52 protein-coding genes and 1 tRNA gene (1 of these 53 running past the window's edge) are annotated in these 57329 nt (G+C 57.5%); 17 read left to right on the top strand and 36 right to left on the bottom strand.

The features are described from left to right. Positions 1 to 302: the 5' portion of a gliding motility-associated peptidyl-prolyl isomerase GldI gene (gldI, locus tag NG653_RS11375; RefSeq protein WP_252741832.1), read on the bottom strand. Its footprint begins 259 nt before the window's first position; 302 of the gene's 561 nt are visible here — the first part of the coding sequence; it begins with the start codon at positions 300 to 302; the stop codon falls past the left edge of the window. After that, on the bottom strand, positions 299 to 1315 hold the full coding sequence (locus tag NG653_RS11370; protein ID WP_252741831.1) for a DHH family phosphoesterase: 1017 nt from the start codon (positions 1313 to 1315) through the stop codon (positions 299 to 301). Before NG653_RS11370 ends, gldI begins: the two co-directional genes overlap by 4 nt. An 80-nt stretch (positions 1316 to 1395) precedes the next feature. Here NG653_RS11370 and NG653_RS11365 point away from each other — a divergent pair, with 80 nt between their 5' ends. Both NG653_RS11365 and NG653_RS11360 read left to right on the top strand, forming a co-directional pair. Beyond that, positions 1396 to 2430 carry an alkaline phosphatase D family protein gene (locus NG653_RS11365; RefSeq protein WP_252741830.1) on the top strand — a complete coding sequence of 345 codons (1035 nt, stop codon included), beginning with the start codon at positions 1396 to 1398 and terminating at the stop codon, positions 2428 to 2430. A gap of 50 nt (positions 2431 to 2480) precedes the next feature. After that, entirely contained in the window at positions 2481 to 2903 is a 423-nt protein-coding gene (locus NG653_RS11360) for a nucleoside-diphosphate kinase (RefSeq protein WP_252741829.1), read from the top strand. Between the two features lie 52 nt (positions 2904 to 2955). Here NG653_RS11360 and NG653_RS11355 read toward each other — a convergent pair whose 3' ends face one another. The 3 genes from NG653_RS11355 to recF are packed head-to-tail and all read right to left on the bottom strand — an operon-like array spanning position 2956 to position 4745. Next, complete coding sequence (locus tag NG653_RS11355; RefSeq protein WP_252741828.1) at positions 2956 to 3249, bottom strand: DciA family protein; 294 nt, start codon at positions 3247 to 3249, stop codon at positions 2956 to 2958. Position 3250: 1 nt separating this feature from the next. Continuing rightward, positions 3251 to 3685: a hypothetical protein gene (locus NG653_RS11350; protein ID WP_252741827.1), complete on the bottom strand. Its 435-nt coding sequence runs from the start codon at positions 3683 to 3685 to the stop codon at positions 3251 to 3253. Beyond that, the gene (gene recF, locus NG653_RS11345; RefSeq protein WP_252741888.1) at positions 3666 to 4745 is read right to left on the bottom strand and encodes a DNA replication/repair protein RecF; all 1080 of its coding nucleotides are present in this window, start codon (positions 4743 to 4745) and stop codon (positions 3666 to 3668) included. The genes NG653_RS11350 and recF overlap by 20 nt, the downstream gene beginning before the upstream one ends. A gap of 117 nt (positions 4746 to 4862) precedes the next feature. Between recF and NG653_RS11340 the strand changes: the two genes are divergently transcribed. From NG653_RS11340 to NG653_RS11310, 7 genes are all read left to right on the top strand, one after another. Continuing rightward, complete coding sequence (locus tag NG653_RS11340) at positions 4863 to 5630, top strand: tetratricopeptide repeat protein (protein WP_252741826.1); 768 nt, start codon at positions 4863 to 4865, stop codon at positions 5628 to 5630. Beyond that, entirely contained in the window at positions 5630 to 6106 is a 477-nt protein-coding gene (gene ribH, locus NG653_RS11335; protein WP_252741825.1) for a 6,7-dimethyl-8-ribityllumazine synthase, read from the top strand. Before NG653_RS11340 ends, ribH begins: the two co-directional genes overlap by 1 nt. A gap of 111 nt (positions 6107 to 6217) precedes the next feature. After that, positions 6218 to 6508 carry a riboflavin synthase subunit beta gene (locus NG653_RS11330; protein WP_252741824.1) on the top strand — a complete coding sequence of 97 codons (291 nt, stop codon included), beginning with the start codon at positions 6218 to 6220 and terminating at the stop codon, positions 6506 to 6508. Beyond that, positions 6508 to 8358, top strand: a complete 1851-nt coding sequence (gene mutL, locus NG653_RS11325) for a DNA mismatch repair endonuclease MutL (RefSeq protein ID WP_252741823.1) — start codon at positions 6508 to 6510, stop codon at positions 8356 to 8358. The genes NG653_RS11330 and mutL overlap by 1 nt, the downstream gene beginning before the upstream one ends. Next, positions 8359 to 9105: a rhomboid family intramembrane serine protease gene (locus NG653_RS11320; RefSeq protein ID WP_252741822.1), complete on the top strand. Its 747-nt coding sequence runs from the start codon at positions 8359 to 8361 to the stop codon at positions 9103 to 9105. Next, positions 9106 to 9978 carry a rhomboid family intramembrane serine protease gene (locus NG653_RS11315; protein ID WP_252741821.1) on the top strand — a complete coding sequence of 291 codons (873 nt, stop codon included), beginning with the start codon at positions 9106 to 9108 and terminating at the stop codon, positions 9976 to 9978. 4 nt (positions 9979 to 9982) lie between these two features. Next, a complete protein-coding gene (locus NG653_RS11310; RefSeq protein ID WP_252741820.1) occupies positions 9983 to 11065 on the top strand; it encodes an endonuclease/exonuclease/phosphatase family protein in 1083 nt (360 codons plus the stop codon). On the opposite strand, the gene NG653_RS11305 is transcribed toward NG653_RS11310, so the two are convergent. The 11 genes from NG653_RS11305 to udk all read right to left on the bottom strand — a co-directional run bounded on the left by NG653_RS11305 (position 10991) and on the right by udk (position 21352). Continuing rightward, positions 10991 to 11311: a DUF6122 family protein gene (locus tag NG653_RS11305; RefSeq protein ID WP_252741819.1), complete on the bottom strand. Its 321-nt coding sequence runs from the start codon at positions 11309 to 11311 to the stop codon at positions 10991 to 10993. The two genes, NG653_RS11310 and NG653_RS11305, sit on opposite strands and share 75 nt — an antisense overlap. After that, positions 11304 to 11933 carry a WbqC family protein gene (locus NG653_RS11300; RefSeq protein ID WP_252741818.1) on the bottom strand — a complete coding sequence of 210 codons (630 nt, stop codon included), beginning with the start codon at positions 11931 to 11933 and terminating at the stop codon, positions 11304 to 11306. Before NG653_RS11300 ends, NG653_RS11305 begins: the two co-directional genes overlap by 8 nt. Position 11934: 1 nt before the next feature. After that, positions 11935 to 13647, bottom strand: coding sequence for a signal peptidase I (gene lepB / locus NG653_RS11295; protein WP_252741817.1), 1713 nt, complete (start codon positions 13645 to 13647; stop codon positions 11935 to 11937). A gap of 42 nt (positions 13648 to 13689) precedes the next feature. Then, positions 13690 to 14412, bottom strand: a complete 723-nt coding sequence (gene dapB, locus NG653_RS11290; protein WP_252741816.1) for a 4-hydroxy-tetrahydrodipicolinate reductase — start codon at positions 14410 to 14412, stop codon at positions 13690 to 13692. Positions 14413 to 14418: 6 nt separating this feature from the next. Beyond that, entirely contained in the window at positions 14419 to 15057 is a 639-nt protein-coding gene (locus NG653_RS11285) for a DUF5683 domain-containing protein (protein ID WP_252741815.1), read from the bottom strand. Beyond that, positions 15050 to 15958, bottom strand: coding sequence for a ParB/RepB/Spo0J family partition protein (locus NG653_RS11280; RefSeq protein WP_252741814.1), 909 nt, complete (start codon positions 15956 to 15958; stop codon positions 15050 to 15052). Before NG653_RS11280 ends, NG653_RS11285 begins: the two co-directional genes overlap by 8 nt. Next, positions 15958 to 16731: a ParA family protein gene (locus NG653_RS11275; RefSeq protein ID WP_252741813.1), complete on the bottom strand. Its 774-nt coding sequence runs from the start codon at positions 16729 to 16731 to the stop codon at positions 15958 to 15960. Before NG653_RS11275 ends, NG653_RS11280 begins: the two co-directional genes overlap by 1 nt. 177 nt (positions 16732 to 16908) lie before the next feature. Continuing rightward, positions 16909 to 19056 carry a methylmalonyl-CoA mutase gene (gene scpA, locus NG653_RS11270; RefSeq protein WP_252741812.1) on the bottom strand — a complete coding sequence of 716 codons (2148 nt, stop codon included), beginning with the start codon at positions 19054 to 19056 and terminating at the stop codon, positions 16909 to 16911. Then, entirely contained in the window at positions 19049 to 20416 is a 1368-nt protein-coding gene (locus tag NG653_RS11265; protein WP_252741811.1) for a methylmalonyl-CoA mutase subunit beta, read from the bottom strand. Before NG653_RS11265 ends, scpA begins: the two co-directional genes overlap by 8 nt. Next, complete coding sequence (locus tag NG653_RS11260) at positions 20403 to 20741, bottom strand: FtsB family cell division protein (protein WP_252741810.1); 339 nt, start codon at positions 20739 to 20741, stop codon at positions 20403 to 20405. The genes NG653_RS11265 and NG653_RS11260 overlap by 14 nt, the downstream gene beginning before the upstream one ends. Further along, entirely contained in the window at positions 20741 to 21352 is a 612-nt protein-coding gene (gene udk / locus NG653_RS11255) for a uridine kinase (protein ID WP_252741809.1), read from the bottom strand. Before udk ends, NG653_RS11260 begins: the two co-directional genes overlap by 1 nt. 188 nt (positions 21353 to 21540) lie before the next feature. Between udk and NG653_RS11250 the strand changes: the two genes are divergently transcribed. The 3 genes from NG653_RS11250 to NG653_RS11240 are packed head-to-tail and all read left to right on the top strand — an operon-like array spanning position 21541 to position 25029. After that, positions 21541 to 22026, top strand: a complete 486-nt coding sequence (locus NG653_RS11250; protein WP_252741808.1) for an acyl-CoA carboxylase biotin carboxyl carrier protein subunit — start codon at positions 21541 to 21543, stop codon at positions 22024 to 22026. A 16-nt stretch (positions 22027 to 22042) separates the two neighbouring features. Continuing rightward, a complete protein-coding gene (accC, locus tag NG653_RS11245) occupies positions 22043 to 23503 on the top strand; it encodes an acetyl-CoA carboxylase biotin carboxylase subunit (RefSeq protein ID WP_252741807.1) in 1461 nt (486 codons plus the stop codon). Continuing rightward, positions 23488 to 25029: an acyl-CoA carboxylase subunit beta gene (locus tag NG653_RS11240; RefSeq protein WP_252741806.1), complete on the top strand. Its 1542-nt coding sequence runs from the start codon at positions 23488 to 23490 to the stop codon at positions 25027 to 25029. The genes accC and NG653_RS11240 overlap by 16 nt, the downstream gene beginning before the upstream one ends. A 251-nt stretch (positions 25030 to 25280) precedes the next feature. Here NG653_RS11240 and NG653_RS11235 read toward each other — a convergent pair whose 3' ends face one another. The 4 genes from NG653_RS11235 to nagB form a co-directional block, all read right to left on the bottom strand. Further along, a complete protein-coding gene (locus NG653_RS11235; protein WP_252741805.1) occupies positions 25281 to 26354 on the bottom strand; it encodes an anhydro-N-acetylmuramic acid kinase in 1074 nt (357 codons plus the stop codon). A 1-nt stretch (position 26355) separates the two neighbouring features. After that, positions 26356 to 27951, bottom strand: a complete 1596-nt coding sequence (locus tag NG653_RS11230) for a glycoside hydrolase family 3 protein (RefSeq protein ID WP_252741804.1) — start codon at positions 27949 to 27951, stop codon at positions 26356 to 26358. Next, positions 27944 to 29209: an MFS transporter gene (locus NG653_RS11225; protein WP_252741803.1), complete on the bottom strand. Its 1266-nt coding sequence runs from the start codon at positions 29207 to 29209 to the stop codon at positions 27944 to 27946. The genes NG653_RS11230 and NG653_RS11225 overlap by 8 nt, the downstream gene beginning before the upstream one ends. Before the next feature lie 76 nt (positions 29210 to 29285). Continuing rightward, positions 29286 to 31244 (bottom strand): glucosamine-6-phosphate deaminase, encoded by a 1959-nt coding sequence (nagB, locus tag NG653_RS11220; RefSeq protein ID WP_252741802.1) that lies wholly within the window; start codon positions 31242 to 31244, stop codon positions 29286 to 29288. A 171-nt stretch (positions 31245 to 31415) separates the two neighbouring features. Between nagB and NG653_RS11215 the strand changes: the two genes are divergently transcribed. Both NG653_RS11215 and NG653_RS11210 read left to right on the top strand, forming a co-directional pair. Beyond that, complete coding sequence (locus tag NG653_RS11215) at positions 31416 to 32165, top strand: DeoR/GlpR family DNA-binding transcription regulator (RefSeq protein WP_252741801.1); 750 nt, start codon at positions 31416 to 31418, stop codon at positions 32163 to 32165. Between the two features lie 4 nt (positions 32166 to 32169). After that, positions 32170 to 32985 (top strand): N-acetylmuramic acid 6-phosphate etherase, encoded by an 816-nt coding sequence (locus NG653_RS11210; protein WP_252741800.1) that lies wholly within the window; start codon positions 32170 to 32172, stop codon positions 32983 to 32985. A 29-nt stretch (positions 32986 to 33014) separates the two neighbouring features. Here NG653_RS11210 and NG653_RS11205 read toward each other — a convergent pair whose 3' ends face one another. Next, positions 33015 to 34133, bottom strand: coding sequence for a PQQ-dependent sugar dehydrogenase (locus NG653_RS11205; RefSeq protein ID WP_252741799.1), 1119 nt, complete (start codon positions 34131 to 34133; stop codon positions 33015 to 33017). A 156-nt stretch (positions 34134 to 34289) separates the two neighbouring features. Between NG653_RS11205 and NG653_RS11200 the strand changes: the two genes are divergently transcribed. Next, on the top strand, positions 34290 to 42821 hold the full coding sequence (locus tag NG653_RS11200) for a T9SS type B sorting domain-containing protein (RefSeq protein WP_252741798.1): 8532 nt from the start codon (positions 34290 to 34292) through the stop codon (positions 42819 to 42821). Between the two features lie 96 nt (positions 42822 to 42917). Here NG653_RS11200 and NG653_RS11195 read toward each other — a convergent pair whose 3' ends face one another. The 10 genes from NG653_RS11195 to NG653_RS11150 form a co-directional block, all read right to left on the bottom strand. Beyond that, positions 42918 to 43691, bottom strand: a complete 774-nt coding sequence (locus NG653_RS11195) for a hypothetical protein (RefSeq protein WP_252741797.1) — start codon at positions 43689 to 43691, stop codon at positions 42918 to 42920. Between the two features lie 20 nt (positions 43692 to 43711). Beyond that, positions 43712 to 44944, bottom strand: a complete 1233-nt coding sequence (gene hemA / locus NG653_RS11190; RefSeq protein ID WP_252741796.1) for a glutamyl-tRNA reductase — start codon at positions 44942 to 44944, stop codon at positions 43712 to 43714. Positions 44945 to 45010: 66 nt separating this feature from the next. Further along, complete coding sequence (locus NG653_RS11185; protein WP_252741795.1) at positions 45011 to 45409, bottom strand: c-type cytochrome; 399 nt, start codon at positions 45407 to 45409, stop codon at positions 45011 to 45013. After that, positions 45406 to 46284 carry a hypothetical protein gene (locus NG653_RS11180; protein WP_252741794.1) on the bottom strand — a complete coding sequence of 293 codons (879 nt, stop codon included), beginning with the start codon at positions 46282 to 46284 and terminating at the stop codon, positions 45406 to 45408. The genes NG653_RS11185 and NG653_RS11180 overlap by 4 nt, the downstream gene beginning before the upstream one ends. Next, entirely contained in the window at positions 46281 to 47615 is a 1335-nt protein-coding gene (gene nrfD / locus NG653_RS11175; RefSeq protein ID WP_252741793.1) for an NrfD/PsrC family molybdoenzyme membrane anchor subunit, read from the bottom strand. The genes NG653_RS11180 and nrfD overlap by 4 nt, the downstream gene beginning before the upstream one ends. Next, a complete protein-coding gene (locus tag NG653_RS11170; protein ID WP_252741792.1) occupies positions 47612 to 48586 on the bottom strand; it encodes a 4Fe-4S dicluster domain-containing protein in 975 nt (324 codons plus the stop codon). The genes nrfD and NG653_RS11170 overlap by 4 nt, the downstream gene beginning before the upstream one ends. Positions 48587 to 48594: 8 nt before the next feature. After that, entirely contained in the window at positions 48595 to 48861 is a 267-nt protein-coding gene (locus tag NG653_RS11165) for a hypothetical protein (RefSeq protein ID WP_252741791.1), read from the bottom strand. Positions 48862 to 48882: 21 nt separating this feature from the next. Further along, positions 48883 to 49752, bottom strand: a complete 870-nt coding sequence (locus tag NG653_RS11160) for a DUF5777 family beta-barrel protein (protein WP_252741790.1) — start codon at positions 49750 to 49752, stop codon at positions 48883 to 48885. A gap of 18 nt (positions 49753 to 49770) precedes the next feature. After that, positions 49771 to 50157 carry a hypothetical protein gene (locus NG653_RS11155; RefSeq protein ID WP_252741789.1) on the bottom strand — a complete coding sequence of 129 codons (387 nt, stop codon included), beginning with the start codon at positions 50155 to 50157 and terminating at the stop codon, positions 49771 to 49773. Positions 50158 to 50271: 114 nt separating this feature from the next. Next, complete coding sequence (locus NG653_RS11150; protein ID WP_252741788.1) at positions 50272 to 51369, bottom strand: hypothetical protein; 1098 nt, start codon at positions 51367 to 51369, stop codon at positions 50272 to 50274. A gap of 695 nt (positions 51370 to 52064) precedes the next feature. Between NG653_RS11150 and NG653_RS14830 the strand changes: the two genes are divergently transcribed. Continuing rightward, complete coding sequence (locus tag NG653_RS14830) at positions 52065 to 52307, top strand: GIY-YIG nuclease family protein (RefSeq protein ID WP_370281134.1); 243 nt, start codon at positions 52065 to 52067, stop codon at positions 52305 to 52307. Positions 52308 to 52472: 165 nt separating this feature from the next. Next, positions 52473 to 52549, top strand: a tRNA-Pro gene (locus NG653_RS11145). A 289-nt stretch (positions 52550 to 52838) separates the two neighbouring features. Here the strand turns inward: NG653_RS11145 and NG653_RS11140 are convergent. From NG653_RS11140 to NG653_RS11120, 5 genes are all read right to left on the bottom strand, one after another. Continuing rightward, on the bottom strand, positions 52839 to 53600 hold the full coding sequence (locus tag NG653_RS11140; protein WP_252741787.1) for a LytR/AlgR family response regulator transcription factor: 762 nt from the start codon (positions 53598 to 53600) through the stop codon (positions 52839 to 52841). Next, positions 53597 to 54679, bottom strand: coding sequence for a sensor histidine kinase (locus tag NG653_RS11135; protein WP_252741786.1), 1083 nt, complete (start codon positions 54677 to 54679; stop codon positions 53597 to 53599). The genes NG653_RS11140 and NG653_RS11135 overlap by 4 nt, the downstream gene beginning before the upstream one ends. 120 nt (positions 54680 to 54799) lie before the next feature. Next, positions 54800 to 55207, bottom strand: a complete 408-nt coding sequence (locus tag NG653_RS11130; protein WP_252741785.1) for a hypothetical protein — start codon at positions 55205 to 55207, stop codon at positions 54800 to 54802. Between the two features lie 261 nt (positions 55208 to 55468). Continuing rightward, positions 55469 to 56470 carry a 2-hydroxyacid dehydrogenase gene (locus tag NG653_RS11125; RefSeq protein ID WP_252741784.1) on the bottom strand — a complete coding sequence of 334 codons (1002 nt, stop codon included), beginning with the start codon at positions 56468 to 56470 and terminating at the stop codon, positions 55469 to 55471. Positions 56471 to 56689: 219 nt separating this feature from the next. Next, a complete protein-coding gene (locus NG653_RS11120) occupies positions 56690 to 57130 on the bottom strand; it encodes a nuclear transport factor 2 family protein (protein ID WP_252741783.1) in 441 nt (146 codons plus the stop codon). Positions 57131 to 57329: the final 199 nt, after the last annotated feature.

The following is a 57329-nucleotide window of genomic DNA, read 5'->3' as shown; positions in this document are numbered from 1 at the left end:
CACGTCCTCAGGTCGTAGGTGAGGGTGACCCAATCGTCCGTCCCGGGCAGGTAAACCCCTTCGGCCTGGCGCGAATTGTAATAAAACCGAAAGCCGCTGGAGCTGTCGAGGTACCGGTGCAGGCTGTCCCTGGCGATCAATTCCTGCATGAGGGTTTCCTCGCGGGCGAGCAATTGTTTGTTGCGCGCTGCAGACTGCTTCAGGAAACTACCGCTCTTCACCTCCACCGGACGGCGGGGTTGCTGTTGCGTACAGGACGCTGCCAGGAGCGAAAGGCAGGCGAGTATGAAAAACTTTTTCATTCCATTAGGGCTTTTTGGTATTGCGGAAGGATGCCCACAAAGCGCTCCACGGTATCCCCCAGGCTTTCGGAACTCCTCCCGCCGGCCGCATTGATGTGCCCGCCCCCTTCGAAGTGGGCCCGGGCCATGTTGTTTACTGAAAAGTCGCCCTGGGAGCGGAAGGAGATTTTGATAATCCCCTCATCGCGGTTTTCGATAAAAATGGCCGCCAGCACCACATCTTTCAGGGAAAGGCCGTAATTGACGAACCCTTCGGTGTCCCCTTTGTGGAAACGGTGCCGGTCCAGTTCGTCCTGCGAGAGGGTGATATAGGCCGTCCGGAATTCCTTGAGGATTACCAGGTTTTGCAGCGCACAGCCCAGCAGTTGCAGTCTTTCCGGCCGGTTTGTATCATAGATGTTTCGGTGGATATCCGTATGGGGCGCCCCCCGTTCCATGAGTTCCGCGGCGACCCTCAGCGTTACAGGGGTGGCGGCAGCGTACTTGAACGATCCCGTATCGGTCAGGATACCGGTATAGAGGCAGGAGGCTACAGAAGGGGTAATCGAGTCCCCCAGCCCCAGCGCCCGGATCACATGGTAGACCATCTCACAGGTGGAACTCATATCGGGGTCCGACAGGGTGACCTGCGCATACCCATCGGGGCTCTGGTGGTGGTCGATCATCACGAAAGGAGGTGCCGCAGCCCTCAGGGGTTCTGCCATGGGCCCAATGCGTTCAAGGGTATTGAAATCGAGGGTGAAAACCACCTCGGCAGACCCGATGAGACCTTTGGCCATTGCTTCCTGCTTTTCATAAACCACCACGGCATCTGCCCCGGGCATCCATTTCAAAAAATCCGGGAACTCGTTGGGTGAAATCACGGTAACGGCATGGTTCTGGGCCCTGAGCAGGTGGCAGAGTCCAAGGCAGGCGCCCATGGCATCCCCGTCGGGATTCTTGTGGGGGACCAGGAGCACCCTTTTGGGAAGGCGGAGCAATTCCTTGAGCGAATGGATAGCTGTCGGATTCATGCGGTCAAAGATATCCTTTTTTTAACGAACCCCTGGTTCAAAAATCCTACATTTAGGTCCTGAACACAAGCCTTTTTCCCATGAAAAAACAGGTATACCTTTGGTGCTCCCTCCTGTTGCTGGCCGGCTGTAAAACCAGTAAACCGCTTCCCCCCGGGGTATCGGGGGCGCAGGATGGGACCTTCCGGATTGCCCTTGGTTCCTGTAACGATACGGACCGGGAAAACTTCCTGTGGGACGACATCCTCAGCCTGAAACCGGACCTTTGGATCTGGGGAGGCGACAATATCTATGCCGATACGGGCGATCGGGATTCCCTCAGGGCCTTCTACAAGGCTCAGAAACAAATCCCCGGATACCTGGCCCTGGAGCAAAGCACCCCAATAATCGGTACCTGGGATGACCATGATTACGGGTTGAATGACGCAGGGTCCGAATTCGAGGCAAAGGCAAGGAGCCAGCAGGAATTCCTGACCTTTATGGGGGTTCCCGAAAACAGCCCGCGCCGCCGGCAGGAAGGGGTGTACACCTCCCATACCTATTCCCTTCCCGGGGGCAGCGTTAAGGTGATGGTTTTGGATACCCGGTATTTCCGCTCCCCCCTTACCCGCGACCCGGGCGGCAACAAACGCTTTATACCCAACCCGGAAGGGGAGGGGACCGTGCTGGGGGAAGCCCAGTGGGCCTGGCTGGAACGCGAGCTGCGGAAATCCGGTGCGGATTTCAACATCCTGGTGAGCAGTATTCAGGTCCTTTCCGGCCAGCATGGCTTTGAGACCTGGGGAAATTTCCCGCATGAAACGCGCCGGCTCCTCCAACTCATCGCCGATTCCGGGGCCCGTGGGGTTTTCGTCCTTTCCGGGGACCGGCATATTTCGGAGTTTTCCCGTACCGCTACCCCTCCGCTTGCCTACCCCCTGGTCGACTTTACCTCCAGCGGCCTCACCCATGCCTACACGGGGTTCCGGGGCGAGCCGAACCCCTTCCGCGTCGGGGATGTCGTCTCCACGGAGAGTTTCGGTTACCTGGTCCTCGATTTCAACGCGAACCGGGCCATTTTCCGGATTGTGGGGGACGGGGGGGAAATCCTCGGCGAGCTGGCTCAGCAATATTAATCTTGCGGGTTGGGGTCAGAAAGCGTACTTTTGCCGAAAATTTTTAAAAAATGGCAGGAAACAGAACCTTTACCATGATCAAGCCTGATGCCGTGGAAAATGGGCATATCGGACCCATTTTGGAGAAAATCACTGCGGCGGGGTTCCGGATCGTTGCGATGAAGTATACCCAGCTCAGCCGCAGGGATGCGGGGGAATTTTATGCGATCCACAAAGAGCGTCCGTTTTTTGGGGAACTGGTCGACTTCATGACGCGGGGCCCGATTGTGGCAGCCATCCTGGAAAAAGAGAATGCCGTTGAAGATTTCCGCGCACTGATTGGGGCTACCAACCCGGCGGAAGCGGCCGAGGGGACCATCCGCAGGCTCTACGCCAAAGACATTGGCGAGAATGCCGTCCATGGATCCGACAGCGATGAAAATGCCCTGATCGAGGGGGCGTTCCATTTCTCCGGCAGGGAAGTCTATTCCTAACGGCACCGGCACTTTAAATACCATATGCCCCGGCCTTTGGGCCGGGGCTTTTTTATTGCAGGCGGAGGGTTTTTACCAGCTCCTTCCCAAGCTCGGCATTCAGCAGGTCGATGATCCTGGAGGTCCCCAGGCTAAGCTCTTCCCGGAGGACGGAAGAGTTCAGGGCAACGTAGAGGGTGGTACCCCGTAGCCGCACGTCCCGGGTATACCCCGCCACCCCGGGCCCCATGGCCCTGGCCCAGGCCTCGGCCACACGCACCTGGTCGAGCCCTTCTTCGAGGCGGTTGCCTTTCAGGAACGACTTCAGGGCATCGCCCAGGGATTGTTGGTTCTCTTTTTTGGCCACCTTACGGAGTTATAATCAAGGGTTTGTATCGAACGTATTCATAGCGGAGACCATTTTGGTGCAGGGTAACCAGGGTTTCCCCGTCGAGCTCCAGCACTTCTTCCTCCCAGGGCTGGCCCTCTCCTGAGAACACCAGGAAAAGGCGGCCATCCCTCCAGGATACGGCCATGGGCAGGGCATCATCCGAGGTCAGGTAGGTCCCCATGACGGTAGGCTGTACTTTTTTCCGGAATCCTTTCCCGGCCTCCCATTGAAAATATTCCACCGCGCTGCTGGCCTGGTATTCCCTGCTGCCGCCGTCTGGAAAAACCACTTCCCGGATTTCCCAGTAGCCGTTGAGCCGTTGCAGGTCTTCCGGAGCCGGGCGGGTCTGGCATGAAAGCCCCATAAAAAGGAAGGCCAGTACCCAAATTGCTTTAGAGTGCGATAAAGGCATAGGTCTGGTGGATTTCCCTGACAATATTTTCCGTGCGTTCGGCATGGGTGTCGCTGATAAAGATTTGCCCGAAAAGCTCCTGGTTTACCAGGCTGACAATGTGCGCCACCCGGTGTTCGTCCAGCTTGTCGAAAACGTCGTCCAGCAAAAGTAGGGGGGTCCCTTCGAGCCGTGCTTTCATAAACTGGAACTGGGCAAATTTCAAGGCGATCAGGAACGACTTCTGCTGTCCCTGACTGCCAAATTTTTTAATGGGGTGGCCCTCGATTTCCATGCCCAGGTCATCTTTGTGGACCCCCTGGGTGGTGTACTGCAACATCCGGTCTTTGTCCAGGCCGCTTTTCAGGAGGTCTTCCAGGGGTGCTTCATGGAGCTGGCTTTCATACCGGAGGCTTACGGGTTCATCCCCCCCGGATATGGCGCGGTACTGCGCGCTGAAGATAGGGGAAAAAGCTTCCATAAAGGCCTTCCTCCGTGCATGGATGCGTTGCCCGAGCGGCCCGAGCTGCAGGTCATAGACCTCGAGGCTTGCCCTGTCGAAGGTATGGTTTGCCGCGAAATACTTGAGCAGGGCGTTGCGCTGGGAAATGAGCTGTTGATAGTCCAGCACGTCCTGCAGGTATGCCTTGTCGGCCTGGGAAATGACCCCATCGAGGAACTTGCGGCGGGTGTCGCTTCCTTCTACGATAAGGTCCCGGTCCGCAGGGGAAACAATCACCAGGGGTACCTGACCGATGTGTTCCGAGATGCGGTCATAAATTTTTCCATTTCGCTTGACCACCTTTTTGGTTCCTTTTTTGAAACTGCAGACGATGGTCTCCTGCCTGTTTTCTTTCTCAAAGGACCCTTCTATCACGAAATACTCCTCCCCATGGCGAATGTTTTGTGTGGTGACCGGGTTGAAATAACTCTTTCCGAAGGCCAGGTGGTAAATGGCATCCAGCACATTGGTTTTTCCAACCCCGTTGGGGCCTACAAGGCAATTGATCTTGGCATCAAACTGCAATTCCCTGGCCTCGAAATTCTTGTAATTCAGTAAGGATAAACGCTTCAGGTACATCATGAAATCGGTGGAAAACCCGGTGGCAGGAGGCTGCAAATTATTGAAAAATAACGAATAATTTGCCTTCTGGTTTTGGATAAAACCGTTATTTTTGCGCGACCAATATTACGAAAAATGGCGACATACAAAAAGCGTGGGTATAAACCGAAAACCAGGGAAGAAGAGCAGGAGCTCGACATGAGGGAAAGTACCACCGCGGAGGTTTTCAATACCCTTGATTCCAGTGCTTCCAAAACGGAGCAGTGGGTATCCAGAAACCAAACCTACATCCTCGGGGTTATCGGGGTGATCGCCGTTGGGGTGCTCGCATATCTGGGGTACCAGCAATTTATCCAGAACCCAAGGGAAGACAGTGCCAGCAACGAGCTGTTCTACCCCCTCCAGTATTTCACCCAGGCCCAGCAGAACCCTGCCCAGGCCGATTCACTTTATACCCTGGCCCTGGAAGGGGCTGAGGGTAAATACGGCCTTCTGGATATCGTCGAGGAGTATTCCGGTACCCGGGCAGCTAACCTGGCCCGGTATGCGGCCGGGGTTTCCTACATGAAACTTAACCAGTACCAGGACGCCATATCCTTTCTGGAAGGCTTTAACTCCGATGACGCCCTGCTCGGGCCGATCGGCCAGGGGAACATTGGGGATGCGTTCATGCAGCTCGGCCAGCCCAAAGACGCTTTGGGCTATTACGAAAAGGCCTTTAAGGAAGACCAGAACAATTTTACCACCCCCCTGTACCTGCATAAGGCAGGGATCGCCGCCCTGGAACTGGGGCAAAAGGACAAGGCCCTGAAATACTTCCAGCGCATTGGCGACGAATTTCCCCAGTCGGCCCAGGCCACAGGGGTGGAGGCGTACATCGCCATGGCCCAAAAGGGGAACTGATGGCCACAGCCGGCAAAAACCTGTCTGACTACGACAAGGATGAACTTCCCGATGCCCGGCAGATGCGAATAGGCCTGGTGGTTTCCCAATGGAATCCCGAAATTACCGAAGCGCTCTATCAGGGGGCCAGAAGTACCCTCCTGGAATGTGGGGTATCCGACGGGAACCTTTTGAGGTGGGACGTGCCCGGGAGTTTTGAGCTCCCCTTTGGTTGCAAGAAAATGATCCACAGGGAACAACCCGATGCCGTGATCGCTATAGGCAGTGTGATCCGGGGGGAAACCCCTCATTTTGATTTTGTCTGCCAGGCGACCGCCCAGGGGATCCAGGAGCTAAACCTCCGGGGGGAAGTGCCTGTAATCTTTTGTGTCCTTACCGATAATACCCTCCAACAGGCCCGGGACCGCTCCGGGGGCCGGCATGGCAACAAGGGGGCCGAAGCTGCCGTGGCCGCCCTTAAAATGGCCGCCCTCTGAGGGAGAATCCTCTCCGCCTCCGGGCTTTGCCCGGTTCCCCTGCTGTTAACAAATTTTGGGAAGCCTTCCGTGGCACTCTTTTTGATTTTAAGTACTTTTGAAAGATGTGTTATGGGACGATTCTCCAAACTCCGAAAAAATAAAAAATACGAATACAAACCGAGGTTTTTCGATGACGGGGGGGAAGGGAGCCCCTTTAAAATCGAGCATAAACTGGACCGGTACCGCTCCACCGCAGACGCCCCGGGAGGGTTGAAAAACCGTTTCAGGAATGCCGTGTCTGACCTGAAGCAGGAAGGGGACCGCCACGTGACCCTTAGGTTCTGGATTATCTTGGTGATCCTCCTTTTGATTGTGCTGTATATCCTGGATTTTGACCTTTCTATATTCTTCCCCGGGTAATGGCAGATCGCATCCAACTCTTACCGGAACATGTAGCCAACCAGATCGCGGCCGGAGAGGTGGTGCAACGCCCTGCCTCCGTGGTAAAGGAGTTGATGGAAAATGCCATAGACGCCGGGGCGGACCAGATCCAGCTCGTGGTCAGGGACGGGGGAAAGGCCCTGGTGCAGGTTGTGGACAACGGGGCGGGCATGAGCCCGGCCGATGCACGGCTAAGCATTCAGCGCCATGCCACTTCCAAGATACGGGAGGCCGAGGACTTGTTTCGGATCCACACCAAGGGGTTCCGGGGGGAGGCCCTGGCCTCCATCGCCGCCATTGCCCGGCTGGAACTCCAGACCCGTCCCGGGGAAGCTGACCTGGGGACACACCTGAAGGTTTCCGGCGGAAAGGAACTTTCCGTGGAAGAGACAGTGGCCCCTAAAGGGACTTCCATCAGCGTAAAGAACCTGTTTTTCAACATCCCGGCCCGAAGGAATTTCCTTAAATCCCCACGGGTTGAATTCCGCCATGTGCTGGATGAATTCCAGCGGATTGCCCTGGCCCATCCGGAGGTGGGCTTCAGCCTGCATCACGATGAGGCCGAGTTGTACCAGCTTCCGGCATCGAACCTGCGCAAGCGAATTGGCCACCTGTTCGGCAACCGCATGCAGGACCGCCTGGTACCTGTGGAGGAGGACACCCAGGTAGTCAGGGTTTCCGGCTTTGTCTGCAAACCTGAATTTGCCCGCAAAAGCCGGGGGGAACAATTCTTTTTCGTGAACTCCCGCTTTGTGAAGAGTTCCTACCTGCACCATGCGGTACTGAACGCGTTCGAAGGGCTGCTCCGGCCGGAGACTGTCCCCGGATATTTCCTTTTCCTGGAGGTCCCCCCGGAATCCATCGACATCAACATCCACCCCACCAAAACGGAAATCAAGTTCGAGGATGAAAAAACCGTGTACGCCATCCTGCGCTCGGCCATTAAGCATAGCCTGGGACAATTCAGCATAAGGCCTGTACTCGATTTCGACTCAGACCCGAACCTGCAGACTCCGTATTCCTTCAGGGAACGCGATGCAGTAACCCCCGGGGTAACCGTGGATCGGGATTTCAACCCTTTTGCGGAGCCCGGTAGCCCTTCAGGCCGGACGGGCCCGGTGGGCAAACCGGTGGCCAGGGGGTGGGAAGTCCTTTATGAAGGATTGCAGGAAGGCGGGCCTGCCGCCCGGGAAGGGCTGGAGTGGACCGTGGAATCCGACGCCCGCGACGGGACCCTTTTCCCGGGGGAAGCCCTCCAGGATTTGGGCGGGATCGCCTCCTTCCAGATCGACCGGAAATACATCCTCACCCCGGTAAAATCGGGCCTGCTCCTGATCGACCAGCACCGTGCCCACCAAAGGGTACTCTATGAGCAGTTCCTTAAAAGCCTCTCTTCCGGACAGCCGGTTTCCCAGGCCCTCCTTTTCCCGCTCCGGTTGGAATTCGGGCCCGGGGAAATGCAGGTGCTGGAAGGCCTCCGGGAGCCCATGGCCGCCATGGGGTTCCGCTTTGGAAAGCAGGAAGGAAAATCTCTTGAAGTGGTGGGCCTGCCCGCCATGATCCCGGAATCAGAGGCTGAATCCGTGGTGGACGGCCTGATTGCCGGATGGCAGCGGCAGGAAGGGGAAATCGGGTTTTCAACCGCCGACCGGATGGCAAAAATGCTCTCCCGCGCCCTGGCCATCCCCCCGGGGAAGGTGCTGGATGCCCCTTCCCGGCAGGCCCTGATCCACGACCTCTTCGCCTGTACGGAAACCAGGCGGAGCCCGTTTGACAAAATAATCCACACCTCCCTTACCGTGGAGGAACTTGAAAAAAAATTGCACTAGATGGGACGATTGACCGATGGGATCAGGCACCTGCTGATCATCAATATACTGTTCTTTGTGGGGACCATCCTGTATGGGGACCTGTTTTATGAGTGGTTTTCCCTATGGTACCCCCAGAACCCCAATTTTTCGATTTGGCAGATCCTGTCGCATATGTTCATGCACGGGGGGTTCATGCACCTGTTTTTCAATATGTACGCCCTGTGGGCCTTCGGCTCGCCCCTGGAGCGGATGTGGGGGACGCGGAAATTCCTTTTTTTCTATTTTTCCGCCGGCCTTGGGGCTGCCCTGATCCATACCGGGGTGAACTATTACACCGTGCAGCAGGGGATCGATGCCCTGCAGGCGGCCGGGGTTACTGAATCGGAAATATTCGGACTGCTCGACCAGGGGAAATACAATGAATCGTGGATGCAGGTAGCACCGCGGGGGGTTGTCGATAATTTCCTGCAGTCTTTTTACACCCCTGCGGTAGGGGCTTCCGGCGCCATTTACGGGATTCTGGTGGCCTTTGGGATGATGTACCCGAACAGCGAATTATTTTTGATATTTTTGCCCGTCCCGATCAAGGCCAAATATTTTATCCCCGTGCTTATCGGGCTGGACCTTTTCTCCGGGGTGACCGGATATTCCCTGTTCGGCTCCGGGATTGCCCATTTCGCCCACGTGGGCGGGGCCCTGTTCGGGTTTATCATGATGTGGTACTGGAAGAAAAACCAGTTCGATCGCAATCGCTGGGACCTTTAGATGAGCAACGGAAACCTTAAATACCATTTTGCAAGGCTCAACGTGGCCGAAAAGCTGATCGTCATCAACGTGGCGGTATTCCTTGTATTCCGGTTGCTGACGTTCCTGCTCGGGCTGCCGGCCTGGTCGCTGGAGCGGTGGCTGGAACTCCCGAAGGACTTCTTCGATTTCCTGCTGCAGCCCTGGTCGCTGGTCACCTATTCCTTCCTGCACGGGGGGTTCGGGCATATTTTCTTCAACATGCTGCTGCTGTATTACATGTCGCGGATCTTCCTCAACTTGTTCGGCCCCCGGCGGTGGCTAAATGTATACTTTTTGGGCGTGATGCTGGGGGGGGCGTTTTTCCTGCTTTCCTATAACCTGTTCCCCGCCTTTTACAACAGTCAATCGCCCCTGATAGGGGCTTCGGCGGGGGTAATGGCGGTGCTTATCTTTGTTTGTACCTACATGCCGAACCAGGAGGTGCGGGTGATTTTCTTCAACCTGAAGCTATGGTATATCGGGGCTTTTTTCGTCCTGCTCGACCTGGTCCTGATCCCGACCAACGCCAATTCCGGCGGCCGGATAGCCCACCTGGGCGGGGCCCTGCTAGGCTATCTATACGCCCGCAAGTCCCTGGAGGGGAAAGACCTGGGCGCCGGGTTTTCCCGCTTGCTGGACCAGGTGGCGGCCCTATTTGAAAAACGGAAAAAGGCCCCTATGAAAACCGTCTACCGCAAAGGGCAGGAGGGGGGTTCCCGCACAGCGGACCTGGAGAAGGAAGCACGCCAGCGGAAAATCGATACCATCCTGGACAAAATCAGCAAATCGGGCTACGACAGCCTCACCCGGGCGGAAAAGGATTTCCTGTTCAAGGCCGGGAAAGAAGAATAGGCCTGTGAAGCTTTTTCCCTTATTGCGGACATCGGTTTTCTGGTTCGGCCTCCTGGCTGCCCTGCCCCTGTGGCTGGCTTGCCTGTCATATTTTTTCCTGGCCGGGGCCTTCCCGATCCTCGACGCCCTTGGCATCCTGGTCCCCTGGCTGGTAGGGGGGAACCTTGTGGTCCTCTTTGCGGGCCTTGTCCTTCGCAGTCGCAGGGCAGCCCTTGTATCCCTGGTTACCCTGGCCGTGGCATTCCTCAGTTTCGGCACCATCCGGGAGTTCAGGCCCCACAAACCCCTTGGGCGGGAGTCGGGGTTACACCTGATGAGTTTCAATGTCCGGCACTTCAGCGACGGGCGCTATGTGGGCGATGAGGATCCCGAAAACCGGATAGCCCGATTCATCGAAGCAGAAAATCCGCAGATTGTTTGCCTGCAGGAATTTTCCCTGCGCAAGAAAAAGGAGTTCAGCCGGTATCCCTATCAATACCTTACGCCCTATTCCAGCGGGAAAACGACCCAGGCGATTTTTTCCAAATTCCCGATCACAGGCAGGGGAGAGGTGCGCTTCCCGGATACGGGGAACAATGCCCTGTATGCCGACATCCTGATAGGCCCCGACACGGTGCGGGTGTATAACATCCACCTGCAGTCTTACAACATAGAAGACAGGAGGTTTTTGCTGAGGAATTACGGGCTCGATTTCATCAGGCGGTTGAATGACATCGCGAAGATGCATCTCCAGCAGGCGCGCCTGGTGAAGGAGCACCTTCGCAGTTCCCCTTATCCATCTATCCTTTGCGGGGATTTGAACGCCACGGCCTATTCGCGTACCTACCGGATCCTGAAAAAGGGGATGACCGATAGTTTCAGGGAAAGGGGAAGCGGATGGGGTATTACTTTTTACCTGAGCGGCAGGTACCCATTCAGGATCGATTTTATTTTGGCAGACGAGCGGTTTGAGGTGCTGGGACACCGCAACTACCCCAATAGGCTCTCTGACCATTTGCCGGTTTCGGCCTGGTTAACGCCCGCTGGCGAGCATCCAGCAATCGACGGCATCGGCCAGGATGTGGATCAGCAGCCCCAGCCCGAGTAAACGGGTCCTTCGAAAGGCCAGCATGCCAAAATACAGGGCAATGGCCACGTAACTGTGCAGCGGGTGGAAGCCAATACTGCACCGGTTTGGATCGAAAACCGGGTCGGACAGCAGGTGGTCTGCGTCGATCAGCAGGCCGGCCAGCAACAGCATCGTAACCTTTACCCGGTTCCCGGGTGCCGACAGCAGCCCAATCCCTATGGGCAGCAGGAAATGCAGGCCGTAATGCAGCAGTTCCCTACCCATTCCAGGGCATTTTCAGGGCCTTCAGATAGTCCGCGGCAGCCGGCCCCTCATTGAATAGGAGGTCCAGGGTGCTGAGGTTGGGCAAAAAGCCGCATCGTTCCATAAATACCTGGGGGTAGGGCGGGAATTCCACGGGAAAGGCTGCCTTGGCCGAAACCAGTATCCTGCCATCCGTAAGGGGGGAAGGATCCAAAAGGTAGGTCGCGCTTTTGGTATCGGGAAAGGCAATGCCCAACAGGGCACAAAGGCAGGTAATGGTTTCCAGGTTCAGGTCCATCAGGAAGCGGAATGGACGTTCAAAAAGCGGCCTCAGGTCCTCTTCATAAAACTCAAAAAACGGGGCGGTGCGGTAGGCGGTTTCCAGGCTTCGCCAGTGATGCCGCTGCCATGCACCGGCTGAAGCAATCCGTACGTCGCGGTAGGACTGCCTCCCGGTAGCCCCGCCCACATGGCTTATGGGGAGGTTCAATAGGAGCGGCCCCTGGTCAGTGGCGATGTAACACCGGTTGCGGAAGGTCTGTTTCTGGAAGTTGTCGCACACCTCCCATACCACCGTGTTCTGCACCAGGGCAGCCATGCTCAGGCAGTTTGGGAAATACGCGGGGTGGAGCAACAGGGCCATGTTACCCCTGCTTTTTGGACTGCCTGCGCTTTCTCAGGAAATCAAAGACGAAATACGCCACCAGGGCCAGCAGGAAATACCGGAAATATGAACGCGGCTCGCCGTCGCCCCCCACAGTGGTGAAGATGCGGTCCCAGCGGGGGCGCCAGTTGGCAATCCCATCGTTGAAATTATCGAAGCTCATCCAGATAAAGACTGGCTTCCCTACGATATGGTCATCCGGGACATATCCCCAGGCGCGGCTGTCTTCGGAGTGGTCGCGGTTGTCCCCCATCATCCAGTAATAATCCTTTTTGAAGGTATATGTATCCGCGGGGGCCCCGTTGATCAGGACCTGACTCCCTTCCACCCGTACCGCGTTGCCTTCATACTCCCTGATGATTTTCTGGTAAAGGGGAAGGGTTTCCGGGGTTAGGGCCACCTGGTCGCCCTTCCCCGGGATATAGACCGGGCCCAGCTGGTCGTAGTTCCAGGGGTAGCGCGGGTCCTGGGGAAAAATATTGTAACCCGCCTCCCCAACGGGTTCCAGAAGGCGGATCACGGAATCTATGGCAGGGTTTTTTTCCAGGGTGGCCACCATCTCGTCGGTCAGGGTGGCGATGCGTTCCCTGGGGGTCACTTCTTTGATGGAGGCGATACCTGCTTTCCGGATGGTTTCCATGGGAAAGCCCCTGGCATCGGTAAGCAGTTCGATCTGTCCGTCGGGACGGGTATTCACCCCCCGCAGGTACGACCCCCGGAGCATTTCAAACTGGGTCCGGGTAAGGGGGGCAGTCACATAGGTGCGGGTGAAATCGTCGGAACCGGCCTGCTCCAGGAGGCGCGAGGACACCCCTTTCTGGCTGTAAACGGCATAATCGTACATGGGTTTGGCCCGACCCGGGAGCCGGAGGCGTTCCCCGTTGATGTAGACATGCCCGTTGCGCACCTCCAGGGAGTCGCCCGGGACCCCCACACAGCGCTTCACGTAGTTGGATTTCTTGTCTATGGGCTTTACCACCCCTGCTTCCGCCTTAAAAAACTGGCGTACGGTATCTGCCGGCCAACTGAACACCACCAGGTCGGTCCGGGAGACTTTCTGGAACCCTGGAAGCCGCATGTACGGCAGCTGGGGTTTTTTCAGGTAAGAGCGGACGCCGAGTACCGGCAGGGTATCGTGCACCATGGGGGCGGCAATAGTGGTCATGGGCACCCGCGCCCCGTAGTGGAACTTGCTGACGAACAGCAGGTCGCCGATCCTCAGGGTCCGCTCCAGGGAGCCCGTCGGGATCACGTAGGGCTGGATGAAGTAGGTATGTACCAGCGTCGCCGCGACCACGGCAAAGACCAGGGAGCTTACCCATTCCCCCGAGGCAGACCGGGGGTGGAGGTCCCGGTCCTGCAGGTATTCCACCTCAAGGGCATAGTTTACATAATAGAGATAAAAACCCAGGGTCAGCAGCACCAACCAGGTATCCGAAAGTTTGTTTCTCCCAAAGCTGCGCAGGGTTTCCACCCATACCACGGGAAACATCATCAGGTTGATGATGGGAATAAACAACAGGACCACCCACCATGCCGGGCGGCGGATGATGCGCATCAGTACCACGGCATTATAGATGGGGATTGCCGCTTCCCAGGCCTTGCGTCCGGCCTTTACGTATAATTTCCAGGTCCCCAGGAAATGGACCACCTGTACCAGGAGTATAAATAGAATCCACTGTGTAGTATTCATCTGAACCTTTTGTTTTCTTGTTGGTTTGGCATGCTGTTCCCTTTATCGGTCTGGTTCCCGGTCCCCGGGGAGGTTGAGCACATCCCTCATACCAAAAACCCCATTTTTCCCAACCAGCCACTCGGCGGCCAGCAGGGCCCCAAGGGCAAAACCCTCGCGGGTATGGGCCGTATGCTGGATCTCGATCCGGTCTACCGGGGAGTCATAGGCCACGCGATGCGTGCCCGGGGTATCCCCGATGCGCTCTGAGCGGATGGGAATAACCCCTTCCCCTCCCTGATCTGACTGCCAGGCGTGGTACCCCCCCTGGGCGATGATGCCCTCGGCCAGGCTGATGGCGGTTCCGCTTGGGGCATCGAGCTTCCGGGTATGGTGTATTTCGGTCATGCTCGCCCGATAGCCCGGCGCTGCTGTCATAAGGCGCGCCAGGGTGGCGTTCAGCTCGAAAAAGAGGTTCATCCCCAGGCTGAAATTGGAGGCGTAGAGAAATGCCCCCCCAAGGGATTCGCACAGGGCGGTAACCTCCCCAAACCGTTCCAACCAGCCCGTAGTCCCCGAAACTACCGGGACCCCGTTGCGGAGGCAGCGGATGATATTTTCAGGGGCGGCTTCGGGCTGGCTGAAATCCAGGGCCACCTCCATGCGGTCAAAGGGCACTTTGTCTGACGGGCCATCTACCCGGGCCACAACTTCATGGCCCCTGTCCCGGGCCAGGCTGTCGATCATCCTGCCCATTGTTCCGTATCCGAAGAGTCCGATTTTCATACCAGGTCAGAATCGAATGGCCATGGAAAGGCCATAATTGGGACCCATGGTCACCGGAAGGGTTTCCAGGTAGGGTTGTACCTTCAGGCTCAGGTCCTCGTTTACGTTGTATTGTTTCAGGTGGGCGTCCACATTGGCGTCGATGATGTTCAGGGCATACAGGGCAATGGTGATCAGCAGGGCCAGGTCGCGGTCGCGCTGGTAGCGTTCCTGGGCGCTTTGCAGGGCTTCGTTGGAAAGGTCCGGGCTGGTGGGGGTGAAATCATCGTTGGGGTTCAGGTCGTAGAACTCATCATCCGTAAACCCCGCCCTGCGCCGCTTGAAGGCGGTCCTGAACCGGTCGTAAAGGTCGTCGTTGTAGAGGTACACGTAGGTGCCCGTGCCAATGGCGCCCCAGACAATGGGCACTTTCCAGTAACTCTTGTTGTAGATCTGCCCCAGGCCCGGCAGTACGGCAGAGTAGAATGCCGCTTTGCTGGGTGCCAGTGGGTTGATGGGCCTCTTTTCCACCCGGTCGAATGCCACCCCCTGCCTTTCAACGGCCTGTTTCACCGAGTCTGTTTCCGAAGGGGCCGGCTGCTTTTCCTGGGCCCCGCAGAACAGGCCCGCGCCGAAAAGCCCCAGGATCATCAGAAGTCTACGCACCGGTGATCAGTTTTTTCAAACGCTCGAATTCTTTCCGGTCGCTAAAGGAAATGTTTATTTTTCCCGCCCCGGCCCCGGAGGCAACTACCTTTACTTCAGCCTCCAGATAGTCCCTGAGCTCCCTGCTGCCTTCCCGGGCAAATGCCGGGGACGTCCCCGATTTTTTGCGGGGTTGACCCCCATCGTCGGATTCCTTTTCGTGATAGGAGCGGACCAGGTCCTCCGTATCGCGCACCGAGAGGTTTTTCCCCACCACTTTTTCGTAAATCGCGATCTGGTCCTGCCGCGATTCCACATTTACCAGGCAGCGTCCGTGGCCCATGCTGATAAAGCCGTCCCGCATCCCGGTCTGGATGATGGGGTCCAGGCGCAGCAGCCTGAGGTAATTGGTGATGGTAGACCTTTTCTTGCCGACCCGCTCGCTGAGCTTTTCCTGGGTCAGCCCGATTTCCTCGATCAGCCGCTGGTAGGAAAGGGCTATTTCCACAGGGTCGAGGTCCTGTCGCTGGATGTTTTCCACCAGGGCCATTTCCAGGGATTCCTGGTCGTTGGCGATGCGGATATAGGCGGGGATCCGCTCGAGGCCTATTTTTTTGGAGGCCCGGTACCGCCGTTCCCCCGAGACCAGCTGGAAGCGGTTGAAGCCGAGCTTCCTGACGGTAATGGGCTGTATGAGGCCCAACTCGCGGATCGAAGAGGCCAGTTCCTCCAGGGACTGGTCGTCAAAGTTTGAACGGGGCTGGAAGGGGTTGACCTCTATGCTCTCCAGCTCGAGTTCCACAATGCTCCCCACAACCTTTTCGGCATTTTTATCCGAAACGGACTGGATATCGTTTTCAGGATCCTTCAGCAGGGCGGAAAGCCCGCGGCCCAGGGCCTGTTTTCGGGTTGCTTTTGCCATTATACCGCCTGCCTGTTTTTCTGCAGCAGTTCATGGGCCATGTTCAGGTAATTGGCCGCCCCTTTGCTGCTTGCGTCGTATTTGATAATGCTTTCCCCATAACTAGGGGCCTCGCCCAGGCGCACATTGCGCTGGATAATCGTTTCGAAGACCATGTCGGCGAAGTGCTTCCTGACTTCATCCACCACCTGGTTGGAAAGCCTGAGCCGGGCATCGTACATGGTCAGGAGCATCCCCTCTATGTCGAGGTCCGGGTTGTGGATGCGCTGTACGCTCTTGATGGTGTTGAGCAGTTTTCCGAGCCCCTCCAGGGCGAAATACTCGCACTGGATGGGGATAATAACCGAATCAGCGGCGGTAAGGGCATTCAGGGTCAATAGCCCCAGGGAAGGCGCGCAATCGATCAGGATGTAATCGTACCGTTCCTTCAGGCCCAGGATGGCCTTTTTAAGCATGTATTCCCGGTCGTCCTTGTCGACCAGTTCGATTTCGATGGCCACCAGGTCAATGTGGGCCGGGATGAGGTCCACATTTGGGGAATTCGTGCCGATGATGGTTTCTTCGGCTGTACGGGTATGTTCCAGCAACTGGTAGGTACCCAGGGAAATCCCGTCCACATCGATGCCCAGTCCGGAGGTGGCGTTAGCCTGGGGGTCTGCGTCGATCAGCAACACCTTTTTCTCCAGGACCCCGAGGGAGGCCGCGAGGTTTACCGTAGTGGTAGTTTTGCCGACCCCTCCTTTCTGATTGGCAATAGCAATGATTTTGCCCATAGGTAGCGTAAAGTTAGGGGTTAAAAATACGATTATTTGGCGTGGCAGAAAACGTATTTTGTTAACAGGGCGTGAATAACCGCCCCTCCCGGGGTTAAAGTTTTCCAAATGCCGGGGGTTCGTGGCTGCAACGGTTAAGGGCTTCAGTGGCCCCTGCCCCTGCGAGTCATTGTCGGCTTATTCCAACAGGAGCTCAAGGATTTGTATGGCGGCATCCGGGATTCGCGATCCCGGACCGAAAATCCCCACCACCCCTGCATCGTAGAGGAAGTCGTAATCCTGCCTGGGGATGACCCCGCCCACCACGACCAGGATATCTTCCCGTCCAAGCGATTTCAGGGCGCTGATCAGTTCAGGCACCAGGGTTTTATGCCCGGCGGCCAGGGAAGATACGCCCAGGATGTGGACGTCGTTTTCCACAGCCTGCCGGGCCGCTTCCCCAGGGGTCTGAAACAGGGGGCCGATGTCTACGTCGAAGCCCAGGTCGGCATAGGCTGTGGCCACTACCTTGGCCCCCCGGTCGTGCCCGTCCTGCCCCATTTTGGTGATCAGGATCCGGGGCCTGCGGCCTTCCTTCCGGGCAAAGGCATCCGAGAGGGCCAGGGCCTTCTGGAAGGAAGCATCTTTTTTGATTTCTTTGGAATACACCCCGGTAATGGATTGTACGCTGGCCTGGTGCCTGCCAAAGGCGTGCTCCATGGCCAGGCTGATTTCGCCAAGGCTCGCCCGTTGGCGGGCAGCCGCTACCGCCAAAGCTAACAAATTTTCCCCTCCCCCGCCTCCTGTTTTGGCCCGGGCAGCGGCTTCCAGGGCCCTAAGGGCATCGCTGACCGCTTTTTCGTCCCGCTCGCGGCGCACCTTTTCCAGGCGGGCGATTTGCTGCTCCCGCACCCGGGTGTTGTCCACCTCCAGGATGCTGAGGTGGTCTTCCTCCGTGCTTTTATACCGATTCAGGCCCACGATGATATCCTGGTCCCCGTCTATACGGGCCTGTTTCCGCGCCGCAGCTTCTTCAATGCGCAACTTCGGGATTCCCGCCTCAATGGCTTTGGTCATCCCACCCAGGGTTTCGGTTTCCTCGATCAGCTCCCAGGCCTTCCGGCAAAGTTCCCCCGTGAGCGTTTCCACGTAGTAACTTCCCGCCCAGGGGTCCACCGTACGGGTTATCCCGGTTTCCTCCTGCAGGATGAGCTGGGTGTTGCGGGCAATACGGGCAGAGAAATCCGTGGGCAGGGCAATGGCCTCGTCAAGGGCATTGGTATGCAGGCTCTGGGTGCCCCCGAAAACGGCCGCCGCCGCCTCCACCAGGGTCCGGGCGACATTGTTGAAGGGGTCCTGCTCCGTCAGGGACCACCCGCTGGTCTGGCAGTGGGTCCTCAGGGCCATCGATTTAGGGTCTGCCGGGGAAAACTGCTTTACCATCCGGGCCCAGAGCATCCGGCCGGCCCGCAGCTTGGCAATTTCCATGAAATGGTTCATGCCAATACCCCAGAAAAAGGAGAGGCGGGGGGCAAACGTATCGATGGGGAGCCCGGCTTTTAAACCGGTGCGGAGGTATTCCAGCCCGTCGGCCAGGGTATAGGCCAGTTCCATATGGGCGGGGGCCCCGGCTTCGTGCATGTGGTAGCCCGAGATGCTGATGCTGTTGAACCGCGGCATGTGCGCACTGCAATATTCGAAAATATCGGCCACCAGCTGCATGGAAGGGGCAGGGGGGTAGATGTAGGTATTCCGGACCATGAACTCCTTGAGGATGTCGTTTTGTATGGTGCCCGACAGTTTGTTCGGGGGAACCCCCTGTTCCTCGGCGGTGACGATATAGAACGCCATGATGGGGATCACGGCCCCATTCATGGTCATGGAGACCGACATTTGGTCGAGGGGGATGCCGTCAAAGAGTTGTTTCATGTCCTCTACCGTGTCGATGGCGACCCCGGCTTTCCCCACATCGCCCCTTACGCGTTCGTGGTCGCTGTCATACCCCCGGTGTGTCGGCAGGTCAAAGGCCACAGATAGCCCTTTCTGGCCGGCGGCCAGGTTGCGCTTGTAAAACGCATTGCTTTCCTCTGCAGTGGAAAACCCGGCATATTGCCGGATCGTCCAGGGCCTGAGCACGTACATGGTGCTGTAGGGCCCCCTCAGGAAAGGCGGGATGCCGGCCGCATAGCCCAGGTGGGGCAGGCCATGGGTGTCCTCAGCGCTGTAGGCCGGTTTCAGCGCAATGCCTTCAGCCGTCCTGAGCCCGTCTTTTTGGGGGCTTTTCGGGGGCTTTCCCCCGGTGCCGACGGGTTTCCATTGAAGTTCCTGTGCCCTGGCTCTACTCATTGGATAATCTTTTTTGTTCATACGTAAAGGACAGGCGCGCAGGCAGGATCGGTTCCATCAGGGTCTTTTCCCGCCGTGCCCTTCGAACGTGGGAAACCTCCAGTTCCCCCTTCATCCGGTCGTCGGGGTTCGGGTATTTGTTCGAACCCACCAAAACCAGCCTGCCCTCATCAAAGGCCTGTTGTTCGGCCCGGGCGCTTTCCCGGATCTTTTTCTGGATTTTGTGTGCCTTAAGCTGGTTCAGCAGTCCCCCGCCTTTTTCAAGGGTCCTGAAGAGTCCCATGGCTTTGCTTCCGAGCTGGTCGGTCAGGGATTCTATGTAATAGGCCCCGTCGGCGGCATTGGAAACCCCGGAGAAATAACTCTCATGCCTTAGCAGGAGCAACTGGTTCCTCGAGATGCGGTCACCAAAAGAATTCGGCCAGTGGTAGACGGTGTCATAGGGCAGGTTGCAGATCAGGTCAGCCCCGCCGATCACGGCGGCCATGCATTCCGAGGCGGTGCGCAGCATGTTCGTATTGTAATCGTACAGCGTTTTATTCCTCAGCGTCGGACGGGCGATCACCAGGCAATCCCCGGAATACCCGTATGCCGTCGCCAGCAGCTTCCAAAGGGCCCTGAGCGCCCTGAGCTTGGCAATTTCAAAAAAGTATTCATTTCCAACGGCAACTACAAAAACCGGTGTTTCCAGAAGGGGTTTCAACCGGGCATCGGTTTCGGCCTGCAAGAGGTATTCGTGCCCCTGTGAAAGGCTGTACGCCAGCTCCTGCACCCGGTCGGCCCCGGCGTTCTGATACAGGTCCGCATGGATGGCCATATGCACCCCGGTCCCGGCGGCCTCCCACAGCCTGGAGGGAAAAGCCAGGTCTGCTTCCTCCCCCACGGTCCAATTTCCCCTTGCCGCCAGGCTCCCGATGGGGTCGGAAAGCCACTGTACATTACTTCCTTTCAGGGCCTTCGCCCCATCCAGCCACTGCGCCCCCATCTGGTCCAGGTCGAAATAGAGCGGGGCCTGCAGGCCATAAAGGTTTTGGAGTGCCCCGGGACCGGCACCGCCCGGGCGTACCAGGAGCCTTTCGGCCCCACCTTCAAGGGCCTGTTGTGCACGCCCTGCAGCCCCTTCCTGATCGAGGTCCAGGCTGTAACCGATTTCCCATCCCCCGGGGTGGAGGCCGGAAGGCCCGTTAAGGCCGGCGGGGAGGTCTTCTGCCGTATAGAATGGCTTTACGGTGATGCCTTCAGGGGACTGCCATGTGAGCAGGTCATTGTAGTCTTCCCCTTTCAGGTCGGCCTGGATGAGTTGCTTCCACTGCCGGGGGGAAACCGGCTCGAAACCGCCGAAGGGTTCATTTTTTTTCATCCGTATCGAGATTTAGGCTGTCCTCGAATTCAATGAGGAAGATTTCTTCGTCCTTGCGCTTGAGCAAATAGGTTTCCCTTGCAAATCTTTCGAGCTCCTCCGGGTCCGAAAGGCGTTCAATGACTTCCTTGTCGCGGGCGATTTCCTCTTTCAGGAACTCCTGTTGCTTTTTGAGTTTGGTGATTTCCCTGCGCAGTTCCAGGTGGATCAGCAGGGAATTGGTGTCGAAAAAGACCATCCATATCGTGAACACCGTAAGCACCAGGACATAGAGGTTCCCCAGGAGCCCAAACCATTTTTTCGACTTCAGTTCCCTCCAGTTCATCAGGCCAGGAGTTTTTCAGAGATGATGGTGCGCACGATTTCTATGGCCACGGTATTGTATTTGTTATTGGGGATGATAAGGTCGGCAAATTCCTTGGTGGGTTCTATAAACTGGTCGTGCATCGGCTTCAGGGTATTCTGGTACCGGTCGAGGACTTCGGAAAGCCCGCGCCCCCGCTCCGCGATATCGCGTTTGAGCCTGCGAATGAGCCTTTCATCGGAATCTGCATGGACGAAGATCTTGATGTCGAACAGGTCGCGGATTTCGGGCTGGGTCATGATCAGGATCCCTTCCACGATCATCACTTTCCTCGGGTGGGTCAGGACGCTTTGGCGCGTTCGGTTGTGGTCTACAAAGGAATAGACGGGTTGGTGGATGGGCTTGCCCGCCTTCAGGTCGCGCAGGTGCTCTTCGAGCAGCTCAAAATCAATGGCGCGGGGATGGTCAAAGTTGATCCGGGTCCGCTCCTCATAGCTGAGGTGCGACAGGTCGCGGTAATAGGAATCCTGGGAAATAATGCCCACTTCGTTATCGGGAAGTTCTTCGATGATTTGGTTCACCACGGTCGTTTTTCCACAACCGGTCCCCCCTGCAATTCCTATGGTTAACATGTGCGATGGAATTTAAACCAAAAATAGGAATTTAGATTCACTCCCCCGGGCTTCCCATCGCCGAATCGAGTACCCATTTCAGGACTTTGGGGGTATGCCCCGGGGATTGTGGATAAAAAACCCGCCGGCGAGCGGGGTGAAATCGGCCCCATCCCTTACTTTTATACACCTTTCAATCACGCCAGCTTATGGAAACCCCTTACCAGATCGAAGTCAATGGGCAATGGACCTTTGAAATGCAGGCTGAAGAAGCCGCCCACCTCGATGCGGTCCGCCTTGGGAAGGATGCCTATCACGTCCTGTATCGGCACCAACCCTTCGAAGTGCGCATCACCGCTGCAGATTTCAGCCGGAAAACCTATGAGGTGGAGGTCAATGGCAACCGGTATTCGGCCCGGATTTCCGACGACCTGGACCAGTTGATCACACATATGGGCTTTGAACTGCATACCACCCGCAACATATCGCGGATTGAAGCCCCCATGCCGGGCCTGATCCTGGACATACAGGTTTCACCCGGGCAGGAGGTTAAGGAAGGGGACCCCTTGCTGGTTTTGGAAGCCATGAAGATGGAGAATGTCATCCTTTCCCCCAGGGACGGGATCATCAAAAAGGTGGCCGTGCAGCCCGGGGCCGCCGTGGAAAAAAAGCACCTGTTGGTGGAATTCGAATAGCTCAAAAGTTTTGGAAATGAAGAAAATACTGGTAGCCAACCGGGGGGAGATTGCCATTCGGGTCATGAGGACCGCCCGCAGCATGGGCATAGGTACCGTGGCGGTATATTCGGAGGCAGACCGGGATGCACCCCACGTGCGCGCCGCCGATGAGGCGGTATGCATAGGGGAAGCCCCTTCGGCCAAATCGTACCTGCGCGGGGAGCATATCGTGGAGGTTGCCCTGTCCCTGGGGGCAGATGCCATTCACCCGGGGTATGGCTTTTTGAGCGAGAACGCCGGGTTTGCCCGGTTGGTGACCCAAAACGGCCTTGTTTTTATCGGCCCCGGGCCGGAAGCTATCCGCACCATGGGCGACAAACTCGCTGCCAAGGAAGCCGTCCGGGCCTACGACATCCCCATGGTCCCGGGAACCGACCATGCGATTTCCGACCTGGCCGAAGCCCAGGAAGTCGCTGCCGCCATCGGCTTTCCCATCCTGATCAAGGCCGCTGCCGGGGGAGGGGGAAAGGGGATGCGCATCGTAGATTCAGAAAAGGAACTGAAATCCCAGATCCAGCGGGCGATGAGCGAGGCGCAATCGGCCTTTGGAGACGGGTCGGTCTTTATCGAAAAATACATCCGGTCCCCCCGCCATATCGAGATCCAGGTAATGGCCGACAGCCATGGGAACATCCTGCATTTCTTCGAGCGCGAGTGCAGCATCCAGCGGCGCCACCAGAAAGTGGTGGAGGAGGCCCCTTCTTCGGTCCTCACCCCGGAGCTCCGCGAGCGAATGGGGCAGGCTGCGGTCAACGTGGCGCGGGCTTGCGGGTATGTCGGGGCCGGCACGGTGGAATTCCTGCTCGACGGCGAACACAATTTTTACTTCCTGGAGATGAACACCCGGTTGCAGGTCGAACACCCGGTTACCGAACTGATCACCGGACACGACCTGGTGGCCTTGCAGATTCGGGTGGCCCGGGGGGAGGCCCTGCCCCTGAGGCAGGAAGACCTTCGGATTACGGGCCATGCCGTGGAACTCAGGGTCTATGCGGAAGACCCGCTCAATGACTTCCTTCCCTCAGTGGGGACCCTTTCAACCTACCGATTGCCCGAAGGCCCCGGGATCCGTGTCGACAACGGGTTCGAGGAGGGGATGCAGGTTCCGATCTATTACGATCCCATGCTGGCCAAGCTGATTACTTATGGGCCCGATCGGCAGGCCGCTATCCAGCGCATGCTGGAAGCCATTGCCATGTACCGGGTGGAGGGGGTGCAGACCACGTTGCCCTTCGGGGCCTTTGTGTGCGGGCACCCGGCCTTCAGGAGCGGTAACTTCAACACCCATTTCGTGCAGGATTACTATTCGCCCGACCTGCTGGAATCGGCCCATCGCGAGGAAGCGCGGATAGCTGCAGCCGTGGTCCTGAAGCGCTACCTGGAAGACCTTAACCGAGTACAAATCCCTATCCGGAACCCATGGACAAGAAAGTAGAAGAATTGCAAAAGCGTCTGGCCCTCGCCCTGGAAGGGGGCGGTCCCCAGCGGATAGCGCGCCAGCATGCCCAAAAGAAGCTAACGGCCAGGGAACGTATCCGCTACCTGCTCGACGAAGGCTCCTTCGAGGAACTCGGGGCACTGGTCACCCACCGTACCACCGATTTTGGGATGGAGTCGCAACAGTTTTACGGAGACGGGGTGGTAACGGGCTACGGCACTATAGCCGGACGGTTGGTGTATGTCTATGCCCAGGATTTTACCGTTTTCGGCGGCTCCCTTTCGGAAACCCACGCCGAAAAGATTTGCAAGGTAATGGACCTGGCCGTAAAGGCAGGGGCCCCGATCCTCGGGCTCAATGATTCGGGCGGGGCACGGATCCAGGAAGGCGTGCGCTCCCTGGGGGGGTATGCCGATATTTTTTTCCGCAATGTACAGGCTTCCGGGGTGGTCCCCCAGCTGTCCGCCATCATGGGACCTTGCGCAGGCGGGGCCGTATATTCCCCGGCCATGACCGACTTTATCCTGATGGTGGAGCAGACCAGTTATATGTTCGTGACCGGACCCAACGTGGTCCGCACGGTCACCAACGAGGAAGTTACCTCCGAGGAACTGGGCGGGGCGGGTACCCATGCCTCCAAATCCGGGGTGGCGCACCGCACCGCCCCGAATGACGTGGCCTGCCTGGAAGACCTCAGGCGCCTGCTTTCGTACCTGCCGCAGAACAACCGGGAGAAAGCCCCGGAGCTCCCCTTTATTCCGGGCGAAGAGTGGCGGGAGGAACTCGGTGAAATCGTCCCCGACAACCCGAACAAGCCTTACGACATGCTCCAGGTCATCGAGGGGATAATAGACCGGGAATCCTTTTTTGAGATCCACGCGGATTATGCCGAAAACATCATCACGGGCTTTGCCCGCCTCGGGGGGAAGAGCATTGGCATCGTGGCTAACCAGCCGCTGTTTCTGGCCGGGGTCCTCGACAGCAACAGCTCCAGGAAGGCGGCCCGCTTTACGCGTTTTTGCGATTGTTTCAACATCCCCCTTTTGGTGTTGGTCGATGTCCCGGGATTCTTGCCCGGGACGGACCAGGAATGGTCGGGGATCATCATGCATGGGGCCAAACTCCTGTACGCCCTGAGCGAGGCCACGGTACCCCGTATTACCGTCATTACCCGGAAAGCTTACGGCGGCGCCTATGATGTGATGAACTCCAAACATATCGGGGCCGACCTGAATTTTGCCTGGCCCGGGGCGGAAATCGCCGTAATGGGGTCCAAAGGCGCCAGCGAGATCATCTTCCGCAAGGAAATCAGCGAGGCAGAGGATCCGCAGCAGGAACTCGCCAAAAAAGAGGCCGAGTACGCCGAAAAATTTGCCAACCCCTACCGGGCGGCCCGCCGCGGCTTTATCGATGAGGTGATCCTCCCCAGGGAGACCCGGCGAAAGCTGATCAAAGGGTTTGCCTCCCTGGAACACAAGGAGGTGGTCAGTCCCCGGAGGAAACACGGGAACATTCCACTATAGGGAATTTCCGCTCCTGGTTTCGGCAAGAGCACGGCCATAGGCCGCTATGGCCTTTAGATCTGGTCAGAAGACAATTTGAGCGGACCAGGGATAGTCCTTTTCCACGGGTCCGTGACGTGCATTCAAAATAGGGAGGGGGCCCCCCGCCCCCAAAACCAAAGTTCGTTCCAGCCCCTGAAAAAACCTTTCAATTTCAAAGATTTGGCAAGCCCCGCCGTCGGCAACCTTTCCAGGGTGCTACTTCCGGCGGGTCAGGGCAGGTAGACCACCCCCGAACAGGAATCCCTTCGGGCCCCCGTGACCGAAGCCAGGACGTTGTTCTGGCCAGCCAGCCGCAGCGCCCCCAGGAAAGCAAAAACCAGGGCTTCTTTGAAGGCAACCAGGGTGGTTTCGGGAACCACAAGGGCCAGGCCTTCCCCCAGTTGCCCCTGCAAGACTTCAAGGAGGTAGGTGTTGAAGGCCCCCCCGCCGGTAACCAGTACCCCGCCCCGGGATCCACCCCCCAGGCCTTTGAGTTGCTCCCCGATTTTTCGGGCGATGTGGTGGACAGCCGTATGGAGCTGGTTTTCCGGCGTGTCAGGGTAGCGGTCGAGCAACGGTAGGATAGCCTCCCGGAACCATTCATACCCGGTGGATTTGGGGTAGGGTTTCCGGTAGTAGGGCAAACTGTCCAGGGCGCGCAGCAGGGGCAGGTTGGGTTTTCCACTTCGGGCCAGGGCGCCGTTCCGGTCAAAATCCAGTCCCAGGGGTGCACAAAGGTGGTTGAGCAACATATTGGCGATTCCAATATCAAAGGCCCGCCGTTCGCCTGCCGCTTCAAAAGAGACGTTGGCGATGCCCCCGAGGTTCAGGCAAAAGCGATACTGGTCGAACAACAACCGGTCCCCAACAGGCACCAGGGGGGCCCCCTGCCCGCCCAACGCCACGTCCAGGGACCGGAAATCCCCTATGGCCGTCAGGCCGCTGCCCAGGGCAACCTGCTGCGGGCACCCCAGCTGGAAGGTAAAACCCAGGTCGGGCCGGTGGTGTATGGTGTGCCCGTGGGTGGCTATGGCATCCGGTTTCACCGGGGCCCCGCGTAAGAACTCCGCAGACTCCTTCCCTAGCCAGGCCCCGTACTCCCGGTGGAGGGACAGCAATTCTGACACAGGGTAGCGAATGGCCTCCTGCAGTTGTTTTCGGGTTTGGTCACTGTATTCCCTGAAACCGGTCTGCAGCACCTCATAGGTCCATTGACCTCCCTGGTTTTCGAAGGTGCACAGGGCCATGTCGAGGCCGTCCAGGGAGGTCCCGGACATCAGCCCCAGCAAATGCATTTTTTTCATTTCAGCGAGGTTCTAACGAAATCGGGAGCCTGCCCTGAACACTGGTCTGGCCCAGGAAATGCGATGCCGCGATTTCCATGAATTCCTTCAGCGGCTGATGGGTGCAAATGGCCCCGCGCAGTCGGTCCAGGGGCAAATCGCGCAACAGATAGGGGTTCCCGAACAGGTATAAAAATACGTTTTTCTTTTGGGCAAGGGCGTCGATGGCCGCCCCAAGGTTGGGGGAAAGCCCGAAATTTCCAGAGGGTTTCATGCTCGGGGGTTGTATGGTGAGCAGGATATTGGAACCGGCCGGGAGCGCAGGATCCCCCTCCGGCTCGTTCCCGGCCCCCCAGGGCTGCTGCTCAAAGTCCATGGCGCGTTTCAGGCCCTCGATGAAGGGGGTGGGGCGCTCGCCCACATAGAGCAGGGAAAACCCTTCTGTTCGGAAACGTTTAAGGACCCCGGGGTTGAGGCCTATTTCGCAAAGGCAATTCAGGCCAAATTCCAGGTTGAGCGACCGTGGGGTCCATGAAGGGGTTTCGGGCGGCCTCGCCTCCAGGAAGAGGCGTTCCTTCAGCGCCCATATCCTTTTGAAAGAGGCTTCTATCTGCTCCGGGTCCGCTCGTTCCAGGATCCGCTCAATGCTTTCCGGGACCTGGCTGGCGAAACAAAGCAGGTCGTTTCCCGCCTCGAAAGCCATCAGGTTAAGGTTCACCGGATTCTGTTCCACCCGGCCCAGGGCCTTCATGTTCATCGCGTCGGTAATGATGACCCCGTCAAAGCCCAGGTCATTTCGCAAAAGCCCGATGATGGGCGCGGAAAGGCTGGCGGGAAGCCCTGACGGATCAAGGTGAGGCAGGGAAAGGTGCCCGGTCATCACCGCCGGGGCCCCTGCCCGGATCGCTTCCCGGAAGGGCAGGAGCTCTTCCTGCCAGAGGGATGCAATCCCTTTCTCCAGCACGGGGAGGTCGAGGTGGGAATCCACGGCTGTATCGCCGTGGCCCGGGAAATGTTTCAGGCAGCTCAGCACCCCCCCGTCCCGGAAGCCCTCGAGCAGGGGCAGGGCCCGGGTGATGACCGCACGGGCATCGCAGCCAAAGGCCCGGTACCCGATTACCGGGTTGGCCGGGTTGGTATTGATATCCACTACCGGCGCCAGGTTCCAGTGGACCCCCGCTTCGCGGCAGTCCTGTGCCATCCGAAGGCCCAGTTGGTAGAGCAGTTCCGGGAATGGCCCGGGCAGGGCCCCCAGCGACAGGGCATACGGATAGGAAGGGGCATCCTCTACCCGCATTCCCAGGCCCCATTCTGCGTCAACAGCGATCAATAGTGGGATCTCCGCTGCTTCCTGGTAGCGGGTGATGAGGTCCTTCAGCCGGCTGAGGCTGTCAGCCTGCGACACCGTGCCTCGAGGCTTCCCGAAATTGGTGGCCACGCTGGCCCTGCTGTGGAAAAAGCATAGGCCGCCCACCTGCCGGTTCCTCACCAGGGATTCCAGGGACTCGATTTCTTCTTCCGAATCGTGGATGTATGCCGCAGGCATAAAAAGCTGGCCAACCCGGGTGGCCCGGGGCAGGGTCGATGATGCCGTGGTATAGGTTGGCAATTCAGGCATTTCCGGGGCGTTCTTTGCGGCCAAAGTCGGCCGGGTACTTTATCTGCTTCAGGAAAAACAACACCGGGAGGGCGGCCACCAGTACCCAGAGGAAAAACCCCGGGTATCCCAGCCATTGCTGGATAAACCCGCTGGCCATACCCGGCAGCATCATCCCCAGGGCCATAAACCCCGTGGCCAGGGCATAATGCGCGGTTTTATAGGGCCCGTCGGCCAGGTAAATGAGGTAAACCAGGAAGGCGGCGAACCCAAAGCCATACCCGAATTGCTCCACCATCACCGTCGCGGTTACGGCCCAAAGGCTGCTGGCCTGGGACCAGGCCAACAGGGCGTAGAGGGCATTGGGCAGGTTCAGGGCAAGGATCATGGGCCACATCCATCGGCCCAGGCCGTCCCGGGAGATCAGGATGCCCCCAAGGATCCCCCCGGCTGAAAGGAAAATAACCCCCAGGGTACCGTAAATAGTCCCCACCATTTCCGTAGAATAGGCCAGGCCGCCTTCTGAACGGGCATCGAGCAGGAACGGGGCTGCCATTTTCACCAACTGCGATTCCCCCAGGCGGTAGGAGAGGATGAAAGCCAGCGCCCAGCCAATGCCCGGCTTTTGAAAAAAGCGCCTGAAAATGTCAAAAAAGCCCTGTCCGGGGTCCCGTTCAGCGGCCTCATAGGAAGGAGTCGCAAAGAAATTGCCGGCCGTAAGCAGCACCATCAGCAGGGCGGTGAAGACCATGGTAAGGGACCAGGCCCTGGCCGGGTCGCCGTACCGCTGTTCCAGCATGCCCGCCAGGATGACAATCAGGCCCTGTCCGGTGATCATCGACAGGCGGTAGAACGTGCTCCTGAGCCCCACGAAAAAAGATTGCTTCCGCTCGCTAAGGGCAATCATATAGTACCCGTCCGAGGCGATGTCGTTGGTGGAAGAGGCAAAGGCAGCCATCCAGAAACAGGCCAGGGTAGTCGTAAAAAAGCCTTTGGTGGGTAGGGTGAGCCCGACCCCGAGCAGGGAAAGGGCAATGAGGAGTTGCATCCAGAGGAACCATCGCCGTTTGGTCCACTTGAGGTCCACCCAGGGGCTCCAGAGGGGTTTCAGGACCCAGGGCAGGTAAAGCCAGCTGGTATACAGGCCAATGTCGGCATTGGATACCCCCAGGTTTTTATACATGATGACCGATACGGAGACCACCACCACATAGGGCAGGCCCTGGGTGAAATACAGGCTGGGTACCCACCACCAGGCATTGCGGTCTTTCGGGGTCATTGACGGCATTTTGCCCTAAATGTATGAAAATGGGGGCGATTTATGCCTCCCATGCCATTGTTACCCCGGGGGATCCCTATGCGGGGATACCCGGGAGGAAATGGTACCGGACAAAGCCTTCAATGGCTTCGTATTCGGCCATGCCCAGGGCGTTGTACCGTTCTGCCGTCTCCTTGTTGCGCTGCTCGGCCCGCTGCCAGAATTCCCGGTCGTCGTGGCCGGGGAACATGGCGCTGTCCTTTTGCGACTGGTGCTTGAAGATGGCGTTGCGCTTGCGCTCGAGGTCTTTTGGGCCGATGGGTACGGCCATCTCCATGTCGGCGATATCCCATTCCTGCCAGGCGCCCCGATAAAGCCACACATAGCAGTCCTTAAGCCAGTCGGCCCCTTCGGCCTTAAGCCGTTCGAGCGACTGGAAGATGATCTGCAGGCACACCCGGTGGGTTCCATGGGGATCCGAGAGGTCCCCGGCTGCAAAAATCTGGTGGGGGCGAAGCTCCCTGAGCAAATCGCAGGTGCGTTCCAGGTCGGCTTCGGAATACGGTTTTTTCTTTACCGTCCCCGTTTGGTAGAAGGGCAGGTTCATGAAATGGGCATTTGACTCCGGGACCCCGCAATACCGGCAGGCCGCCAGGGCCTCCCCTTTGCGGATCAGGGCCTTGAAATCCTGGATCTCCGGGCTGTCTACATCCCCGGGCTTCTTTCGGCTCAGGAATTCCCGTACCTCCTGGAATTGCGCCTGCAATAGTTTGTTTTCTTTCTGCACCTCAGTGGCGAAGTCCAGGAAGCGGATTACCTCATCGTCAAAGACGGCGATATTGCCGGAGGTCTGATAGGCGACGTGCACCTGGTGGCCCTGGTCGACCAAGCGCAGCAGGGTGCCGCCCATGGAAATCACGTCGTCATCGGGGTGCGGGCTGAAGATCAAAACCCGTTTCGGATAGGGTTCCCGCCGTTCCGGGCGGCTGCTGTCGTCGGCATTGGGTTTGCCCCCGGGCCAGCCCGTTATGGTCCGCTGCAGGTCGTTGAAGACCTTGAGGTTAAGGTGCTCTGCCGACCCGATCTCGGCTACCAGGTTGCCCATGCCGTATTCGTTGTAGTGTTCGTTGGTTAGCTTCAGGATGGCCGTGTCGAGCTTCTGGGAAAGCCAGATAGCCGCTTTTTTGATCAGCGCATCGTCCCAGTGGCATTCGCTCACCAGCCAGGGGGTGGCCACCCGGGTAAGGGAGGAAGCGGCTGCCCGGTCGGCGATTACCTGGCAGTTCGGGTGTTGTTGCAGGAAGGTGGCCGGTACCGACTCCCGGATTTTGCCTTCCACGGCCTGCTTAATGATGCTCGACTTGCCTTCGCCCCAGGCCATCATAATGACCCTGCGGGCCGAGAGGATGGTCCCCACCCCCATGGTGATGGCTTTGGTGGGGACGTTTTCAAGGCCGAAGAAATCACTCGCCGCATCGAGGCGCGTGACCCGGTCGAGGCGTACCATGCGGGTGGTACTGCCCAGGGAAGACCCTGGCTCGTTGAAACCGATGTGCCCGGTGCGGCCAATACCCAGGATCTGTATGTCCAGGCCCCCGACCTCCCGGATCCTGGCCTCATAGGCCTTGCAGAAATCCCGGACATCTTCTTTTTCTAGGGTCCCGTCAGGGATGTGGATATTCTTTTTCGGGATGTCGATATGGTCGAAAAGGTGTTCATTCATGAACCGGACGTAACTGTGGATCGAGTCGGGTTGCATGGGGTAGTACTCATCCAGGTTAAAAGTGACCACGTTTTTAAAGCTGAGGTCTTCTTCGCGGTGGAAGCGCACCAGGTATTCATACATTTTGGTCGGGGTGGAACCCGTAGCCAGGCCGATAACCGCTTTTTTCCCCTGCTTTTGCCGCTGCCGGATCAATTGGGCAATCTCGTTGGCCACGTAGAGGGAAGCCGCGTCGGAATCCTCATAAATACGCGTGGGGATCTTCTCGAACTTGAGGGCTTCTTCTTCGATGGGGATGGGTTGGGTCGATAGGGCAAAGGCAATCTCGGGCATGGGCTCAGCGATTTAAGGGTTCTTGCAGGCAAAAATAGGGAATAATATAAATTTATGCTGTTTTATGCTGTTAAAGTTGCAATAAAATGCCGTATAAAAAGATTTAAAAGAAATAAAACGACAATAAACGGCACAAACCAGTTTTTCCTATCTTTGCGGAAAGCCGAGAATATGCTCAAGGAGGAACGACAGCGGATGATCCTGAACGAGGTAGCCCTCCACAACCGGGTTTTGCTGACCGACCTTGCGGAACAACTGGTAGTCTCCATCGATACGGTGCGGCGGGATGTCAAGGAACTCGATAGCCAGCAGAAACTGCGGAAGGTCCACGGCGGGGCCATCTCCCTGGGTTTTGTTTCCCCTGCCGCAGCCAATACCAATACCTATGCCCTCGAAGAGAAGATTGAGATTGCGCGTAAAGCCCAGGGCCTGCTCCGCGATGGGGGGGTGATTTTCATCGATGGGGGCACCACCTGTCTGGAATTTGCCCGGCTTTTGCCCGAACGCCTGGAGCTGACCTGCTTCACGGTCAGTCTGCCCGTGGCCCTGCAGCTGCTGAACAAGCCGAGGGTAAAAGTGATCCTGCTGGGCGGGGAGGTTTCCCGGGAGGCCCAGATCACCTCGGGTTCCCAGGCCATCCGTTCCCTTTCCGGCATCCGGGTCGATTTTGGGTTTATCGGCACGGGCTATGTAGATGCCCTGCACGGCCTGACGGAATTCGACTGGGAGGTGGTACAGGTCAAAAAAGCCATTGTGGAAGCGTCCCGAAAGGTGGTGCTGCTCTGTATTTCGGAAAAACTGAACTCCCAGCACCGCTACAGGACCTGCGACATCAACGCCATCAATACGATGGTCACCGAATTGCCCCCCGGGCATAACCGGCTGAATTCCTTCCGGGAACATCAACTCCATATCCTCTGATCCTATGCCTGATTTCGAAAAAATTACGGAACATCCCTCCCTGTACGACCACCTGGAACAAATGGGGGTTTCCTCCATCCTGCAGGCCATAAACCAGGAAGACCGGAAAGTGGCTGCTGCCGTTGGGGCCGCCATCCCGGCGATCACCCGCCTGGTTGAATCCATGGAGCCCCGGTTTTTGAGCGGGGGGCGGTTGTTTTATATCGGGGCCGGTACCAGTGGCCGCCTGGGCATCCTGGATGCCTCTGAGATCCCCCCAACGTATGGGATGCCCCATGACCGGGTGATTGGCCTGATTGCCGGGGGAGACCAGGCCATCCGCAAGGCTGTCGAACACGCCGAAGACGATCCGGCGCAGGCCTGGGTAACCCTGCAGGGACACGGGATTGGGCCGCTGGATACCCTGGTGGGGATTGCAGCCTCGGGAACCACCCCGTATGTACTGGGGGGGATCCGAAAGGCCAGGGAGGCGGGCATCCTGACGGCCGGGCTTACGAACAACCCGGGGTCTCCGCTGGCTGTTGCGGCTGAAATTCCTATAGAAGTTCCGGTGGGCCCGGAATTTGTGACCGGAAGCACCCGAATGAAAAGCGGTACGGCACAGAAGCTGGTGCTCAATATGATTTCCACTGCCCTGATGATTCGTATCGGCCGGGTACAGGGCAACAAGATGGTCCATATGCAGTTGAGCAACGACAAACTCATCGACCGCGGCACCCGCTACCTCATGGAACACCTGGGCCTGTCCTATGCGGAGGCCGGGGCAGCCCTTCGCCGCTATGGGTCAGTGCAGAAAGCCCTGGAGGCCCTGCAGCAGTAAGCGTTAAAAAATGGCTTGGTGGTGGCTTGCTACTCCGGGTTCAACCGGTAAATCCCCTTGCCTTCCACAGCCACATAGATCAGGCCGTCCGGCCCCTGGCGCACGTTGCGCACCCGCCCGATGCCGTCCATCAGGCGTTCCCGCTTCACCACCCTCGTGCCTTCCATCTGAAGGCGTTCCAGGTACTGGAAAGAAAGGGAACCCACCAGCAGGCTTCCTTTCCAGCCCGGATAGTTTTCAGAGGTTACAAAGCACATCCCACTCGGGGCTATGGAGGGGACCCAATAGTGGATGGGTTGTTCCATCCCTTCCCGTTCCGTTTCGTCGGTTATGGACGTGCCGCTGTAGTTGATGCCATAGGTAACCACAGGCCACCCGTAGTTGGCGCCTTTTTTCACGATATTGATTTCATCGCCCCCCCTGGGTCCGTGTTCATGGATCCAGATTTCCCCGGTTTCCGGGTGCTTTGCCATGCCCTGTGGGTTCCGGTTGCCATAGGTGTAAATGGCCGGGCGCGCCCCTGCGGTATTTACAAAGGGATTGTCGGCCGGGATCCTGCCGTCGTCGTGTATTCGATAGACCTTACCGCCGTCGCGGCCCGGGTCCTGTGGGTTCACGTCCCGTTCCCCCCGTTCCCCAATGGTGAAATAGAGGTAACCCGCTTCATCGAATTCGAGGCGGGACCCGAAGTGCTGCCCTGCGGTGGTGTTGGGCGCGGCCTTGTAGAGTACCTGCAGGTCGGTGAGTTGGTTCCCGCTCAGGCGCGCCCGCGCTATGGCGGTATGGCCCCCTTTTTCTTCCCCCTCCTCGGAGGCATAGCTCAGGTAAATCCAGCCGTTCTGGTCGTAATTGGGATGGAGTTCGATGTCGAGCAGGCCTCCCTGACCCCGGACGTAAATAGGAGGGAGCCCTTGTATTTCGGTGCGTTCCCCGTCATTGAAACGGATCAGGGAACCTGATTTCTCCGTGATCAGCAGGCTGCCGTCCGGCAGGAATGCCATCCCCCAGGGGATATCGAGCCCTGGGACCACCAGCGCTGCTGTGAAACTGGTGCTGGCAGGGGCTTCTGCGGTGTTGGATTCGTTTTGGGCGCAGGACGCAAACGTCATTACAACGAAAAAGCATAGGTGGACAATACTATTCCTCATAGGGATTCGTTGAATTAATATTAATTATCGTTGAAGTACAAATTAACGGGGCAACAGCCTCAAAGATAACGCGATTTTATTCGAAAATAGTATTACACCCGGGGGAATAGCCGGATCCCAAATCACGGTTTTTCCCTTTACAAGACGACTTAACCTATGCTCCCAAAGAAAACCAGGCACTTCTGGTATGCCCTGCTGGCAATAGGGATTTCCATAGTAAGTGCCTCGGCCGTTGAGAACAGCCCCGTTTACCGGATCCTGGAGCGTTTAAGCACCCCCTCGGAGGCCGGGTCCCATGAAACGGATGCAAACCGCCCCCCGGATCCGCTGGGGGCCGATGCCCTGGCCTTCCCGTTGGGGACTGCCGAAACCCCGCCCATGTTTTTTAACACCATCCTGCAGCAGGCCGATGAGGAAGTGACCTGTAGCGATAACGGGTTTACCATTGCCCGGTATAACCTCTGTGGCGACTTCGACAACCGGGTCCTTGCCGTGGCCGGGTCCCATGGCAGCTATCAGTGGCAGCAGCTGGTGCCCGGGGGTAGCTGTGCCTTCAACATCAACGATGACTGCCCGCCCATTATCGGGAGCGAATGCAACCCCTACTGGCAGACCGTGGGGACTTCATCTACGTTTACGCTTTCCGCAGCGGCCATCCCCGCCTCTGTCGGGGCAGAGTTCCGGGTCCGTGTGAACGGCGGGGCTTATTATTATTTCAAAGTCAAGAAGAGCACTATTACCCAGACCTATGTCAAGCGCGATTTCATCTGCGGCGTACCCGGGCGGATCCAGGTAACCAACCTGTCCAGCGCCTATGAATACAGCCTGGATGCGGGCAGCGGCTATGGCCCCTGGCAGGGGTCCCCCATTTTTGACGGCCTGGCGCCGGGGACCTACCAGGTAAAGGCCCGCCTGCAGAACACCCCCAATACCTGTGAGTACCCCTATGAAACCATTACCATCGAACAGCTCGATATCGACATCGATGTAACCTTTACCGATGCCCAGTGCTTTGGCGACACCGGGAGCATTACCGTTTCGGTCAATAATGTACCCGGGCCCTATAAGTATACCCTGCTGGACCAGAATGGCGTGCCGCAGGAGTTTACCACCTTTATCCCCAACAACCCGTATACCTTTGCTGCCGTGGGCCTCGGGACCTACAGCGTGCAGGTGGAAACCCAGCAATGTGCGGGTGACCCGGGCAACGGGATCCTGCCGCCCAGGGAAAGTTTTGACACCAGTGGGAACCCCATTGTCATCGGCGATGGCCTGGTGGCCCTGGGGGCCTCCACGGAAGTGAATGAGAGCCTTAGTACCGACCCTGCCTGCGGGGCCAACGATGCCGATATTATTGTCCGCACTTCCGGGGGTGTACCCCCTTATACCTTTACCGTCAGCGACGGGGGGACTTCCGGGGGCACCTATACCACGCAGACCACCTACAATGTGTCGGCAGCCGGCACCTACGAATTCTATATTACCGATGCCAACGGCTGTGTGGTGACCGCAACAGCCAGCGTGGAAGAACTGACCCCCCCCGTGGTCACGGCTTCAGGGACCGATGGGGATTGCAGCAGTGGGGCCCGGATAGACATCAATGTGGTCGATGCCCGCGGGTACAACCTTTCCTTTCGGGCAGACCCGGCTGACCCCTGGTCCACAAACCCTGTGCTTACCGTTCCCGACGGGACCTATAATGCCATTCAGGTCCGATACCGGCAGGGGGCCTTTGAGTGTATTTACACCCTGCCCGGAGCCATCACCGTAACCAATATTGGGGCAATTTCCGGAAATGCCGTTAAGGTGCAGGACCGCCAGTGCGATGGTAGCGGCGGGGTAGACGGGGGTATTATCGAGTTCCAGGGCCCCTTTTCCGGAGGCTCCGGGAGCGGATATACCTTTAGTATAGACGGGGTGAATTTCAGCAGCCAGCTGACGTATACCAACCTGTCGCCCGGCTCCTACACCCCGATCATCAGGGATTCAGGGGGGTGCCGCCTGGAACTCACCCCCATAGACATCCTGGAGGCCGATCCGCCCACCGACCTGGCTTTTGTCCAAAGCACCATCAGTTGCGCCTCCGGGACTTCCGACGTCCAGCTCACACCAACCAGCAATGCCCCGGTGGTCCGCTATGAAATCCTCAGCCCGGCCTACTTCGACAATGGGGGAAGCGACCTGTTCAGCGGGTTGAACATCAACACCGCCTATACGTTCCGGATTACCGATGCCAATGGGTGCATTTACACGGAAAGCTTTACCCCTGCCGTGATCAGCTCTATCAGGGCGCGGGTAAGATCAGGGGGGGATACCCGGGTGTGTCCGGGGGCTTCCGACGGTTCCGGGACATTTATCATCGACGGCTTTTCAACAGGCTACACGTATAACATCAACGGCGGCCCTGAAAGCGCCCCACAGAACGATGCGGAGGTTGCCCTGCCCCCCTCCGGGGCAGGAACCTACACGATTACGGTGACCGATGCCGATACCGGCTGCACCGACACGGCCAGCCTGCAGGTGGAGGAACCCGCCAGCCCCCTCAGCCTTACCGGGGCCGTTACCGCCATGAGCTGTTCCAACGGGAACACGGGCCGGGTCGTGGCCACGGCCACAGGCGGATGGGGTGCTTACCGCTACACCCTGGAGCTTCCCAACGGGACCTTCAGGGGCCCCAGAAGCGGTCGGGTTTTCGGCAGCCTGGCCCTTCCCGGCGATTATATCCTGACCGTGGAAGACGCAGAAGGGTGCACGGCGACCTTTGCCTTTACCCTGACCCCCATTGACGCCCCAACCCTGGCCCTTGATGCCGGCGCCACAGACCTATGTTATGTTCCGGGGCCCGGCGCTACCCTGGCCGTGGTTTCCACCGCCGGCACTGCCCCCGCAGGGACCCACCAGTACCGCCTGGCAGGCGGTAGCTTCCAGGCCAGCCCGGTATTCAGCGGCCTTGCCCCGGGCACTTACACCATTGAAGTTGTGGACGGCAATGGCTGTAGCGATTCGGTTACGGCAACCGTGAACCCGCAACTCCGGGTAACCGCTTCCATCGATACGGAAATCCCCTGCGGGGGCCCTGACGGGGCCCTGCAAGTGCAGGTTTCCGGAGGGTACCTCCTGGGAGCCGGGCCTAAACAGTACGAGGTGAGCGCCGATAGCGGGGTTACCTTCGGCCCGGCCAGCCCGTTACCCGTCAGCCCGTTCCTGTACAGTACCAATGTCCCCGGGGATTACGTGTTCCGGGTGACGGATAACCAGGGGTGTGTTGCCCTTTCCACCCCTGTTACCCTCAACCCACCAGTCAATATTGACCCTGCGGCCATTTCCGTCATCCCGGCCAGTTGCGGGCAAACCGACAATGGTATCCTGACGATCACCCCCGATGCCACCAGCGGGGTACCCCCTTACGAAGTCAGCTTCGACGGGGGCCCCTTTGGCCCGCAGAGCGTCTTCTCAGGCCTGCTGGCAGGGCAGACCTATTCCTATGTGGTGCGCGATGCCCGGGGGTGTGAGACCCTGCCTGCTTCCGTGCTGATCCCTGCGGACGGCACCCCGCCCCCGGATGCCACCGTGGCCCCGGTAACGGCGGCCTGCCTTTCAGGGGTTGTGGAAGGGCAGGTGGAGGTGACCTCGGTAGTCGGGGGAACCCCCGATTTTACCTACATCCTGCAGGATGCCTTTGGAAACGAACTGGACCGGATTGGCCCTACCTCCAGTACGGCGGAAACTTTTACGGGACTCGCCCCCGGCCCTTACCGTGTAGTGACCCTGGACGCCTTCGGTTGCCGGGATGAAGACCTGGTGGTTGTGGACCAGACCACCCTGGATGTGGTCCCGGACCCCGTACCCCTGCCGGTTTGCGATGCAGCGGGCTTTTCCAACACGGTGGAAATCGTGGGAGGGGTTGGACCTTTCCTGATCCGTTTGGCGACGGACCCGGCGCCCCCGGTGAGCCCGAACAGCCCCCCCAGGAGGCATACCTTCAGCGGCCTGCAGTTTGGCGTGGCCTATGTGGTGGAAGTTACCGACCTGGGTACCGGGTGTATTTACCTGGATGAAATTGCCCCGATTGACGGGCCTTCCCCCCTGGAAGTCACCGCCAGTTCCACCCCAGGTTTCTGCGACCTGAACCGGAACGGGCAAATCACCTACAACGTGGACGGGTTTGCCCCGGGCGCCAACCTTCTGATCGAATTGCTCAATACCGACGACGGCACCCGCATTACCCTGGAGAACCCTTCAGGAGTGTCCCCGGTATACAGCAATACCTACGAAACCCTCCCGGGAAATTACCAGGTCATCGTTACGGACCTTACCAATGACTGTACGGATGCTGCTTCGGTAACCATAGACCAGAACCTGCCCTCCATCGACATCCTGGCGGAGGAACCCGCCAACTGCAACGCCTTTGGGCAGTTTACCGTCCAGGGATCCGGCGGGGGTGGCGGCCCATATGACTTTGCCTATATGGCGGGCGGGGCAACCCCGACCCCGGCTGACTGGACCTCCCAAACAACCTTTGTAGGGCCGGCCGGCACCTACGATGTGTACGTGCGGGACGTTACCGGCTGTACTTCTTTTGCCATTGCCACCATCATCGCCCTCGACCCGGACCTGCCTGCCCCGATTTTTGTAGTCGAGAACCAGTGCGACGTTACGGCTACCAGTTTTGACATCCTGGTGCGTATGCCTTTCAGCGTGGATACCCCCCGCTTCAACCTGAATGGGGACGAGCAATTTGGCGTGCTCAACGGCAGTTTTTACGAATACACTTATACGGTGGCAAGCCCGGGCGACTACCTGGTTAGCGTGGTGGACGCCAATGGCTGCACCAGCCAGGATACCGCCAGGGTATACGAATTCCTCGCCGCTTCAGGCGGCTTCACTACCCAGCCTTCCTGCAACAGCAGCGACGGGGAAATCATTATTACCACCATGGGGGGCAGCGGCAACTTTACCTATGAACTGCGCGATGGCAGCGGCACCTATATCGCCGACAATACCACCGGGGTGTTCACCGGATATGCCCCCGGCGACTACGAGGTACTGGTGACCGACAACCTGGTGGTGGATGCCACGGGCAACTGTACTTTCCTTGTGGACCAGATTACCCTGGATGCCGCCATTCCCCCGGTAATCAGCTCCATCCTGGAATCGGACATTTCATGCACCGGCGCAAATGACGGCAGTATAGACGTGGTGTTGCAGGCAGGCACAGATGTGGATGCCCCCCTGGTCTATACCCTCTATGAAGGCGGCACCGCGGTGGTGGTTGCCCAGAACAATTCCGGGTCCTTCCCGGGCCTCACCCCCGGGGTTTACGACGTAACCGTGGTTTCCTCAAGGGATTGCGAAGATCGGTTTGACGGCATACAGATCAGCGAACCCGCACCTTTTTCCATCACGGCCAGTGCCCCGGACTTTGCCTGTGAACCGGGGGCCAACCGCTTTAGTTCCACAGTGGTTACCGTTTCTGTGGTGGACCCCGGAACGGCAGCTGGCGGATACCAGTTCAGCCTCACCGGCTTTGGGAATTACCAGGGCACCAATACCTTCGAAGTGGTGGATAACGGATCCCCCCAGACCCTGACCGTCTATGCCATAGACGGTAACGGATGCCAGGCAACTTTTACCCTGCCGACCCTGAACCCCCCTACGGATGTGGTGCCCACCCTTACTGTCGAACAGGCCCTGACCTGTACCACCCCTGAGCAGGTGCGCGTGCAGGTGGTCGGGACCTCCGATTTCACGGTGTCCCTGACCAGCGGGCCGGCGGCCGTATCCCCGGTTACCAATGTGCCAGGAAATGACTTTGTGTTGCTGGACCTCCCGGCAGCCGGGGGATACCTTTTGGAAGTAGCCGATAATACGGCCGGATGCAGCTACCCGTTGCCCCTGCACGAGGTGGTGGAACCCACCTATCCCCTGGCGGTCATCAGCGAAGCCAACCCGGTGAGGTGCGCCATCCCGGGGAACGACGGGGCCCTGTTTATCGAGGTGACCCAGTATACCGGCGCCTATACCTACCAGGCCTTCCGGGTCGATAACAACGGGAACCGGGTCCTGCCCGCGGTGGCCAGCGGGAGCTTCGACACCAACAACTTCCCCGATGCCAGCGGGGACCCCGCACGGATTTCCGGGCTGCCCGGGGGGAACTTTATCGTGGAAATCACCTCGGTGGATGCCCCGGGCTGCCCGGCCGAGAGCAACGTGGCTACGGTCCGCGCCCCGAACGGCCCGCTTGCCGTGTCCGCTGTTGAAGAAGGCAATGTGAGTTGCGCCGACAATGCGGGGGTTATTTCTGTTACCGCATCGGGGGGCTGGGATACCTTCCCTTATGAATACAGGCTCCTGGTTGAGGATGCCGGCGGTACCTTTGTGGAAGTGGCCCCTTTCGGCCCCGCCGACCGCTTTGAAAACCTTGGCAGCGGCGCTTACCGGGTGGAGGTGCGCGATATCGAGGGATGTACCGAACAGACGGCGATTACCCTGGATGCCATCCCCCCCATTGCAGTGGGCATCCGCGAGCCCCAGGGCCTGGTATGCCCCGGGGGCAATAATGCCGTCCTGGAAGCTTATGACCCTGCCACGGGGGATGCCCTGACCGCAGTTGCCGGGGCTTCCGGCGGGGTGGCCGGTGCCGGGTACAAATACCAGCTGATTTACCTCGGCAGCAACGACCCTACCGATGAGCTTTCCCGCAGCGGGCTGCAGGATTCCCCGACTTTTGCCGGAACGGCAGGGGTGGGCTATATCAGTACCGGGTGGTATTCCATTGAGGTGTCGTCGAGCTATGCCTGCGTGGGGGTTACCGCCCCGTATTTCGTGAATCCGCCCCCGCCCGTACTCCCCAACCTGGTACAGGTACAGGCCCCGGGTTGCGGCGGGAACGGGGAAATGCGGCTATTGATCACCAACCCCGAAGCTGGCTTCGATTACGAGTACCGGCCTGTAGGGGCATCGCCATCAGACCCCTTCGTTTCCATGGGGGCCGGCGTAACCTCCGTACTGATCCCCGGGGGCCCCGGGTTCTATCAGTTCGACGTGCGCAAGGTCAATGCCGCCAATACCTGTGATGTGGTGCGCTCCAACGGGCTGACCCTGATCGATGCCCAGGACCTCGACCTGGTGGTGAACCTTCCCGACGACATTTCCTGTGCAAACGAACTGGATGGCCGTATCGAATCCTTTGCGTCAGGGGGGGTGGGCAACAACAGCTTTATCCTCTACAACGGCGATCCCGGGCCCGACCCGTTCAACCCGGCGCCAGGCGCCGTGGTGGTCCGCGGCCCCCAGCCCGATGGGACCTTTGAAGGGCTTCCCGACGGCACGGAATACTACGTGGCGGTAACCAGCGGCAGTACCTGCGGGGACGTGGAAGGCCCCCTGGTGATATCGCGTCCGGACCCCATCCTGTTTACGGCTACCAGTACCCCCGTATCCTGTTCCGGGGAAGCTGACGGAAGCATTACCATTGAAGTGGCCAGTGGGGGGCAGGGGTTGCTCCAGTTCGCCATAGAGCCCAATTTCACGGAATTCTTCAGTGATCCGGCTACCCCCGGGGTCTATACGTTCACAGACCTGGAAGGGGCCCCCTTCCCGGGCAGGGAATACGACGTCCTGATCCAGGATGAACAGGGTTGCTCGGAGCTTACCACGGTACGGGTGGTGGAGCCCGATCCCCTGGACCTCTCCTTTACGACCCTGCCGGAGACCTGTATCGGGTTCGCCGACGGGAGCGCCATGGTGACCATCACCGGGGGGACCCCCTTTACGGATGCCGGCGGGGCCACCTACTACGAGACCAGCCTGAATTCTGCAGATGATGCCGATTTTGTGCGCAACGACGCCCTACTCTTTGAAAACCTGCAAGGGGGCGAATCGTATGTGGTCTTTGTGCGCGACGCCAACGGCTGTACGGCCAATGTGGTTATCCCTGTGGAAATTGGGGTCGACCTCAGCGCCGAGGTCATCCCTCAGTATGGTTGCGACGGTATTTTCCCGTTCAGCACCGTTACGGTGGCCCTGCAGGACGGCAGTGTGCTCAATGAGGTCCTTTTTGCCCTCGACCCGGTGGACCCCACTGATGCGGTCACTGCAAATGCGGATACGGTTCGCAGCTGGGGAGACCTTCCGGCCGGGGACCACGTGGTATACATTTACCACGAAAACGGGTGTACGAATTTCGTGGAATTTACCATGGAGGCGTATGAACCCCTGGTGCTGGACGCACAGAAAACCGGGCCAAACGAAATCACAGCGACAGCCAGCGGAGGCTTCGGGGGGTATGAATTCTTCTTCCAGGGCGATTCCTATGGAAGCCAGAACGTATTTACCCTGAACTTTGACGCCAATGTGAGCATAAGGGTGGTGGACCGCAATGGCTGTGAGGCCAGCGTGACTTTCCCCTTCGATTTTGACGGCATGGTCGAGTTCCCGAACTTCTTTACCCCTGACGGGGACGGCATGAATGACTTCTGGGCCCCGCTAAACAGGGAATTCTTCCCGGGTATTGAGGTCAAGATCTACGACCGGTATGGCCGCGTGGTGGCCATCCTCGACCAGGTAAAAAATTGGGACGGCACCTATGAAGGCAAGGAATTGCCCACAGGGGACTATTGGTATGTAGTCAATGCCAACGACAATGAAAGGCAGCAGTACGTAGGGCATTTTACCCTCTATCGCTAAGGCGGGGCGCCCCCCCTTAAAGCATAAAAGCCGGCAGTCCCTGGAAAGGGCTGCCGGCTTTTTGCAATACCAGCCAGGGCAGGCGGTTATGGCCGATTACGGAAGGATCACCCCTTCTTCCAGCAGGACGTCATAGGAGTACCCGGCCCCGAAATCGCGGTTCAGGTGTACGATGGCCCGCAGGGTAATGTTTTCGCCTACCTCGGCCATGGAGGCGCTGGTAACCACAAGGTCTGCCCCATCGGCGCTGCCATCGGTTACATGGAGCCAGTTCCGCCCCAGGATCGCCTCGTTCACCTTGGTACAGGTGACTTTTAGTTCCACCACCTTGTTTTCATATTTGGCAGGATCGGCCAGCAAATCTGCAATGCTGAGCGGGGTGGCTTCCCCCGCCAGGGGGCTGCCGTGAAACCCGGTTTTGGGAGCCCCACTTGCCGCCTGTTCGGGCGGGGCCGGGATTTCCCGGACCGGTTTGAGGCCTTCCCCGTGGGCTTCGGGAACCATGCGGGTTACCAGGTAGAGGGTGTCGAAGACCCGCCCCATTTCCTTGCTCTCAAAATCGGTTTTGACCAGGGCCTCGTTGTAAAAGTAGGTCTGGCCCTCGGAAACCTCCGAAAGGGCAGTGGCCACCCAGTATTCCCGGTCCCCTTCGCTCACCCGGAGGTACAGGTATTTGGAAGTGGGGACAGCCTCGCGGACCACGATCCGGTGTACGTCCAAAACAATGTCTTTGTGGGCAGCTACCGCATCCCCGTTTTCCTGGATGGGGAAAGTCCCCAGTTCTTTTGGGCCCATATTGCAGGAGATCCCTGCCAAAACCAGGCCTGAGGCCAAAATAATGCGGCCCATTACGCCAGCGCGATTGATCATAGTTCCTTTATTTTAATGGATTAAACGGCCTGAAGGGAAAGGTTCCTCCAGACGACTTCCTGCAGCTGCGCTTCCTCATACAGGGAGGCAGGGTGTTTCAGCAGTTTGCGCACCATCCGGTTGGCCAGCCCGTCCAGTTCTTCTTCGCTCCAGGCGGCCCCTTCCTGCTGCGCGATCTCGGAGAGCAGGGAAACGACTTCCTCTTTGCGTCCGGCAAGCAGGTCCCTATAGGGCTGCTTTGCATGCCATTCCATGAACGCCTCCCATTCCTGTTCGATGATCTGCTCTACCTTTTGGGTCGCGGCCATACGGGCTTCCTTATTTTGTTGGATGTGGGAAGCGATATGGTCCAGGTCGGCCAGCAGCACGTTCTGGGCTTTCCCCAGGGCGGGGGCGATATTCCCGGGAACGGCCAGGTCTACCAACAGCACCTGTTTATCGCGGCCTACGCCTTTGTGGATGAGCGCCGAGGCGTTGCTCACCGCACTGATGATGACATCGAAGCCGGCAAGGTCGTTTTCCAGCAAGCGTTCCCATGGCCAGGCGGCGGCCCGGTGGACCTGCGCCAGGCGCTCGGCCCTGGCCTGCGTCCGGTTGGTGATCCACAGGTTGCGGTACCCGAATTTGGTGTTATACTTGAAAAGTTGTCCTACGATATCCCCGGCCCCGACAAAGAGGATCTTTTTATCCGCCCCTTCGGTGCCAAAAGTATCGCCAATCAGTTTCAGGGCCTTGTAGGCCGTGGACGTGGTCCCATCCCGGAAGGCGGTCTCGTTGCTCACCCGTTTATGGAAGCGGAACACCGTTTGCAGGCAGCGTTCCAGCACGGAACCCTGCAGGTTGCGTTCCAGGGAGAAGTGATAGGCCTTTTTCACCTGGTGGATGATTTCTGCATCGCCCAGCACCGAAGACTCCAACCCGGCCGAAACCCGCAGGAGATGCCTGACGGTTTCCCCGGTTTTGTCGCTGAGGGTGAAATCGGCCCGGTCTTCCGGACGTACCTGCCCCAACCGCTGCTCCAGGAAGAAATCCCTGACCGCGGCTGCAGGGGTATCGTCTGTTTCGAAGTATACCTCGGTACGGTTGCAGGTCACCAGCAGGAGCAGGGAAGTAATCCCCGGGAAGGCCTTGCAGAGCGCATCGGCAATGGCCCCTTTTTCGGGGTCGGCAATATAGAACCGTTCCCTGCGGCCCAATGGGGCCGTTTGGTGCGAAATACTGATGAATTTGAAATGAGAATCCCGGTTCAACATTTTGTGGAACGTCGTTTGGTTAATGATGTAAGGCAGGGTATCTGCGTACGCGCCTTTCCGAAGGGCCTATTCCTTTAAGGTCCTCATGTAGTTGACGATCAGCCAGCGGTCTTCGTCATCCGGCATTTTTTTGGTGTATTCCGGCATGTCGCCCCGTCCAAAAGAGGTCTTATAGAAGAGTGCCCCGTCCGTTTGAGCCTGGTATTCGGCTGAGGAGAAATCGCCTAGGTCCCCTTTCAGGCCGGCGGCTTTCGGGCCGTCCCCGTATCCTTCGGCCCCGTGGCATGACTGGCAATGCTTCTTGTAGAGGGCCTTGCCGATATTCAGATCCGCTTTCGGGTCGGTGGGGTTTTTCATATTGACGTATTTTTCAGGCACCACCCATTCGTCCTGGGGGGGCGTGGTGAAGGCGTACAATACGAGGGAAAGAAAGGCAATAGGGATTAGAATTCTAAGGGTTTTCATGAGTATTTGGTTTTAGCAATTTTGAATAGATTAAAAATCAGGTAAACGATGAGCCCCCAGGAGCCAAACACCAGCAATCCCGTAAAGACCAGGATAAAAATAGGGGTGCGGCTGCTTCGGGCCCAAAGGGTTCTTTCGTCATATGTGGAATCTACTGCAATTGGCGTGCCAACCGGAGCTTCCACCAGGGCTTTTACGGTCCCGTAGGATTCGTGGTCTTCTATAACCACCTCTATATCAAGGAGGCCGCCTTTTCCCGGGATATCCGTGGGAACGGGCACCAGGATGCTCCCGGCTTCATCGGTCATCAGCAGGTCTTCGCTGATGCGAAGCGGCTTGAACATCCGTTTTACCTGTACCTTGATCAGGGCATCTGCCACAAGGCTGTCCGTGGCCTGGTCTGCAAGCGTGGCTTCAATGTACGGAAGGCTATCCTGTTCCACAAGGGTGGCGCGGATGGCCGCATCCCGGAATTCCACGCTCTTGCTGGCACGGGTGAACATCTCGTTGCCTGCGAAGGAGGCGCCCAGGATGTAGAGGCCGGTGGAATCGGGCTGGATCTTTCCAAGGTTTTCAAGGGTAAGCCGCGCATTCCCATTTTGATCGGTGCGAACGGTACCCAGGGGGAATTCCTCCCCGTCCACTTCGTAATACACCTCCAGGTCGATGTCGGGGACATTCACGTTGCTCCGGTCAATCCGGGCGGAGGTGGAGAGGTCCAGGGTTACGGGGCCCTCCATGATTTTGGTGTACACGGCCCCGACGCGAAGCCGTTCTTTTTTATCCTGGGCAGCCGTCGGCAGGGCCAGCAGGAAAGCCAGGGCCAGCCAAAACACGCGCGGCAGGGCGCTGCAGGTATTTATCATTGTTTTCATACGGCAGCCTCTTTATGTTTTGATTCCGGATGTTTTGATTCCGGAAGGCCTTCTTCCGCGGCCAGGCGGTCAATGGAAATAATGGGCACGTACCGGACCAAGAGGGTGATGATCAGCAGGGCCATTGCCAGGGTTGCCGAGGTGATCAGCCATTCGTGCAAGCTGGGGAAATAATGCCTCCATGATTCCGGGACGCCCTGGATTGGGAGGAAGGGGTGCAACAGGGTAGGGGTCACGATGAGGTACCGTTTCCACCAGGCCCCGATGACTGCCACCACCGCGATGTAGAACAGGGCCCTCGGCTTCCTGAACCGCTTAAAAAGCGTCAGCAGGGCGGGCAGGAGCAGGCCTGCTATGGAGACCAGCCAGAAGGGCAGGGCGTATTCCCCGCTCAGGAGGGTTTCCAGGTGTTCCGATTCCGCTTTCTTGGAAGTAAAGAGGGGCACCACGTATTCGTTTATATTGAAATAGACATAAATAAGCAGGGCAAGGTTGAATAGTTTGCCGAATTTGTCAAAATGATAATCCGTGATGTAGGATTCAAGCTTTTTATCGCGCCGGATGATGTATGCCACTGTAATGAGGGCCCCAAGGCCGGCCACCATGGCGCCGGAGATGAAATAGGGGGCGAAATTCGAGCTATCCCAACCTACCCGGTAGGTAGTTGAAAACAGGTAGGCATCGATGGATTCAAGGATCAGCCCGAGGGGGATGATCATGAGCGCCAGCAGGTGCACGCTCCTTTTCTGGAGTTTCACCTGTTGGGCCGCCCAGTTCCATTTCAGGGCAAAGAACCCGTAGATCTTGCTCAGGCGGGGCTTGGTTTTGGCGTAATGGTCCCGAAGGATCGCCAGGTCGGGCAGGAGCGGGAAATACAGCAGCAAAATGCTCACCACCATAAACGTGGGGATAATAATTACGTCCCAGGTAATGGGCGACTGCAGGCGGGCATGGATAAAAAGGTTCAGCATGCGGTCGGGCCGCGCCATGTCGATGATGATGGTAATCCCCGCCATGATGATGCAGGCCACCGCCACGATCTCGGCCACCCGAACAAAGGGCCGCCGCCATTCGCTGTTGGTCAGCCTGAGGGCTGCCACCGCGATGGCCGCTACAAAACTGGTAGCCACAAAATACACGAAGTTGGAGATATACACGCCCCACAGGACATAGTCCCTCATGTTGGTGACCACCTGTCCCTGGATGAGCTGATCGATGTAGGCGATTACCCCGGCTGCGATAAGCAGCAACAGGAAGCCCATCCACAGTTTTCCCCTCATATTGAATTTCTGGGGTCCCAGGTCCTTGATGAGTTGTTCGTATCTGCTCATGATGCCTCAGGATTTTCTACGGTTGCGTCGGGTTTTTCCACCGACTCGAATTCATTGTAGTTGTCAAGGCCTTCTTCAAAGGGGAGGCGGTCTTTGGGCGGCAGGTAGTATACGCTGGGGTCGGTTCCCATTTCTTCAAACAGGCGATACCCTGCATTTTTCTCCAGCAGTTCGCTCAGCCGCACCGTTTCGTTGCCGTTGGTGACCGTGTCCTCATTTTTGTCCCCAAAATAGAAGACCCCGTTCGGGCAGGCCGTCACGCAGTGGGGTAGTTCCCCTTTTACGGCCTGGTGCGGGCAGAAATCGCATTTGTCCACCGTTCCCTTAACACTGGGCATCCCGGCATGTTCGGGGCTGTGCATTTGTTCCACGACATCCATGCTCAGCTCGAATTCCTGTTTCGGGTCATTCCAGTTGAAGACCCGGGTGGAGTAGGGGCAGGCCGCCATACAGAACCGGCACCCCACGCAGCGGTCATTGTCGATCAGCACAAGGCCATCTTCCCGTTTGAAGGTGGCATCTACCGGGCAGACCGTGACGCAGGCAGGCTTGTCGCAGTGCATGCACAGGCTGGGCATCCAGTAAGGGGAGGTGTCTTCCGTTTCCTGCATTTTGTACACCTTCAACCAGGCGTTATCGCCGGTTACGAAGTGGTGTTTGTTGCAGGCCCTCTGGCAGGCCAGGGCATTTTGGCATTTGGCCAGGTCCACCACCATTACGAACTTGCGCCCGGGGATACCCTTGCGCACATCATGGGGCACCATATGGTGCGCCATGGCTTCCAGTTCGGTGCTGTCTACCTCTATAATATTCCCATCGGCATCCATCAGCTCGATGGACTCCCCTGAACCTTCGAAAGCAAACCCGTCCTTCAGGTGGGCCAGGGCCCCGGCCCCGAGGATGGAGGCGAGTCCGAGCTTCCACCCGTTGTTCAGGAATTTGCGCCGGGCATCTTTGTTGTTTTCTTCCATAATCGTTCCTATCGCTGTTCTTTGCCCTTATCCAGCCACTCCCGCAGCTCTGAATTGCTGATTTTTTTCCGTACCACTTTGGATTTTTTCAGGCTGCTGGCCTTAACGCGAACGGTAGTGCCATCCGGTTTTAAGAGGGTTACATATTCCTCTTCTTCCCTGGTTTCAGCCGCCCGGACAGGGGCGGGCAACAAGGGCAGCAAAAGCCCGGTCCCCAGTATGGGAAGGAATTTCCGCCTTCCTATAGCTGTGGGATCCTTGGATTCTTTCTTCATGGGATGCAGGCAGTTTCGTGATTAGAAATTATACAGGCGGGTGATGGTAAAGCCCAACAGGATACTATCGAACCCATCAAAGAACTGGTTATCGTTGAAGAAATAGTTCGCCTGGGGCGTAATTCCATTCAGGGACGACAGGTACACCTGGAAGGCGTGGGAGGAAGTTACGAATTCCATCCCCAGGCTGAAGCCGGGAGTAGGATTGTTAACCCCTTCAAAAGACTCATCCCAGTCCGTCATGGGCATGGTGTATTCCATGGTAATCGCCGTATTCGGGGTTACCTTGTAACGCCCCCCGAAGGCCAACCCGAAAACGTCGTTTTGGGCCCCCTCCGGAACTGCGTTAAAGTGGGAAAGGCTTGGGACCACCTGAAAGGAGAAATTCGGGGAAAACCGCCTTGAAATAATCAGGGAATGAAAATAAGAGTACCGGTGTTGGTCCAGGGCAAAGTTTTCCTTTTTCCGGGCATCGATGGCCACGTTGCCGTAATAGCTTACGTTCACGGGGATCCTGCCGGAGCGGGTCTGTTGCAGCAGGCCCAGTTTCAGGTTAAAATCCTGGAGTTTCCGGTTTTTTTCAGTCCCGAAACCGATCTGCACGCGTTCATGGAGGGTATAGGCGACCCCGATCCGGATATTGGCCGCGCCGTAAATCCCAAGCAGGTCATTCTCCCCTCCGGAAATGGTTCCGAAACGGTGTTGGAAGACCACTTCCAGGCTGTTTTTCAAATAGAGCTTGTCGGTGGGGTTGTCGATCAGGAAGTTGCTTTCAAAGGCCGGGCGTTCGGGTTTGTCCACCACCTTCACAGAATCGGGTTCCGCGTCCTGCGCCAGCAGGCCCAGGGGGCAGAAAAACACGATCAGCAATAGGGAATATGGGAATCTCATCGTATCGGTTCTTTAGGGTTAGTTATTCTCGGCGCCCCGATCAATCCAGGCCCCTATTAGTGCAATTTCCTGGGCGCTCAATGCAAAGCCCACATCGAAGGGGTGTCCGCGGCCCGGCAGTTTCTGGAAGAACTCGCTTGCTGCAGCATCCCCGGCCACTACATAATCCGGTACCAGGGCGTTATAGGCCCTTCCGATACGGAGGTCGGGGTCGGTGGAGCCATCGTGGCAGCGCGTACAGTCTTTGCCGTCCTGGCTGAAAAGGGGTTCGATATCCTGTGCAAAGGAGATTTCCTCCCCGTCAGGGATGTCGGGCAGTTCTTCCGCCACGAGTTCGTCGTAATAACAGGAAGCAGAAAACATGAGGAGGCATCCCGACAGGATAAGAAGTGCTTTTTTCTTCATTTTAAAAGGTTTAAGGAGTACCCTGGATATTTGTGGGGACCAATCCTTTCCCATGGGGTACGCGAATCCCGCCGGAAATCCCGGCCTGTGCCCGCGCACCCCATGGATCAGGGTTTAATTGTTCTGCAGCGCCTCGATGGAATTGTTCAGCAGGGCCCTGGAATAGCCCGGGTTGTGGATGCCGCGGCTTTGATCCTGCTCCAGGGTTTTGTAATTCCACGCAGCCTGGGCAGCTTCTGTGGGCCAGATTCCAAGTCGGGCACTACCGTTTACGATGATCCCGACGATCGGTACCCCGGTACCTACAAGGTTTCCGTCAGCATCTTCGGTGTACTCTTCTCCAACTACATTGGCGAGTAGGCCGGCCAGGGTTGCCATGCCCTCGGTAAACCCGTTCATTTCTTCCGGGGCGCCGCTGGGGTGGCACTGGATGCAGGATTCATCCGTGGGTACCCAGGAGTGTCCTCCCAAATCAGCTACGTTGGATTCGCCCATGTGGCAATTCACGCAGGAGGACGCCGTCCGGTGGGTGGCAGATCCCACTCCGGGATATGCCGTGGAACCGGCAATCGGAGCCCCGAGGATGCCTTCCAGCATGGTGGATTGTGGGCCGTAGTGCGGGCCGAAACGCGAACTGGTAATAATATAGGTACCCGAAGTGTTCACCGCCGGGATTTCATAGCTGTTACGAGGCTGGTGGCAGGTGATACAGTTGTTGCTTGAGCCTTCGAAATCGATGGTATAGGTCGGGTCCAGGACCAGGTTTTGCGCATCCGGGTTGCGGAGGGCATAGTCGGGGCCATCATTTTCGAAGTCAAAGGTGCGGTGGCTGTCGTGGCAGGTAGCGCAGCTGACCGGCATGGCCGGGCTGTAGGCCCCTGCAGTGGTGTCGACTGCCCCGGTGGTCACATAATCGATAAACCCTTCGCTTCCGTGGCACTGGGCGCAGTTGGCACCGGCGCCCCGGGCAAACGTAGTCCCCGATCCGTGAGCGGAGAGCTCGAAGGAAGCGAGGATGGGCTCGCGGGTGGCATTGGAGTGGCAGGCCACGCAGGAAGCGGTTCCGCTAACGCCATCCTGGCCATCAACCCCGTCAACCCCGTCTATCCCGTCTTCTCCGGGAGGGCCGGGGATCGGGTCACTTGTACATTGGACAAACAGAAAACCTGATACGACGATCATCAGGAGCCTGAAAAAAGGGTGCGATTTCATAAGGAATTTGTTTATTGATTGGTATTGCATGTTTAATCAAAAGCCATTTTGGCCTTTAGGATCACTTATAAATTCATGTATTAAGCTACTAAATTTGTGTTAAAGTAACAAAGGTTACATGCGATAACACCTGATATTTATCAGGTTTTTGAAAAGTCTTTTCAGTTGGATCCGGGGCGCGAACAGTGCCGGGTGCAGGGGCCCGGAGGAACGGGGCCAGATAGTACCGGGGTTGGTGGCACGCTTCCATATCCTCCCCGCAAAGCCTGCCATCGGGTTGGGAAGTTTTAATACATAAACAGTCTAAATTAGAATTTTGCTTTCCATTCCTTATTAATGGACCAAATCCCCCCCCGGCCAGCCGAATAATGGCAAAACCACCGGGGTCTTTTAGCTGTTTATCGTTTTTTGCTTTGGGGTGAACATGGCCAAATCATCCCCGTATTTCTTTTATGGAGAATTCCCGGGAACCCTTAGGAAGAAATCTAAGGATTGTTTTATATTTGCAAGCCGAAAGGAGGACCTGAGCATCTGGTAATCCATTAAGTGTCCTTTTGAAATACATTCTGAGCAGCGAACGCCAGCGCACCGCCTGGCCCCTCGCTGAAAAAGGTCCATCGGACCTTTTTCGTTCGCTCGGTCCGGGATGTGGCGCAGTCTGGTAGCGTATCCCGCCGTAGGCGGGATGGTCGCAAATGTTTATGAATTATTTAGTTTACGTTCTTTATAGTAAGAAACTCAATCGGTATTATGTAGGCAACACCCAGAATTTGGAAGATCGCCTCCAAAGGCATAATACAGGTGGAAGTAAATATACCTCAAGGGGGATTCCCTGGAATCTTGTCAGATGTTTTGAATGTAGCACGCGCTCTGAGGCGGTACGTTTAGAAAGGCAGATAAAGGCAAGAGGTATAAACAGGTATCTTGAAGAAAACTGAAATGGCATGTGGTCCCTGTAGTTTTCTTGAGTCACGGGTACACCTTAAACCGCATCGAGCCTTAGGCTTGATGGTAGGTTGAATATAATTAGGTTCGTATACGTTCTTAAAAAAAATGAAATTCTGTAGGAGATAAAGGTTGCCTTTACTTCTGAGAAAATTAATCGGGATGTGGCGCAGTCTGGTAGCGTACACGCATGGGGTGCGTGTGGTCGCTGGTTCGAATCCAGTCATCCCGACCAAGAAAATCCAACGCGAAGGCGTTGGATTTTTTGTTTGCGGAAAACGCCAAATTCATTTGAGCGTTTGGAGCAAACAAAAAAGACAGCACAGCCGAATGGCTGTGTTGGATTTGCTTGAGCAACATACCCCTACTCTGGATCACGCCGACGAAAGGCGGCGTAATCCAGAGTTTCCAGATTACAGTGGGAGTTTGCGGAACACGCCAGGCTTGCCCGGGGATTTTGGACGAAATGAAAAAACAAGCCAGCGCCAGCGCGCTGACGGGTTTGCTTAAGCCCACCGCCCCCCTCACGAACTCATCCATTCCTTAAAATCACCAGCCTTGGCCTTGCTGACCACGATGCGCTCCCTGGCGGGCGGGTCGACCGTAAGGATCAGCTTGCCGTTGAAGTAGTATTTGATGTGGTGTATGGCATCCCGCCGAACGATAAACTGACGGTTGGCCCGGTAAAACATGGAAGGGTCGAGCTGGGCTTCGAGGTCTTCGAGCTTTTGGTCCATCGGGAAGGATTGCCCGTCGGAGGTGACGGCCTTTACGACCCCGGTGTCGATGTGGAAATAGGCGATGCGTTCTGTTTTCAGGGGGATCAGTTCGTCGCCCCGGGCTACCAAAAAGGTCGATTTATACGGGCGTACTTCCTTGCGGAGCATTTCCAGGAGCCCGCCCACCTGGTCGCCGTCCACCTCCTTTTGCTGGTGCTGCACCCGGTACTGCTCTAGGGCGCTGGCCAGGTCTTCCTCGTCAATGGGTTTTAAAAGGTAATCGATGCTGTTGACCTTAAAGGCCTTGAGGGCGTACTGGTCGTAAGCAGTCGTGAAGATAACGGGAACGGTTACCGGGGCCTTTTCAAAGATCTCGAAAGACAGCCCGTCGGCCAGGTGGATGTCCATGAATACCAGGTCGGCCTGGGGCTTGCCCGAAAAATACAACACGGCATCCCGCACCGAATCCAGCACGCGGACCACCTGTACCTGAGGGTCCAGTTTCCGCAGCAGGTAGGCGAGGTTTTCGCTCGCCGCCAATTCGTCCTCTACGATAACCACTTTCATACGCTCCTGGCTTTTAAGGGCAGGGCCACCCTGAAGGTATCGTTTACCCGCGAGATGGCGATATCGGCCTTTTTGATGATGGCAAAACGCTTTCGCAGGTTCGCCAGCCCGAACCCGGTTTGCTCGGGCATGGAAGTGCGCTGGTGGATCGGGTTTTCCACATACAGGGTGTCCCCTTCGGAATAGATGCGCACCCGCAGGGGATGGGTTTCTGAAATTTCGTTGTGTTTTACGGCATTCTCCACCAGCAGTTGCAGGGCCAGGGGGGGGATGGTGGCGGAATACAGGTCGGGGGCTATTGCCAGGTCTACCTCGAAGCGGTCGCGGTAGCGGGTTTTGATCAGGTAAATGTAGTTCTGCAGGAATTTGATTTCCTCTTCCAGGGTCACCAGGTCCGATTCCCCGCTTTGCAGGATATACCGGTACATCCGCGATAGTTTGTTGACGAAATTCGTCGCCTCCTCGTTGTCGCGCACCAGGGAGGCCAGGGTATTTAGGGAATTGAAAAGGAAATGCGGGTTGACCTGGGTTTTCAGGGAGGCCAGTTCGTTTTTCAGGTTTTCCCGTTTGAGTTTTTCGTTGATGAGCAGACTCGCCTGCTGGTCGCGCTGCAACCGCAGGATACGGGCGATGAAGAACAGCACCAGCAGGAGGATCGCATAGCGGAACCGCAGAAAGCCGATGTCTTCATGGGTAAGTTCGTTTTCCATGAGGAAGGAATGCAGCCATTCCCATAGGAAGAGGGTAAGGACCATCAGGGCCACATTCAGGACGATCAGGGCGGAATAGCGCCAGAGGGGGTGCAGCGTTACCCGGGTGTAGGCGAGGTTCGCATTCAGGTAAAGGACGGTCCAGGAAAACCCGAAAAGGAAAGCCACCCGGAAGATAAAATCGGCCAGCCAGATCCCTGAGAAATCGAGGTTGCCGGCACTGATGGTGTTGTATAGATACAGGTTCCGCGGCAGGGAAACCAAAAGGGCCAGCAGCAGGGAGATCCTGACTAGGGTCTCTTGTTTTACGGGTTTGGCGCGCATGGGCTTCAGGGCATTGGCTCGCCGGTAAAGGTACGATAATTCCATTGCGGGTTCAGTTGTGGGCCGGTGCAAAAAAGGCTTTCAAACCAGTTGAAAGCCTTTGGGCAGTGCGGGGGTATCCCCCGCTATTTAAACACTAATTCAATGTGGTGCAGGGCTGCGGGGTTACCTCGACAGTTCCATGCCCCTGAACGGATCAAATCCGTGAGGGAGGTACAGGGCCGGGTCGAACCCCAGGTCGAAGTCCACTGCTTCTGCGTCTTCCACCTCGATCAGTTCGGGCAGGTCGTAGGAGGCGATTTTACCAGCCAGCGCATCAAACCCTGCGGGCAGGTAGGCCGAGGCGTCAAACCCCAGGTCGATCATTTCCTCGGGCTCGTAGACGGCCAGGCTCGAGGGGTTCAGGACCAGTGTCTGGTCCTGTGCCCTGAGGGCGGCTTCAAACTCGCGGGTCATCTCCCGGAGCAGGGCAGTGGTGTCATTATTCTTCCCGTCGGTACAGGGAGCCTTACAGGCGTAAATGGGGGACCAGGTATAGAGGCCTAAAAAGAGGGCCAGTAGTGCAACTTTCATAATAATTTGATTTAAATGCGTTTTTTTGATTGATTTTATAGTGCAAATTTAGGCAGGAGGCACGCCTTACCGGGGCGAATTTTAAGTGAACCGTCCGAATTCGAAGGTGAGGCGTCTGAAGGGGAAGGTCAAGTTTTATGGGCCGTGCTGTGGCCACTTGAAATTATGGATTCCTTAACGTTTTCAGGGGTTTAACCCCATAAAGAGGAGAGGTCTGAAGGGGCTTCCCGAAGGCGTACAGGGATCGGTGGGATCGATATGCTACCGCCCCGGGGGCCTGACCCGGTTCCCGGTGCTGCGGCCCTCGGCAAAGTCGCGGATGTTTTGTAGGGTGGTGCGGGTGATTTCATCCAGGGCCTCCCGCGTAAAGAACGCCTGGTGGGCGGTTACCAGCACGTTGGGGAAGGACATCAGCAGGCCGAGGGTATCATCGTCGATGATTTGCTCCTGCAGGTTCTGGAAAAATACCCCTTCCTCCTGTTCATATACATCGATACCAAGGTAGCCCAGTTTTTTTGTACGAAGGGCCTGTATGGCATGTTCCGCATTGATCAACCCGCCCCGGCTGGTATTGATCAGCATCGCATTGTCTTTCATCATATTCAGGGTTTCCCGGTTGATGATATGGGCCGTTTCCGGAAGCAGGGGCACATGGAGGGACAGGATGTCCGATTCCCGGAGCAGCGTGCTCAGGTCCACATAGGGATATCCTTTTTCCTGCATCTCGGCATTCGGGAATTTATCGTAGAGCAGGACCCGGCATCCAAAGCCCTTCATGAGTTCGGCAAATACCCGGCCGATCTTTCCAGTCCCAAGGACCCCAACAGTTTTTCCATAAAGATTGAAACCCACCAGGCGGGAGAGGGAAAAATTCCCGTCCCGCACCCGGTTGTAGGCCTTGTGGATTTTCCGGTTCAGGGTCAGGATCAGCGCCACGGCGTGTTCGGCGACGGCATGGGGGGAGTATTCCGGCACCCGGTACACCGGGATCCCATGGGTTTCGGCGGCTTCCAGGTCCACATTGTTGAACCCGGCGCAGCGCAGGGCGATCATTTTGACTCCTATGGCGGCGAGTTTCCCGATGACTTCTTTACCGAGGTCGTCATTGACAAAGGCGCAGATCACGTCGCTTCCCTTGGCGTAATGAACCGTTTCGGCGACCAGGCGCACCCGGAAGTAATCGATCTCCAATCCGGAGTCTTCCAGGTAGGGGTCGAACCATTCCTTGTCATAAGATTTATACGAGAAAAAGGCGATTTTCATGGCTACGGTATGTTGGGGTGGCCCAAAAGGATTGAAAAGGAATCCCCTTGCCCCTGTGAACTGCAAAAATACGGCAGAAAATTTCCGGAACCGCGGTTTTGTTTTCTGCAATTGCAGCAATTGGGACCCTCAGGCCCATGCGCACAGGGATGCCCCCCGGCGGGATTTCACCCGGGCCTACCCAAGGTGTCCGCGGATGATGGCTTTACCCGTGGATGGTCATTCCAGCGTTACAAACAACTGGGATTTTATTTTCCATTCCCCGGATTCCCGGGTCCACATGGCCGAATAGTTCCCCCCGACCACGTCATTTTCACCTGTCCCGGGGTCATAGCCCTTCCAGGCGCCGGTTTCCCAGGCCAGCCCCAGGGCTTTATTGGCGGAGATGGCAGACGGGGTGCGGACCCAGTACATTTTGCTGTCGGGGTCACCGGCGATATAGGCTTCAAGGGCTTTTTTTCCGGAAAGCAGGGTCCCGGCCCCGGTAGTGGTGAGGATATCGTCGGTAAGGAAGGAAAGCACTTTCTCGTGGTCGTATTCCCTGAGGGCCTGGTTTGAAGCTGCCCGAAGGGAACGGATCCGGGATTCGTCATCCTGGGCGCGGAGCGGGGCGGCCAGGAGGGCGGCAAGAAAAAGCAATTGGAGGCAGATGGGTTTCATAAAGACAGTATTATTTCCACGTCGTGTTGCACGGAAGATAGAAAAACTTCGGCACGCATACCTATGGGAACCTGCAAAGCGAAGAGCCAGGCGGAGCGGTGGCGACGCTTCGCGTTTTCCCTTTTTTATTCCTGTCCGCTTGCCAGAGCAAGCTTTCCGGATTTTCGCGCTTGCGCGCGACAATCCGTTCTATCCCTTA

The sequence above is a fragment of the Robiginitalea marina genome (assembly GCF_024006985.1).
Classification (GTDB): domain Bacteria; phylum Bacteroidota; class Bacteroidia; order Flavobacteriales; family Flavobacteriaceae; genus Robiginitalea; species Robiginitalea marina.
Note: the sequence above shows the minus strand (reverse complement) of the source record. Positions and strands in the feature narration are given on the sequence as shown.

Coding starts and splice junctions, on each gene's coding strand:
- ribH (WP_252741825.1), top strand. CDS start 5,630: ATGGCCACAGCCGGCAAAAACCTGTCTGACTACGACAAGGATGAACTT.
- NG653_RS11205 (WP_252741799.1), bottom strand. CDS start 34,133: ATGAGGAATAGTATTGTCCACCTATGCTTTTTCGTTGTAATGACGTTT.
- NG653_RS11140 (WP_252741787.1), bottom strand. CDS start 53,600: ATGAAAGTGGTTATCGTAGAGGACGAATTGGCGGCGAGCGAAAACCTC.
- NG653_RS11305 (WP_252741819.1), bottom strand. CDS start 11,311: ATGGGTAGGGAACTGCTGCATTACGGCCTGCATTTCCTGCTGCCCATA.
- NG653_RS11230 (WP_252741804.1), bottom strand. CDS start 27,951: ATGCCTGAATTGCCAACCTATACCACGGCATCATCGACCCTGCCCCGG.
- NG653_RS11125 (WP_252741784.1), bottom strand. CDS start 56,470: ATGAAAATCGCCTTTTTCTCGTATAAATCTTATGACAAGGAATGGTTC.
- hemA (WP_252741796.1), bottom strand. CDS start 44,944: ATGTTGAACCGGGATTCTCATTTCAAATTCATCAGTATTTCGCACCAA.
- NG653_RS11195 (WP_252741797.1), bottom strand. CDS start 43,691: ATGATCAATCGCGCTGGCGTAATGGGCCGCATTATTTTGGCCTCAGGC.
- NG653_RS11210 (WP_252741800.1), top strand. CDS start 32,170: ATGCCTGATTTCGAAAAAATTACGGAACATCCCTCCCTGTACGACCAC.
- NG653_RS11235 (WP_252741805.1), bottom strand. CDS start 26,354: ATGAAAAAAATGCATTTGCTGGGGCTGATGTCCGGGACCTCCCTGGAC.
- udk (WP_252741809.1), bottom strand. CDS start 21,352: ATGTTAACCATAGGAATTGCAGGGGGGACCGGTTGTGGAAAAACGACC.
- mutL (WP_252741823.1), top strand. CDS start 6,508: ATGGCAGATCGCATCCAACTCTTACCGGAACATGTAGCCAACCAGATC.
- accC (WP_252741807.1), top strand. CDS start 22,043: ATGAAGAAAATACTGGTAGCCAACCGGGGGGAGATTGCCATTCGGGTC.
- NG653_RS11130 (WP_252741785.1), bottom strand. CDS start 55,207: ATGAAAGTTGCACTACTGGCCCTCTTTTTAGGCCTCTATACCTGGTCC.
- NG653_RS11160 (WP_252741790.1), bottom strand. CDS start 49,752: ATGAGATTCCCATATTCCCTATTGCTGATCGTGTTTTTCTGCCCCCTG.
- NG653_RS11340 (WP_252741826.1), top strand. CDS start 4,863: ATGGCGACATACAAAAAGCGTGGGTATAAACCGAAAACCAGGGAAGAA.
- NG653_RS11350 (WP_252741827.1), bottom strand. CDS start 3,685: ATGCCTTTATCGCACTCTAAAGCAATTTGGGTACTGGCCTTCCTTTTT.
- NG653_RS11330 (WP_252741824.1), top strand. CDS start 6,218: ATGGGACGATTCTCCAAACTCCGAAAAAATAAAAAATACGAATACAAA.
- NG653_RS11185 (WP_252741795.1), bottom strand. CDS start 45,409: ATGAAAACCCTTAGAATTCTAATCCCTATTGCCTTTCTTTCCCTCGTA.
- NG653_RS11265 (WP_252741811.1), bottom strand. CDS start 20,416: ATGAAAAAAAATGAACCCTTCGGCGGTTTCGAGCCGGTTTCCCCCCGG.
- NG653_RS11320 (WP_252741822.1), top strand. CDS start 8,359: ATGGGACGATTGACCGATGGGATCAGGCACCTGCTGATCATCAATATA.
- NG653_RS11260 (WP_252741810.1), bottom strand. CDS start 20,741: ATGAACTGGAGGGAACTGAAGTCGAAAAAATGGTTTGGGCTCCTGGGG.
- NG653_RS11170 (WP_252741792.1), bottom strand. CDS start 48,586: ATGGAAGAAAACAACAAAGATGCCCGGCGCAAATTCCTGAACAACGGG.
- NG653_RS11135 (WP_252741786.1), bottom strand. CDS start 54,679: ATGGAATTATCGTACCTTTACCGGCGAGCCAATGCCCTGAAGCCCATG.
- NG653_RS11215 (WP_252741801.1), top strand. CDS start 31,416: ATGCTCAAGGAGGAACGACAGCGGATGATCCTGAACGAGGTAGCCCTC.
- NG653_RS11165 (WP_252741791.1), bottom strand. CDS start 48,861: ATGAAGAAAGAATCCAAGGATCCCACAGCTATAGGAAGGCGGAAATTC.
- NG653_RS11365 (WP_252741830.1), top strand. CDS start 1,396: ATGAAAAAACAGGTATACCTTTGGTGCTCCCTCCTGTTGCTGGCCGGC.
- NG653_RS11360 (WP_252741829.1), top strand. CDS start 2,481: ATGGCAGGAAACAGAACCTTTACCATGATCAAGCCTGATGCCGTGGAA.
- NG653_RS11200 (WP_252741798.1), top strand. CDS start 34,290: ATGCTCCCAAAGAAAACCAGGCACTTCTGGTATGCCCTGCTGGCAATA.
- NG653_RS11155 (WP_252741789.1), bottom strand. CDS start 50,157: ATGAAGAAAAAAGCACTTCTTATCCTGTCGGGATGCCTCCTCATGTTT.
- NG653_RS14830 (WP_370281134.1), top strand. CDS start 52,065: ATGTTTATGAATTATTTAGTTTACGTTCTTTATAGTAAGAAACTCAAT.
- scpA (WP_252741812.1), bottom strand. CDS start 19,056: ATGAGTAGAGCCAGGGCACAGGAACTTCAATGGAAACCCGTCGGCACC.
- NG653_RS11150 (WP_252741788.1), bottom strand. CDS start 51,369: ATGAAATCGCACCCTTTTTTCAGGCTCCTGATGATCGTCGTATCAGGT.
- NG653_RS11315 (WP_252741821.1), top strand. CDS start 9,106: ATGAGCAACGGAAACCTTAAATACCATTTTGCAAGGCTCAACGTGGCC.
- nagB (WP_252741802.1), bottom strand. CDS start 31,244: ATGCCCGAGATTGCCTTTGCCCTATCGACCCAACCCATCCCCATCGAA.
- NG653_RS11370 (WP_252741831.1), bottom strand. CDS start 1,315: ATGAATCCGACAGCTATCCATTCGCTCAAGGAATTGCTCCGCCTTCCC.
- lepB (WP_252741817.1), bottom strand. CDS start 13,647: ATGAATACTACACAGTGGATTCTATTTATACTCCTGGTACAGGTGGTC.
- NG653_RS11225 (WP_252741803.1), bottom strand. CDS start 29,209: ATGACCCCGAAAGACCGCAATGCCTGGTGGTGGGTACCCAGCCTGTAT.
- nrfD (WP_252741793.1), bottom strand. CDS start 47,615: ATGAGCAGATACGAACAACTCATCAAGGACCTGGGACCCCAGAAATTC.
- NG653_RS11275 (WP_252741813.1), bottom strand. CDS start 16,731: ATGGGCAAAATCATTGCTATTGCCAATCAGAAAGGAGGGGTCGGCAAA.
- NG653_RS11180 (WP_252741794.1), bottom strand. CDS start 46,284: ATGAAAACAATGATAAATACCTGCAGCGCCCTGCCGCGCGTGTTTTGG.
- NG653_RS11280 (WP_252741814.1), bottom strand. CDS start 15,958: ATGGCAAAAGCAACCCGAAAACAGGCCCTGGGCCGCGGGCTTTCCGCC.
- dapB (WP_252741816.1), bottom strand. CDS start 14,412: ATGAAAATCGGACTCTTCGGATACGGAACAATGGGCAGGATGATCGAC.
- recF (WP_252741888.1), bottom strand. CDS start 4,745: ATGTACCTGAAGCGTTTATCCTTACTGAATTACAAGAATTTCGAGGCC.
- NG653_RS11300 (WP_252741818.1), bottom strand. CDS start 11,933: ATGGCCCTGTTGCTCCACCCCGCGTATTTCCCAAACTGCCTGAGCATG.
- NG653_RS11250 (WP_252741808.1), top strand. CDS start 21,541: ATGGAAACCCCTTACCAGATCGAAGTCAATGGGCAATGGACCTTTGAA.
- NG653_RS11240 (WP_252741806.1), top strand. CDS start 23,488: ATGGACAAGAAAGTAGAAGAATTGCAAAAGCGTCTGGCCCTCGCCCTG.
- NG653_RS11120 (WP_252741783.1), bottom strand. CDS start 57,130: ATGAAACCCATCTGCCTCCAATTGCTTTTTCTTGCCGCCCTCCTGGCC.